Source organism: Corynebacterium sp. MSK039 (genome assembly GCF_030232315.1).
In the GTDB taxonomy this organism is placed as follows: Bacteria; Actinomycetota; Actinomycetes; order Mycobacteriales; family Mycobacteriaceae; genus Corynebacterium.
Map to the genome: position 1 here is coordinate 1 of NZ_JASPJL010000012.1, position 55,086 is coordinate 55,086.

General features: G+C 65.4%; 54 protein-coding genes, 1 pseudogene and 1 riboswitch. Of the genes and pseudogenes, 8 read left to right on the plus strand and 47 right to left on the minus strand.

The window, feature by feature from the left end:
• Positions 1-257: 257 nt before the first annotated feature.
• From groL to glmS, 7 genes are all read right to left on the minus strand, one after another.
• Positions 258-1,868, minus strand: a complete 1,611-nt coding sequence (groL, locus tag QP997_RS07955) for a chaperonin GroEL (RefSeq protein ID WP_284758125.1) — start codon at positions 1,866-1,868, stop codon at positions 258-260.
• A gap of 11 nt (positions 1,869-1,879) precedes the next feature.
• Complete coding sequence (groES, locus tag QP997_RS07960) at positions 1,880-2,179, minus strand: co-chaperone GroES (protein WP_041628457.1); 300 nt, start codon at positions 2,177-2,179, stop codon at positions 1,880-1,882.
• Between the two features lie 396 nt (positions 2,180-2,575).
• On the minus strand, positions 2,576-5,161 hold the full coding sequence (tsaD, locus tag QP997_RS07965; RefSeq protein WP_284846793.1) for a tRNA (adenosine(37)-N6)-threonylcarbamoyltransferase complex transferase subunit TsaD: 2,586 nt from the start codon (positions 5,159-5,161) through the stop codon (positions 2,576-2,578).
• Positions 5,162-5,320: 159 nt separating this feature from the next.
• Positions 5,321-5,965: a tRNA (adenosine(37)-N6)-threonylcarbamoyltransferase complex ATPase subunit type 1 TsaE gene (gene tsaE, locus QP997_RS07970; RefSeq protein WP_284846794.1), complete on the minus strand. Its 645-nt coding sequence runs from the start codon at positions 5,963-5,965 to the stop codon at positions 5,321-5,323.
• Complete coding sequence (alr, locus tag QP997_RS07975; protein WP_284846795.1) at positions 5,952-7,214, minus strand: alanine racemase; 1,263 nt, start codon at positions 7,212-7,214, stop codon at positions 5,952-5,954. The genes tsaE and alr overlap by 14 nt, the downstream gene beginning before the upstream one ends.
• A 10-nt stretch (positions 7,215-7,224) precedes the next feature.
• Complete coding sequence (locus tag QP997_RS07980; protein ID WP_284846796.1) at positions 7,225-8,166, minus strand: ADP-dependent NAD(P)H-hydrate dehydratase; 942 nt, start codon at positions 8,164-8,166, stop codon at positions 7,225-7,227.
• Between the two features lie 64 nt (positions 8,167-8,230).
• Complete coding sequence (gene glmS, locus QP997_RS07985; protein WP_284846797.1) at positions 8,231-10,093, minus strand: glutamine--fructose-6-phosphate transaminase (isomerizing); 1,863 nt, start codon at positions 10,091-10,093, stop codon at positions 8,231-8,233.
• Between the two features lie 2 nt (positions 10,094-10,095).
• Here glmS and QP997_RS07990 point away from each other — a divergent pair, with 2 nt between their 5' ends.
• Positions 10,096-11,052, plus strand: coding sequence for a dienelactone hydrolase family protein (locus tag QP997_RS07990; RefSeq protein ID WP_284846798.1), 957 nt, complete (start codon positions 10,096-10,098; stop codon positions 11,050-11,052).
• 387 nt (positions 11,053-11,439) lie between these two features.
• Here QP997_RS07990 and QP997_RS07995 read toward each other — a convergent pair whose 3' ends face one another.
• Positions 11,440-12,264 (minus strand): ImmA/IrrE family metallo-endopeptidase, encoded by an 825-nt coding sequence (locus QP997_RS07995; protein ID WP_284846799.1) that lies wholly within the window; start codon positions 12,262-12,264, stop codon positions 11,440-11,442.
• On the minus strand, positions 12,261-12,608 hold the full coding sequence (locus QP997_RS08000) for a helix-turn-helix domain-containing protein (protein WP_284846800.1): 348 nt from the start codon (positions 12,606-12,608) through the stop codon (positions 12,261-12,263). The genes QP997_RS07995 and QP997_RS08000 overlap by 4 nt, the downstream gene beginning before the upstream one ends.
• A 139-nt stretch (positions 12,609-12,747) precedes the next feature.
• Between QP997_RS08000 and QP997_RS08005 the strand changes: the two genes are divergently transcribed.
• Positions 12,748-13,428, plus strand: coding sequence for an alpha-ketoglutarate-dependent dioxygenase AlkB family protein (locus tag QP997_RS08005; RefSeq protein ID WP_284846801.1), 681 nt, complete (start codon positions 12,748-12,750; stop codon positions 13,426-13,428).
• A 401-nt stretch (positions 13,429-13,829) separates the two neighbouring features.
• Here the strand turns inward: QP997_RS08005 and QP997_RS08010 are convergent, their stop codons facing one another.
• The 10 genes from QP997_RS08010 to QP997_RS08055 all read right to left on the minus strand — a co-directional run bounded on the left by QP997_RS08010 (position 13,830) and on the right by QP997_RS08055 (position 22,099).
• Positions 13,830-14,354 carry a hypothetical protein gene (locus QP997_RS08010; protein WP_284846802.1) on the minus strand — a complete coding sequence of 175 codons (525 nt, stop codon included), beginning with the start codon at positions 14,352-14,354 and terminating at the stop codon, positions 13,830-13,832.
• Between the two features lie 180 nt (positions 14,355-14,534).
• A complete protein-coding gene (locus tag QP997_RS08015; protein WP_284846803.1) occupies positions 14,535-14,879 on the minus strand; it encodes a hypothetical protein in 345 nt (114 codons plus the stop codon).
• Entirely contained in the window at positions 14,873-15,991 is a 1,119-nt protein-coding gene (locus QP997_RS08020; RefSeq protein ID WP_284846804.1) for a putative sodium/potassium/calcium exchanger, read from the minus strand. Before QP997_RS08020 ends, QP997_RS08015 begins: the two co-directional genes overlap by 7 nt.
• Complete coding sequence (locus tag QP997_RS08025; protein ID WP_284846805.1) at positions 15,988-16,302, minus strand: hypothetical protein; 315 nt, start codon at positions 16,300-16,302, stop codon at positions 15,988-15,990. The genes QP997_RS08020 and QP997_RS08025 overlap by 4 nt, the downstream gene beginning before the upstream one ends.
• A gap of 197 nt (positions 16,303-16,499) precedes the next feature.
• A complete protein-coding gene (gene glmM, locus QP997_RS08030; protein WP_284846806.1) occupies positions 16,500-17,840 on the minus strand; it encodes a phosphoglucosamine mutase in 1,341 nt (446 codons plus the stop codon).
• A 166-nt stretch (positions 17,841-18,006) separates the two neighbouring features.
• Positions 18,007-19,650 (minus strand): bifunctional hydroxymethylpyrimidine kinase/phosphomethylpyrimidine kinase, encoded by a 1,644-nt coding sequence (locus QP997_RS08035; protein ID WP_284846807.1) that lies wholly within the window; start codon positions 19,648-19,650, stop codon positions 18,007-18,009.
• A riboswitch (TPP riboswitch) is annotated at positions 19,644-19,794 on the minus strand. (Overlaps the previous gene by 7 nt.)
• Before the next feature lie 219 nt (positions 19,795-20,013).
• Complete coding sequence (gene rpsI / locus QP997_RS08040; protein ID WP_070758321.1) at positions 20,014-20,559, minus strand: 30S ribosomal protein S9; 546 nt, start codon at positions 20,557-20,559, stop codon at positions 20,014-20,016.
• Positions 20,559-21,002 (minus strand): 50S ribosomal protein L13, encoded by a 444-nt coding sequence (gene rplM, locus QP997_RS08045; RefSeq protein WP_015381272.1) that lies wholly within the window; start codon positions 21,000-21,002, stop codon positions 20,559-20,561. The genes rpsI and rplM overlap by 1 nt, the downstream gene beginning before the upstream one ends.
• Positions 21,003-21,457: 455 nt before the next feature.
• The gene (locus tag QP997_RS08050) at positions 21,458-21,739 is read right to left on the minus strand and encodes a WXG100 family type VII secretion target (RefSeq protein ID WP_012359627.1); all 282 of its coding nucleotides are present in this window, start codon (positions 21,737-21,739) and stop codon (positions 21,458-21,460) included.
• 75 nt (positions 21,740-21,814) lie between these two features.
• Positions 21,815-22,099, minus strand: coding sequence for a WXG100 family type VII secretion target (locus tag QP997_RS08055; RefSeq protein WP_012359626.1), 285 nt, complete (start codon positions 22,097-22,099; stop codon positions 21,815-21,817).
• 179 nt (positions 22,100-22,278) lie between these two features.
• Between QP997_RS08055 and QP997_RS08060 the strand changes: the two genes are divergently transcribed.
• On the plus strand, positions 22,279-23,001 hold the full coding sequence (locus tag QP997_RS08060; RefSeq protein ID WP_284846808.1) for a DNA methyltransferase: 723 nt from the start codon (positions 22,279-22,281) through the stop codon (positions 22,999-23,001).
• A 126-nt stretch (positions 23,002-23,127) separates the two neighbouring features.
• On the opposite strand, the gene QP997_RS08065 is transcribed toward QP997_RS08060, so the two are convergent.
• The 4 genes from QP997_RS08065 to QP997_RS08080 form a co-directional block, all read right to left on the minus strand.
• The gene (locus QP997_RS08065) at positions 23,128-23,730 is read right to left on the minus strand and encodes a hypothetical protein (RefSeq protein ID WP_284846809.1); all 603 of its coding nucleotides are present in this window, start codon (positions 23,728-23,730) and stop codon (positions 23,128-23,130) included.
• A gap of 77 nt (positions 23,731-23,807) precedes the next feature.
• Positions 23,808-24,302: a 2'-5' RNA ligase family protein gene (locus QP997_RS08070; protein WP_284846810.1), complete on the minus strand. Its 495-nt coding sequence runs from the start codon at positions 24,300-24,302 to the stop codon at positions 23,808-23,810.
• A gap of 276 nt (positions 24,303-24,578) precedes the next feature.
• Complete coding sequence (locus QP997_RS08075; protein ID WP_284846811.1) at positions 24,579-26,009, minus strand: type VII secretion-associated protein; 1,431 nt, start codon at positions 26,007-26,009, stop codon at positions 24,579-24,581.
• Positions 26,009-29,470 carry an FtsK/SpoIIIE domain-containing protein gene (locus QP997_RS08080; protein ID WP_284846812.1) on the minus strand — a complete coding sequence of 1,154 codons (3,462 nt, stop codon included), beginning with the start codon at positions 29,468-29,470 and terminating at the stop codon, positions 26,009-26,011. The genes QP997_RS08075 and QP997_RS08080 overlap by 1 nt, the downstream gene beginning before the upstream one ends.
• 153 nt (positions 29,471-29,623) lie before the next feature.
• On the opposite strand from QP997_RS08080, the gene QP997_RS08085 reads away from it, so the two are divergent.
• Both QP997_RS08085 and QP997_RS08090 read left to right on the plus strand, forming a co-directional pair.
• Complete coding sequence (locus QP997_RS08085; protein WP_284846813.1) at positions 29,624-30,934, plus strand: EsaB/YukD family protein; 1,311 nt, start codon at positions 29,624-29,626, stop codon at positions 30,932-30,934.
• Positions 30,931-31,806, plus strand: a pseudogene (locus tag QP997_RS08090) (S8/S53 family peptidase); the annotation flags it as partial. The gene QP997_RS08085 and the pseudogene QP997_RS08090, both read left to right, overlap by 4 nt.
• Positions 31,807-32,123: 317 nt before the next feature.
• Here the strand turns inward: QP997_RS08090 and eccB are convergent.
• Positions 32,124-33,506 carry a type VII secretion protein EccB gene (gene eccB / locus QP997_RS08095; RefSeq protein WP_284846814.1) on the minus strand — a complete coding sequence of 461 codons (1,383 nt, stop codon included), beginning with the start codon at positions 33,504-33,506 and terminating at the stop codon, positions 32,124-32,126.
• 204 nt (positions 33,507-33,710) lie between these two features.
• Between eccB and QP997_RS08100 the strand changes: the two genes are divergently transcribed.
• Complete coding sequence (locus QP997_RS08100; RefSeq protein ID WP_284846815.1) at positions 33,711-34,724, plus strand: hypothetical protein; 1,014 nt, start codon at positions 33,711-33,713, stop codon at positions 34,722-34,724.
• An 843-nt stretch (positions 34,725-35,567) separates the two neighbouring features.
• On the opposite strand, the gene QP997_RS08105 is transcribed toward QP997_RS08100, so the two are convergent.
• The 22 genes from QP997_RS08105 to rplN form a co-directional block, all read right to left on the minus strand.
• Positions 35,568-35,759: a hypothetical protein gene (locus tag QP997_RS08105; protein WP_246818011.1), complete on the minus strand. Its 192-nt coding sequence runs from the start codon at positions 35,757-35,759 to the stop codon at positions 35,568-35,570.
• Between the two features lie 136 nt (positions 35,760-35,895).
• Positions 35,896-36,864, minus strand: coding sequence for a tRNA pseudouridine(38-40) synthase TruA (gene truA, locus QP997_RS08110; protein WP_284846816.1), 969 nt, complete (start codon positions 36,862-36,864; stop codon positions 35,896-35,898).
• Positions 36,865-37,096: 232 nt separating this feature from the next.
• Entirely contained in the window at positions 37,097-37,567 is a 471-nt protein-coding gene (rplQ, locus tag QP997_RS08115; protein ID WP_070761540.1) for a 50S ribosomal protein L17, read from the minus strand.
• A gap of 46 nt (positions 37,568-37,613) precedes the next feature.
• Positions 37,614-38,627 (minus strand): DNA-directed RNA polymerase subunit alpha, encoded by a 1,014-nt coding sequence (locus tag QP997_RS08120; protein WP_148813132.1) that lies wholly within the window; start codon positions 38,625-38,627, stop codon positions 37,614-37,616.
• Positions 38,628-38,740: 113 nt separating this feature from the next.
• Entirely contained in the window at positions 38,741-39,346 is a 606-nt protein-coding gene (gene rpsD / locus QP997_RS08125; RefSeq protein WP_012359613.1) for a 30S ribosomal protein S4, read from the minus strand.
• A 25-nt stretch (positions 39,347-39,371) separates the two neighbouring features.
• Positions 39,372-39,779 (minus strand): 30S ribosomal protein S11, encoded by a 408-nt coding sequence (gene rpsK / locus QP997_RS08130; RefSeq protein ID WP_070761542.1) that lies wholly within the window; start codon positions 39,777-39,779, stop codon positions 39,372-39,374.
• Complete coding sequence (rpsM, locus tag QP997_RS08135) at positions 39,779-40,147, minus strand: 30S ribosomal protein S13 (RefSeq protein WP_012359611.1); 369 nt, start codon at positions 40,145-40,147, stop codon at positions 39,779-39,781. Before rpsM ends, rpsK begins: the two co-directional genes overlap by 1 nt.
• Before the next feature lie 239 nt (positions 40,148-40,386).
• Positions 40,387-40,605, minus strand: a complete 219-nt coding sequence (gene infA, locus QP997_RS08140; RefSeq protein ID WP_018018723.1) for a translation initiation factor IF-1 — start codon at positions 40,603-40,605, stop codon at positions 40,387-40,389.
• 177 nt (positions 40,606-40,782) lie between these two features.
• The gene (gene map / locus QP997_RS08145) at positions 40,783-41,577 is read right to left on the minus strand and encodes a type I methionyl aminopeptidase (protein WP_284846817.1); all 795 of its coding nucleotides are present in this window, start codon (positions 41,575-41,577) and stop codon (positions 40,783-40,785) included.
• Positions 41,578-41,734: 157 nt separating this feature from the next.
• Complete coding sequence (locus QP997_RS08150) at positions 41,735-42,280, minus strand: adenylate kinase (protein WP_284846818.1); 546 nt, start codon at positions 42,278-42,280, stop codon at positions 41,735-41,737.
• Positions 42,277-43,611 carry a preprotein translocase subunit SecY gene (gene secY / locus QP997_RS08155; RefSeq protein WP_284846819.1) on the minus strand — a complete coding sequence of 445 codons (1,335 nt, stop codon included), beginning with the start codon at positions 43,609-43,611 and terminating at the stop codon, positions 42,277-42,279. The genes QP997_RS08150 and secY overlap by 4 nt, the downstream gene beginning before the upstream one ends.
• 370 nt (positions 43,612-43,981) lie before the next feature.
• Complete coding sequence (gene rplO / locus QP997_RS08160; protein WP_070644715.1) at positions 43,982-44,428, minus strand: 50S ribosomal protein L15; 447 nt, start codon at positions 44,426-44,428, stop codon at positions 43,982-43,984.
• 2 nt (positions 44,429-44,430) lie between these two features.
• A complete protein-coding gene (gene rpmD, locus QP997_RS08165) occupies positions 44,431-44,616 on the minus strand; it encodes a 50S ribosomal protein L30 (protein WP_070644714.1) in 186 nt (61 codons plus the stop codon).
• A 3-nt stretch (positions 44,617-44,619) separates the two neighbouring features.
• Positions 44,620-45,261, minus strand: coding sequence for a 30S ribosomal protein S5 (gene rpsE, locus QP997_RS08170; RefSeq protein WP_070644713.1), 642 nt, complete (start codon positions 45,259-45,261; stop codon positions 44,620-44,622).
• Positions 45,262-45,301: 40 nt separating this feature from the next.
• A complete protein-coding gene (gene rplR / locus QP997_RS08175) occupies positions 45,302-45,712 on the minus strand; it encodes a 50S ribosomal protein L18 (RefSeq protein ID WP_012359603.1) in 411 nt (136 codons plus the stop codon).
• Positions 45,712-46,248 carry a 50S ribosomal protein L6 gene (rplF, locus tag QP997_RS08180; RefSeq protein ID WP_070758302.1) on the minus strand — a complete coding sequence of 179 codons (537 nt, stop codon included), beginning with the start codon at positions 46,246-46,248 and terminating at the stop codon, positions 45,712-45,714. Before rplF ends, rplR begins: the two co-directional genes overlap by 1 nt.
• A gap of 18 nt (positions 46,249-46,266) precedes the next feature.
• A complete protein-coding gene (gene rpsH, locus QP997_RS08185; RefSeq protein WP_284846820.1) occupies positions 46,267-46,674 on the minus strand; it encodes a 30S ribosomal protein S8 in 408 nt (135 codons plus the stop codon).
• A 450-nt stretch (positions 46,675-47,124) separates the two neighbouring features.
• The gene (locus QP997_RS08190; RefSeq protein ID WP_284846824.1) at positions 47,125-49,188 is read right to left on the minus strand and encodes a PhoX family protein; all 2,064 of its coding nucleotides are present in this window, start codon (positions 49,186-49,188) and stop codon (positions 47,125-47,127) included.
• Between the two features lie 170 nt (positions 49,189-49,358).
• The gene (locus tag QP997_RS08195; RefSeq protein ID WP_284846821.1) at positions 49,359-49,847 is read right to left on the minus strand and encodes a hypothetical protein; all 489 of its coding nucleotides are present in this window, start codon (positions 49,845-49,847) and stop codon (positions 49,359-49,361) included.
• Positions 49,848-50,050: 203 nt separating this feature from the next.
• A complete protein-coding gene (gene rplE / locus QP997_RS08200) occupies positions 50,051-50,632 on the minus strand; it encodes a 50S ribosomal protein L5 (protein ID WP_012359598.1) in 582 nt (193 codons plus the stop codon).
• A gap of 2 nt (positions 50,633-50,634) precedes the next feature.
• The gene (rplX, locus tag QP997_RS08205; RefSeq protein WP_012359597.1) at positions 50,635-50,946 is read right to left on the minus strand and encodes a 50S ribosomal protein L24; all 312 of its coding nucleotides are present in this window, start codon (positions 50,944-50,946) and stop codon (positions 50,635-50,637) included.
• On the minus strand, positions 50,947-51,318 hold the full coding sequence (gene rplN / locus QP997_RS08210) for a 50S ribosomal protein L14 (protein ID WP_070758299.1): 372 nt from the start codon (positions 51,316-51,318) through the stop codon (positions 50,947-50,949).
• A gap of 485 nt (positions 51,319-51,803) precedes the next feature.
• On the opposite strand from rplN, the gene QP997_RS08215 reads away from it, so the two are divergent.
• Positions 51,804-52,187 (plus strand): YgdI/YgdR family lipoprotein, encoded by a 384-nt coding sequence (locus QP997_RS08215; RefSeq protein ID WP_284846822.1) that lies wholly within the window; start codon positions 51,804-51,806, stop codon positions 52,185-52,187.
• A gap of 188 nt (positions 52,188-52,375) precedes the next feature.
• Positions 52,376-53,305, plus strand: a complete 930-nt coding sequence (locus tag QP997_RS08220; protein WP_284846823.1) for a siderophore-interacting protein — start codon at positions 52,376-52,378, stop codon at positions 53,303-53,305.
• Between the two features lie 201 nt (positions 53,306-53,506).
• Here the strand turns inward: QP997_RS08220 and QP997_RS08225 are convergent, their stop codons facing one another.
• On the minus strand, positions 53,507-54,673 hold the full coding sequence (locus tag QP997_RS08225; protein WP_502870445.1) for an MFS transporter: 1,167 nt from the start codon (positions 54,671-54,673) through the stop codon (positions 53,507-53,509).
• Between the last annotated feature and the right edge of the window lie 413 nt (positions 54,674-55,086).

The following is a 55,086-nucleotide window of genomic DNA, read 5'->3' on the forward strand; positions in this document are numbered from 1 at the left end:
AACTAGTCCCGGGGGCTACGCGCTCCCAGAATGCGTTCCAGAGCACTCCAAGGTTGCGCAGGGCGCGCCACCCAAGAGCATCCCCAGGGCGCGTTTCTAGCGCCACCCCAGAGCATCCTCAGGGCACGCCACCCAAGAGCATCCCCAGGGCGCGTTTCTAGCGCCACCCCAGAGCATCCTCAGGGCGCACCCCCCAGAGCATCCCGCAGGGCGCTCATTTTCCGAGCGCCCAGCGCCACCCCAGAGCGCCCTACCTGCTAGTGCTGGTGACCACCAGCTGCAGGCTCAGCCTTCTCAGGCTTATCAACCACAGCGGTCTCGGTGGTCAGCACCATGCGCGCCACGGAAGTGGCGTTCACGACGGCGCTGTGCGTGACCTTCACTGGGTCGATGATGCCCTGCTCCAGCAGGTTGCCGTACTCGAGGGTCGCAGCGTTGAAGCCGGAGCCATTCTCCTGCTCCGCGGTCTTGGAGACCACCACTGCCCCATCGAGGCCAGCGTTCTCAGCGATCCAGAACGCCGGGCGGCGCAGCGCCTTAGCCAGGGTCTTCATGCCCACGGCCTCGTCGCCGGCCTCAGCAGCAGCCAGCTTGTCGATCTCCTCAGCGATCTGCACAAGCACGGAACCGCCACCGGCGATCACGCCCTCCTGCGCCGCGGCACGTGCCGCGTTGATCGCATCCTCGACGCGCAGCTTGCGCTCGTTGACCTCGGTCTCGGTCGCGCCACCGACGCGCAGCACAGCCACGCCGCCGGAGAGCTTCGCGAGGCGCTCCTCGAGCTTCTCGCGGTCCCAGTTCGAGTCGGTGTTCTCGATGTCCCGACGCAACTGGGTGCGGCGCTCAGCCACAGCGTCCTGCGAACCGCCGCCGTCGACGATGACAGTCTCGTCCTTCGTGACGGTGATGCGGCGCGCGGTGCCCATGTCGTCCAGGGTGACGGCGGACAGCTTCCCGCCGAGCTCCTTATCGACGACGGTGGCGCCGGTGACGATGGCCAGATCATCCATGAATGCCTTGCGGCGGTCGCCGAAGTACGGGGACTTCACGCCCACGACCTTCAGGGACTTGCGGATGGAGTTGACCACCAGCATCTGCAGAGGCTCGCCCTCGATGTCCTCGGCGATGATCAGTACTTCCTTGCCGGACTGGGCGATCTGCTCCAGGACTGGCAGGAAGTCCGGCAGGCTGGAGATCTTCTCGCGGACCAGCAGGACCAGCGGGTTCTCCAGGACGGCCTGACCGGAGTCAGTATCGGTGACGAAGTACGGGGACAGGAAGCCCTTGTCGAAGGACAGGCCTTCGGTGACGGTGGCTTCGTCCTCGAGGGACTGGGACTCCTCGACGGTGACCACGCCGTCGCGTCCGACCTTCTCGAAGGCGTCGGAGACCATCGTGCCGATGGACTCGTCGCGGGAGGAGACGGTGGCGACGTTGGCGATCGCAGCGGCGTCGGAAACTTCCTGTGCGCGCTCCTTCAGCAGCTCCACGACCTTCTCGGAGGCGGTGGCGATGCCGCGGTTCAGCGCGATCGGGTTGGCGCCGGCGGCGACGTTGCGCAGGCCCTCGTTGATGAGCGCCTGGGCCAGCAGGGTGGCGGTGGTGGTGCCGTCGCCTGCGATGTCGTTGGTCTTGATGGCGACGGACTTCACCAGCTGCGCACCGAGGTCCTCGAAGGGGTCCTCGAGGTCGATGTCGCGGGCGATGGTCACGCCGTCGTTGGTGACCAGTGGGCCACCGAAGGCACGGTCCAGCACGACGTTGCGGCCGCGCGGGCCGAGCGTCACCTTCACCGCGTCAGCGAGCGTGTCGACACCCTTTTGGAGGCCCTGGCGGGCTTCTTGATCAAATGCGATGAGTTTGGACATGCGTTACCCGCTTACTTTTCGATGACGGCGAGGATGTCGCGCTGGTTGAGCAGCAGGTACTCCTGGCCCTCGTACTTCAGCTCGGTGCCGCCGAACTTGGAGAAGATGACGGTGTCGCCTTCCTTGACGTCCATTGGGATGCGGTCGTCATCGTCTGCCCAACGGCCCGGGCCGACTGCGACGACGGTTGCTTCCTGTGGCTTCTCCTGTGCGGAATCTGGAATCACCAGGCCGGATGCAGTGGTGGTTTCTGCTTCGACGATCTGGACCAGAACGCGGTCCTCGAGCGGCTTGATGTTGACGTTAGCCACGTTGAATACCTCCGTGTATTCCTCAAGGTTTCTTTGTGCCCCGTTGATTGGGGCTTGGTTCTTTTGTGCCGGTTTGTTTTCCGTGCACAGCCGTCGTCGCGGGTGAACAACTGTGTGTCAAACAACCTGACTAGCACTCTACCCACCCAAGTGCTAAGCCTCAACAGCGCCGGTTGAGTCGGGCTTACTCAGGCTTGTTCAGGCTTGCTCAGCTTGAGCGCGATGGTCGCTCGTCGTGTTTCAGTCGTCGGCGCTGCCCCGCCCGTTCCCGTTCTTTGTCCCCCTCTTTTTCTTTGACGACGACGCCCCCACCACCGCTGGTCCGTCTGTTTCGGCAGTGAGGTTCGACGCCCCGCCCGGACGCCGCCCCCGCCACCGCTGGCCCGTATCTTCCACCTAGTCCGTGAGGATCGGGACCTCCACCTCAAGGGCCGGGTCGGTGCCGACGGACATTGCGGTCGGTTGCGCGCCTTCGCTGATGAGCTGCGCGGCCAGAGCGGCGATCATCACGCCGTTATCGGTGCACAGCGGCAGCGGTGGGATGCGCAGCTCCACCCCGGCGTCGCGGCAGCGGTCGGCGGCCAGCCCGCGCAGCCGGGAGTTCGCGGAGACTCCCCCGCCGAGCAGCAGCACCTTCGCACCGGTGTCCTCGCAGGCGCGCAGGGCCTTGGCGGTGAGGACGTCGGCCACGGCCTCCTGGAAGGAGGCGCAGACGTCCTCCACAGGGATGGCGTTCTCCCCCACCTGCCCGGCTGCTTCGGCGCGCTCGACGAAACGCGCGACGGCGGTCTTCAGCCCGGAGAAGGAGAAGTCGTAGCGGGAGTCCTGCGGGCGCATCATGCCGCGCGGGAAGGCGATGGCCTTGCGGTTGCCCTGGCGGGCGAGCCGGTCGATCACTGGCCCGCCCGGGTAGCCGAGCCCGAGGAGGCGGGAGACCTTGTCATAGGCCTCGCCGGCGGCATCATCGAGGGTGCTGCCGAGCTCCGTCATGGGCTTACCCACGCCGTCGACCTGCAGGATCTGGGTGTGCCCGCCGCTGACGAGCAACGCGATGGCATTCTTCAGCGGCTCGCGGCCCTCCTCCGTGAGCGCCTCGACGGCGACGTGCCCGCCCAGGTGGTTCACCGCGTAAAACGGCACCTCCCAGGCGGCGGCGTAAGCCTTGGCCGCGGCGGCACCAACCATGAGCGCGCCGGCGAGTCCAGGTCCGATGGTCACGGCGACGGCGTCCGGGCGCTGGCCGATGCGGGTCCGCTTCTGCAGGCTGCGCATCGCCGCCCGCATGGTGGGCTGCATGGCCTCCAGGTGGGCGCGGCTGGCGATCTCCGGGACCACGCCACCGAAGCGGGCGTGCTGTTCCATGGAGCTGGCGACCTGGTTGACGAGTTCCTCGACGACCGGGGCGCTGCCTGTTTCCTCTTGGTCACCGGCAGGCGCGCTCATGCGTACGACGCCGACGCCGGTCTCGTCGCAGGAACTTTCAATACCCATGACGAGCATGGACTCTGCAGCATCAGTAGCGCTCCCCGGCGTGGCGACGTCTTGCTCGGCGATGCCTTCTGCTCCGTCCTGCACACCCTCGCCCGCCTGGCTCGGGCGCTTCTCGTCCGGCCGGAACATGGTGAGGGCATCGGCCCCGGAGGGCTGGTAGTAGCCCTTACGGCGGCCGGTGACCGCGAAGCCATAGCTTTCGTAGAGCCCCACGGCCGGGGCATTGCCATCCCGGACCTCCAGGTACACCGGCCCGCCGATGACCTGCAGAGGCTCGAAGAGCTTGTCCATCAGCAGCCTGGAGTATCCCTTGCCTTGCTGCTCCGGGGACAGCGCCACGGTGTGGATCTCCCACTCCGGGTCCGCGGTCGGCCCGTTGAGCGCGATGCCTGCATAGCCCTGCAGCTGACCGGCCACCCGCAGGGCGACGTAGTAGTTGCGGGGGTTGGCGAGCTCAGCGCGGAAGGCCTCCAGGGACCACGGGGATTCCTCGCTGAAGAGTTCCTGCTCGATCCGCGCCATCTCCTCCAGGTCAGCCAGGGATGCGCGATCCAGGGCCAGCAGCTCCACTGTGGGTTCGGCATCCGCCAGTTCGGCATTCGCAGGTTCGACATTCCCAGCTTCAGCATTCGCGGGCTCGGCATTCGCCCCTTCCGGCGCGGCCTCCGCCGCCCGCTGCTCAGCCTCCAGCCGATCAAAAGCCGCCACATCCTCAGCGGCCGCGGCGAAGTTCACCGCGGCAGTGCGCTCCTTGCGCTTCGGCTCCGCGGCATCCGGCCGGCGCAAATACTGCGCTACCAGCGGGCGCCCCAGCCGCTCCACAAAGTGGCCCTCCCCCTCGAGCCACCACAGCTGATCCGCGCCCGCTAGCGCCAGCCCCTCGGGCGTGGGGTACGCATCCTCCGTGATGATGCGCCATGCCTCGGCCGCGGCCTTCTCCTCCCCTTCAAGCTTCTCGATCGCACGCGCCACCTCGGCGGTCAGCGCCACCGCGATGGGCTTGGAGCCGTGCTCAGCCAGCACGTCCGCGGGCTTGCCCACGGCGGGCCCAGCGACCAGCCGACCGGCCTCGGTGGCGGTGGCGGAGTACCACTCGCGCCTCCTAGCGTCGGAAAGAACGAGGCATTCCTGGTGACCAGCCGCAACACTGGCGGCGGTGGCGGACAACGAATCCACCCCGAACACCGGAACACCGATCGCGTCCGCGAACGCCGCCCCCGTCGCCATCCCGACGCGCAGCCCCGTAAACGGCCCCGGACCAGTGCCGACGACCACCGCTTCGATGTCCCGCGGTCGCAGCCCCGCCTCCGCGAGGGACTCCTGAATATGCGGCACAAGCAGCTCCATGTGGCCGCGCGGGTTGCGCTGCACCCGCTGCGAGAGCGTGGTCGCGGAGTACTCGAACGTGCCCCAACCGCCCGCCCGACGGTTGACCTCAACGAGGCCAGAAACAACGTAGGACGTGGCGGTATCAATCGTGAGCACGAGCATGGGGGTTAGTGTACTACCCCGCGCAGACACGCCTTTCGCGCTCCGTTTGAGGACGCTTCGACCACGGTTCCCCGCCGTCGATGGCGCCCATCCTCGACGCCCATTCTCGACGACGTCCAGCTAGTCACCGCCCGTCGTCTGCTCCCTCGGCGATCCCAGCTACTCGCGCCAGCGCCAGTGGACCTCGCGCGGGTCGTCCTCGTCGCCGTCGGTCATGTCGATGACCCCGCCGTCCGCGAGGTCGCCATCTACGACGTCCGAGCCATCACCGTTGACGTCCGCGGTCACGACGTCGCTGTCATCATCTCCCTCAGTACCCACGGCGCGCGTGATCTCCACGTCCAGCACCCGGTCCGCGAGCTCCTCCACGACCCCGCGCCCCCATTCGGCGACGAGCACGGCGTCGTCCAGGTCGGCGTCGATGTCCAGGGACTCCAGGGTGTCCAGGACGTCGTCGCGGGAGAGCTGCTCGCCCGGCGCGATGGACTCGGCCACCCCCTCGCCGAGCAGGCGGTAGGCGTCCATGTGCAGCAGCCGGATGCCGCGCGCCCCGGGCTTGTGGGTGCGCACGATGGTGAAGGTCGGCGACTGCACGCGCCCCTTGACCGCCAGCCCTTCGGCAATACCCTGCGTGATGGTGGTTTTACCCGCCCCGAGTGGGCCAGTGAGGATCACGACGGTGCCCGCGGCGAGCTGCTCCCCCAGCTCGCGGCCGATGGCCCGCATGTCTTCGGGGGTCCGGGCGTGCGCGTGGCCCTGCACCTCGCCCAGGTCCACCCCGCTGCCAGCCTTAGCGTTCGACAACGTGTTCCTCACCTTCCACGTCCACGACGACCCGCTGGACGCGTGGCCCGCGCGGCATCGTGACGATCTCATAGGGGATGGTGTCGGCGGCGGCTGCCAGGTCCTCTGCGCCGGGCTCCCCTGCTGCCGGGTCGCCGAAGATCACGGCCCAGTCGCCTGGCTGCACGGCCTCGGCGGCAGCGCTCTCGGCGGGCCCCAGGGCGACGACGAACTGGTCCATGCAGATCCTCCCGACCTGCTGGTAGCTCTCGCCGTTGATGCTGACCTGCATCTTTCCGGACGCCGACCGTGGCACCCCGTCCGCGTAGCCTGCGGCGACGACGGCGGTGCGCGTGTCCTCCGGGGCGGTCCAGATGCCGCCGTAGCTGACGGATTCGCCCTTCGGGACGACGCGGGTGGTGATGACCTTCGCGCGCATGCTCATCGTCCGCTGGAGGGGCAGGACGTCCGGTAGTCCCGGCACGGCGTTCTCCGCCACCCCAGTCGGGGTTCCGCCTGCCACCGGGTCCACGCCGTAGACACCCAGGCCGGGGCGCACGAGCTCGTGGTGCATATCCGGGCGGGTCAGCGTTGCCGGGGTGTTGGCGATGTGGTTGCGGGGCACTGCCATGCCCGCGGCGCGGCAGTCGGCGATGGCTTGCTGGAAGCGCTGGTGCTGCCGGTCGGTCACGGCGCGCTGCGTGTCCTCATCCGCGGACGCCAGGTGCGTGAATACCCCATCCACCGCGATGAGGCCCTCCTTCTCTGCGGCAGCGAGCAGCGCGATGGTTTCCTGCCATTCGGCCGGGCTGATCCCGGAGCGGGACATGCCGGTATCGGCCATCACGCCCACCATCGGGCGTGTTTTGCCCTGCCAGGCGCGGGCCTGGTCGATGAGGTTGCGGGCGTGTGCCAGGGAAGGCACGCCCAGGGTCAGTTCGGCCTCGAAGGCCGGGGTGAGGTCCATGGCTGGCTCCCACATCCAGGCGAAGATGGTGGCCGGCTCGCCGTCCTTGACCGGACCGGCCTCGCGCAGCAACAGAGCCTCCGGGACAGTGGCCACCCCCAGCACGGCCGCACCGTGATCGAGCGCGGTCTGCGCGATCCGCAGCGCGCCGTGGTTATAGCCATCGGCCTTCACGACCGCCATGAGTTGGGCAGGTGCGACGAAGTCCGCGAAGAAGCGGGTGTTCTTGGCCAGTGCTGGAAGGTCGACGACGAGCTGGATGAGCTCGCCGTGACCCGTCTTGTCCTTCGGGGTGTGGGTCATGGACTCCAGGCTAGTCGCCGTCGGCGTCTTCATGCGCGTACCGGAGCGCGACGGCGACCACGGCGTGGATGCTCTCCACGATGTCGGACGCCGAGATCGGAGCGAAGCCCTCTGGGGTCTCCGCAGCATGAAGCGCTGCCACCGCGTGCACCGCCACCGCGCCCAGGATGCAGTGCAGCAGCGGGGCCTCTTCGGCCGCTGCAATCACGGCACCAGCGATGCCCGCCAGCACGTCCCCGGAGCCAGGGGTCGCGGACCAGGAGTGTCCTGCATCCACGCCCCAGGCGACATCCCCATCAGAGACGATGGTGTGCCGCCCCTTGAGTAGCACCACCGACTTGGTCTGCCGGGCCAGCCAGGCGCACGCGGTGCGGCGGCGGTCAAAGTCCTGGTCAACGGCCGCGGTCTCGGCCTGCTCCTCGTTCCCCAGCGCCCGGGCGAGGGCGGCGAATTCCCCGGCGTGTGGGGTCAGGACGGTCGCCCGGCCCGTGGTGTGGCGGTTGATAATCCCGCGTAGCAGCTGCGGATTATTCGCCGCCAGCTGCAGCGCCGAGGCATCCAGCAGCAGGGGCTCGGGCTGACGCACCAGCCAGTCCAGAATGTTCAGTGCTTCCGGCGACTCCTCGTCGATCCCGGGGCCTGCGACCCAGGCCTGCACCCTCCCGGCCTTCTCCGGGCGCGGGGCGCTGACCACCTCCGGCAGGGCCAGGGCGATCAGGCGCGGGTCCACGGGGCCTGCGTAGCGCACCATCGGCGAGGTGGACTTCACCGCCGCCTTGAGCGCCAGCAGCGCGGCCCCCGGGAAGGTATCGGAGCCGGCGAAAATGCCCACGACACCGGCGTACTTATCTTCTTGTGGTTGCGGGGACGGCCAGACCTCTCCGGCCGCGACCAGGCAGTCGCGTGCGGCGAGCAACTCGCCGGGTGGGGTGTCGTCCAAAAAATTCGGCATGGGGCGAAGCTCCTGGGTGGTGAGTGGTGAGTTAATGCCGGAGTAGCCCGGGGTGCCCTAAGAACTACTCCACGGTGACGGACTTAGCCAGGTTGCGCGGCTTGTCGATGTCCTCGTTGCCGCACTGGCGGGCGATGTCCGCGGCCAGGAACTGCAGCGGGACGGTGGACAGCAGCGGCTGCATCAGCGTGCCCGTCGCCGGGATCTCCAGCAGCCAGTTGGCGTACGGACGCACGGCCTCGTCGCCCTCCTCCGCGATGACGATCGTCTTCGCACCGCGGGCGCGGATCTCCTGGATATTGGACACGATCTTGGAGTGCAGCACCGGGCGGCCCGTCGGGGACGGGACGACGACGACCACCGGCAGGTCGTCCTCAATCAGGGCGATCGGGCCGTGCTTGAGCTCACCGGCGGCGAAGCCCTCGGCGTGGATGTAGGCCAGCTCCTTGAGCTTCAATGCGCCCTCGAGCGCGACCGGGAAGCCGACGTGGCGGCCCAGGAAGAGCATGGTCTTGACCGGCCCGAGCTCCTCGGCGAGCTGCTCGATCGGCTCGGCGAGCTCCAGGGTCTTTTCGATCTTGGCGGGCAGCTCGGCGAGGGTGTCGTAGATGTCGCCGATTTCGTCGGGGTACATCGTGCCGCGCGCCTGGGCCAGCGCCAGGCCGACCACATAGTTCGCCGCAACCTGGGCGAGGAAGGCCTTGGTGGAGGCCACGCCGATCTCCGGGCCGGCGTGGGTGTAGAGCACCGCGTCGGATTCGCGCGGGATCTGGGAGCCGTTGGTGTTGCACACCGCCAGCACGCGCGCGCCCTGGGTCTTGGCGTGGCGCACGGCCTCCAGGGTGTCGGCGGTCTCGCCGGACTGGGAGACGGCAACGACGAGGGTCTGCTGGTTCAGCACCGGGTCGCGGTAGCGGAACTCGGATGCGACCTCGATCTCCACGGGGATGCGGGCCCAGTGCTCGATGGCGTACTTCGCCAGCAGCCCGGAGTGGTAGGCGGAACCACAGGCGACGACGTAGACCTTCTGGATGTTGCGGAGGTCGTCGTCGGAGAGGCGCTGCTCGTCGAGGACGACCTTGCCGTCGACGAAGCGGCCGGCCAGGGTGTCGCGGACGGCGGCGGGCTGCTCGTGGATTTCCTTCATCATGAAGGAGTCGAAGCCGTCCTTCTCGGCGGCCTCCTGGTCCCAGTCGATGGTGAACGGGCTGCCCTCGGCGGGGGCGCCGTCGAAGTCCATGATCTCGTAGTTATCAGCGGTGATGGCGACGGCGCTGTCCTGGCCGAGCTCGACGGCGTTCTTGGTGTGGGCGATGAAGGCGGCGACGTCCGAACCCAGGAACATGCCGTCCTCCCCGACCCCGACGATCAGCGGGGTGTTGCGGCGACCGGCGACGATGAGGTCCGGCTCGTCAGCGTGGGTGAACAGGACGGTGAACGCACCTTCCAGGCGGCGCAGAACGGCGAGCGCGGAGGCCTTGACGTCCCCGGCGAACTCGCCCTCGTTGTACTCGATGGCGAGCAGGTGGGCGGCGACCTCGGAGTCCGTGTCCGAGACCAGTTCGATGCCGCGGGCCTCGAGCTCGTCGCGCAGGGCGGCGAAGTTCTCGATGATGCCGTTGTGGACGATGGCGGCCTTACCGTCGAAGGAGAGGTGCGGGTGCGCGTTGACGTCGTTCGGGCGACCGTGGGTTGCCCACCGGGTGTGCCCCAGGCAGGTGTTCCCGGTCAGGGTGTCGCGGCCAATGATGTCGATGCGCTCGACGAGGTTGCTGAGCTTGCCCTCGGCTTTTTCTACGCGGATACCTTCTGCGTTATTGACGGCGATACCGGCGGAATCGTATCCCCGGTACTCCATCCTTTGCAGTGCATCGAGCCCGATTTCCAGGGCTTGGTTCTTTCCTACGTATCCAACGATTGCGCACATAAATGGAAACGATACACGCCCGCTTGGCCCATGCGGAAGCACTTTCTACTAGTGTGAGTTGCGTGGCTGATAGTTTGAAAAACCTCGTTCCAAGGCTCGGCAAGCGTGGCCCGCACCGGGTGCTCACCGGCGACCTGAATTTCGCTGGCATCCCGGGCCGCGTATACACCCCTGCCGAGGGCAAGGGCATCCCGGGCATCGCGTTCGGACACGACTGGCGGGTGGGCGCGAAGGCCTACCACGCAACGTTGCGGCACCTTGCGAGCTGGGGTTTCGCCGTGGCCGCTCCCGATACGGAGCGCGGCGTGCTGCCGAACCACCGTGGCTTCGCCTCCGACCTGGAGACCTCCCTGCAGATCCTGGCTGGCGTGAAGCTGGGTCAGGGCAACGTGACGGTGCACCCGTCGAAGCTGTACCTGGCTGGTCACGGCATGGGCGCGGCGGCAGCGGTGCTGGCAGCAACGGCCCGCGAGTACGTCAAGGACAGCTTTGATTCTTATGGGGACAAGCCAACCCTGGCTGGTGTGATGGCTGTGTACCCGGCTGATGCGAACCCGAGCCCGTATGACGCTGCGCAGCACGTGGACGCCCCGGGCCTGGTGCTCTCCCCTGGTGGTATTCACGCCGCCCCGTCCGGCAACCCGGAGCGCCTAGCCGCGAACTGGCAGGGCGAAGTTGTGTACCGCCGGATGGATAAGGCCTCGCAGGCCGGTTTCCACGAGAATTACGGCCGCCGCCTGGTGATGGGCTCTGGGCTGCCGGAGTTCGCCGCGCAGGAGACAGCGCGTGGACTGATGACTGGTTTCGTGCTGGCTGATGAGTCCCGGAAGTACAAGGCTTTCCGCGACCCTCGCGCGGAACTGAAGGACACGAGCGTGAAGGATCAGCTGGAGCTGTACCGCGAGCTGCCGGAGAACATCGACGTTGAGGAAGCGCTGAGCAACATCCGGCTGGGCTAGCTGGCTGCTGGACGCGCAGGGCTGCGCTCCGGTTTTCCGATGATGCCGGAACTGTGGTGTAGGTTCCTCCGGCCTCTCATCTCCACACATCCAGGCCTAATAGTCCTGTCTCCTCCAGCGGTTTTAAGCCGTCATCAAGGCTGCGCAGCCGGGCGTACAGCTTCCGCAATGACGAACGATCCGGCAACTCTTCTTTCCCGGCGGCATTTTTCAGAACCGTCACCGTACTTATGAGCGCCAGGCTGCCGACCGAGGATCCGCTCGCCCGTAGCCTTTGGAGGCGGCGCGCCTCCTGATTTGCCGTCCGGCGACCCTCTCCGTCATCGATCAGGACGATGATGTCGTTCCCCTGTTCAGCAGCGACGACGGCATGCGCGATGACCGTATCTATTCCAAACCGCTGAGATCCACGTTCACAGGCGGCAAGTGCTGAATCTCAAATTCATCGTCAGGCTGAGGCTTCGGCGCAATTCCTGCTTCGGCGAACTCAGCAAGCACATCCGCCTCCGGAATGCCACGCAGCGTGGCAATGGTTTGGGCGCTCACCACGCCTTCGATATACCCCCTGGTTGCGCGAGCTAAAAGTTTCTGCGGCGCCCGGATCCGATCTGATTCCTCCTGGAGTCCGTGATAATAGTCACGCCAACCGTATTTCGTCGCCAGGGCGCCAGTGGAGATCTGCTGCCAGTTTTCCGTTAAATCAGAATTGATATAACCCGTGTCCCGTAGCGCGATAGCAGCGATCGCTGGCGACACGAGGTAACGCTGCACAACCCGCGAGAGTGTCACCTCTGAGACAGGCTCCTCGGCCCCCAGCCACGCCTTGAGGCCCTCTTGAGGGATCAACAGGTGCCGGGCGAAGGCATCGGCGCGGATCTCTTCAGCTGGGCGTCTGGGGCCTCCTCCAACTGGAGATCCTTGCAGGTTTTCACGGAAATCTTCGAAAATTACGTGCCCGAGCTCATGTGCAAGAGTGCTGCGCTGCCGCATCGGATGACGGGTGCGAGCCACACCAATAAGGATGTGTTCACGCACCGGATCAAACATCGTCAGCCCATGTTCGTCTGCATCCGCATCAACAACCGCGACGTCGTACCCCGTGAATCGCTCGACGAGCCCGACCAGGTCTCCTAGTGGTTGCACGCCCAACCCATGGGCAGTGCGAAACTCTTGGGCTGCCTTTTTCGCTTGGGTTTCGTTCGAGCTGGTCATAAGACCTTCGCAATCGCTTGATCGTCCAGGTAGGCGTCCAACTCCATGAAGTGGAGCAACCTCTGGCGCATTGCGTCCATTTTGGCGCCATTGGTGCTGCGTGCCGCACTCACGACACGTTTCGCAACACCCTCGCCCGTGAGCTGCGCGACGGTGCAGCCAGTCGCATCGGCGATGCGAATTAGCTCCGGCATCTTCACGTTCCGCTCCCCCTTGAGTATGCGATGCACCGTTGACTGCGACAGGCCAGTACGTGCGGCCAGGTCACGCTGCGAGAGGCCGGCAGAGCTAAGAGCGTTCTCAATTGCCGAAATCATTTCACTCACCCCCGAACCGTGAATCACTTTTAGATTCTTGATTCAAGACTATCGCAGCTCCGGCCACAAGACAATAGGTCACGTCGTGAGGTCACTGCCCCCTGTTTGATGTCACTTTCCTTTAGCTCGGGCAGGCCGACATCGAGGCGCCCTAGAATCGGACACTATGCTTTTCGACGACCTCCCGCGTGACGACGCCCGAATCACCCCTGGCGTCGTGCACCTCCCGAGCTGGCTCAAACTTGGGCAGCAGGCCGCGGTCGTCTCCCAGCTCCGTGAGATCGCCCGTGAGCTGGCGGGCACCCCGTTGAGTATGAGCCGTCCGCAGCTCAAAAGTGGCCGCATGCAGGTATTTATGCTGCACCTGGGCCGCATGTGGGTGACCGAACCGACGTACCGCTACGTCACCCACGTCGCAGGGCATCGAGTGCCCCTAGTGCCGGAGAACCTCGCGGAGACCGCACGGCAAGCGCTGACCAGTGCCGGGCGCTACGACGCCGCATTATCCGCCTGGGTGGAAACCTTCCGACCCGATATGGCGCTCGTCAACTACTATCCGCCCGGCGCGACCATGGGGATGCACCAGGACCGCAACGAGAACTCGCTGGCACCGGTCGTCTCGCTGTCTATCGGCGATGAGGCCCTGTTCCGCATCGGGAGCACCGAGACTCGCAACCAACCGTGGGACGAAGTGACCCTGATCAGCGGCGACGTCATCGTCTTCGGCGGGCCGAAACGCCTCGCCTTCCACGGTGTCCCCCAGACCAGGCCAGAGACCCTGCCCGACGGATGCGGGCTCAAGGAAGGCCGGATCAACATCACCTTCAGGCAGTTGGATGACCGCTAGCTGCGCTTCCCGACCATCGCTTGGTAGCAGCCCAGGCGATAACCCAGCAGGGATAGTTGCCTTCACCTAGCCGAACACGCCCACCAGGCACTCACGTTTGGCGCTTTCAGGGGCAGTGCCGGGGAATTCCTCAAGAATATGAGCGTCACCCCCTAGCCGAGGGATAACTACGTTAACTTCCACCATGCGTTCGCGCTTACTGCCTTCGGGAATCGTGTCGATGAATTCCTCGAGAGGATGTAGCGTCACAATGCTTAATCGTACAATTTTAGAGTCCCGCTCTGCGCACATGTTCCGATCTCGAAAAGCTCACGTTTCGGTCAATTTCATGGCGTTTTCTGACCACAACGTGAGCTTTCCGAATGTTTGCGCCGGCGAGCGCTCGATCAAATTCGAGTCAGCTAGCAAGAATCCTCTTCTTCGTCATCGAGCCATTCAAACTCCCACTCGTCATCGCGGGGCTCCCACAGGTACTCCCATTGTGCCCTCAGGGATTCGATCTCCCCCTCTGGTGCATTCAACTCCTCGAGAAGATCGAAGAGCGCTTCGAGCGCAGGGTCCTCTTTTTCATTCAAAAAGTGGAAACTCTCGTTGAGAAGGCGAAGAACCTCCGCTGCGATCTTTTCGTCGGCTATTTTGCCGCGACACTGCACAGCCTTATTCAAAATAGCCCCGGTCAGTGTCTGCTCTTCGTAGGCCGGAGAGTAGGTCACCAAGGCCATTCGCAGCTCATAAAAGAGCGGGTGTTCCAGAAGCTCTGGACGTACCGCGGCTGAGGCGTCCGGCAGGAAGAACTCCAATTCATTCGTTGTGTTCGAGAAATGATGGGCGGCAGCGGCGCATAGGTGCGCACAGAGGTCCCCCGCCCGGAATTCGGCACAACTGCAGTCGCTACAACCAGGAAACATAGCTCCGTCGAGTTGCACTTCCGCGTCCCCGATCGTAGTGCGGTAGACGAAAGGGGCAGTATCCCTCAGTTGGACCGGGTACTCGAGAGCTCGGGCGTTCCGGATCGTCTCGTCCGCAAAGAAAGCCTTGATAAGCGGAGTATCGAAGCACGCCATGGATTCAGAGTAGCGTGGTGAGTTTTCCTAGTCGAATACCGTCTAATCGAAGAGATTTGAGGGCACGCACCAGCCGGCACGCTTGATGTCCCGCTCCGCCAGGCCCGGGCCGGGATGACCGGCCCCCGCCCGGTTGCTCGCGGGCTCGTCACTATCCACGCCCGTGGCGCCGGCTGCCCGGTCCGCGGCCTCTCGGCCACCGGCGGTGCTGGCGTCGAAGCCCCCGTGAGCGCTCTTGCCGTCCTGCCCCGCCTGGGCTTGGCGTTCCACGAGCTTCTCCAGGGTGTCCCGGTGCTGGGACATCTCCCGCTCGAAGGCCGTCGCTGCCTCATCCATGCGGGCGAGGAACTCCCCCATGATCGCCTCGTACTTATCGCGGTCTACCACTGCCCGCTCCTTTCAATCCCCACCTCATAGGTCCGTTCCAGGGTGATCCCGGTAGTCGCGGGCTTCACCGCGGGTGAGCCTCCGGGCTCAGCATTCACCCCACCGATCGCCCCATCGCCGGAAGCATGGAAAGCCTGCTCTGCCTGGGCGGTGCCCGCGCCCTCGGCCAGCCAGATATCCGGGCTCCAGGCCGCCACCTCGGCAGGCTCGACGTCCTGCGGCAGCGCCCCGGAGGCCTCCAGTTCGACGACGGGAGCGTCGTCACCCGACTGCACATCGCCATCGTCGGTTGTTGTTCCGCCTGCATCGTCGTTCGCCGCACCATCCTGGTCCGAGCCTGCCGCGTCAGCCTCAGGGCGCGGCACCTCCTGAGGCTGTGGTGACTCCACGCCCGATGCAGGCTCGGCCCCTGGGGCTTCACGTTCCGGCGAGTCCGTGCCAACCGCCGGCGCGGCGTCCTGCCCCTCCGGGCTGCCCTGAACAACCGCACTGCCCTGCTCCGGCTGCTCACCGTGGCCACCGCCGGCGTCCTGTCCGGTCACCGCCTCCAGCACCGCCGGATCGGTGGTGCTGAGCTGCACCTCCCCCTCGCTGCCAGCCACGGCCGCTTCGCAGTCCACGACCAGCTGATCAGCTGCCTCAGTGAGCGCCTTATTGCGGCGTTCCAGCTGATCGCACACCGCGCGCTGGGCCGAATCCCCCATCGCCTTCAGCAGCTCCGGCGGGCATTCCGGCAGCGCGATGCGGGATTGCTCCACCTGGTCCTCGAAGCGGGAGACGATCCGCTCCACCTCCGCGGCGGTGTGCTCACAGAGGTTGCCGATGAGCTCCGTGGCACCCCGGCCCGACTCCGCAACCTGTACCAAGCCCTGGTCGTACTGCTGCTGCGCAGCACACGCTTGGGCTAGTTGCACGCCCCCGCAGCCCGCAAGATCCTTCGGGTCCGCCTGGAGCACCGGCGGTGGCGTCCTGAACAAAAGATGGGCGGCGGACTGCAGGGCGTCCGGGTCCAGGCCGCGGGTGAATCCGGCGGCGGACTCCGCAGGCCCCACCGGAACACCGTAACTGGCCAGCTGCTTGATGGCGCGCTCCACGCGCTGCTGCTGCCTCATCGGAGCACCTCAGTGATGGCACCCGCCGCGCTGTGGTCGGCATCCTCGGCGTCACGGGCCAGTGTGGAAGCTGCCCGCGCCTCCGCTGCGACCTGTTCGGACTGGCGTTGCCGCAGCTCATGCAGCTGCGCGAGCACACGCTCGATGCGGTGCCCCTGCGCGCTCAAGCCCTCCCCGAACGCGCTGGCTGCGATGTCCGGCCGCTGACCTGCCAAAAGTTGCGACCAGGACTGCTGGTGGCGCCCCAGCAGCTCCGCGTATTCGATCAGCTTCTGCGGCTCCACCGCAAGCGACTTCGACCCCTCAGACACGTCCCCCGCGCCCCCTTCGCGCATCGCGCCCAACGCCTACCGGTCGTGGCCGGCACCGGGCAGCAAAAAACCTTCCGCCCTATTAGACAACGCCACGGGGCGAAAGGTTCCCGAAAATCCGAAATCCGCGGGGATACCGCGAACCCCGCCCCGGATCCAACGCCTAGGGCCCCGACCGAGCCCAGGCCCGCGCCCGGCTACACCTCGGCGACGACTGCCGCCAGCTGGCCGGCGATCTTGCGCGCCGTCGCGGAATCCGCGGCCTCCACCATCACGCGGAACAGCTCCTCGGTGCCGGACGGGCGCAGCAGCACCCGGCCGGTCTCGCCGAGCTCCTCCTCCGCCTCCGCGATGGCCTGCTTCACCCGCTCGTCACCGGCGATCGCAGCCTTGTTGGACACCGGCACGTTAATCAGCGTCTGCGGCAACACCTGCATCGCGGACGCCAGCTCCGCCAGCGTCTTGCCCGTCGTCGCCATCCGCGCCATCAGGAACAGCCCCGTAAGCAGGCCGTCTCCGGTCGTGCCGTGCTCCGGGATCACGATGTGGCCGGACTGCTCGCCGCCCAGGGAGTAATCCCCGGCGCGCAGGTCCTCCACCACATAACGGTCGCCCACCTGCGTCTGCCGCAGTGTGATACCGTTGCGCTCCATCGCCAGCTTCAGCCCGAGGTTAGACATCACCGTCGCGACCAGCGTGTTGCGCTTCAGCTCACCGCCGTCCTTCATCGACAGCGCGAGGACGGCCATGATCTGGTCCCCATCAACGACGTTGCCCTGCGCGTCCACGGCGAGGCAGCGGTCGGCGTCGCCGTCGTGCGCCAGGCCCAGGTCCGCACCATGCTCGACGACAGCCTTCTGCAGCTGGTCAATGTGCGTGGAACCAACACCGTCGTTGATGTTGTAGCCATTCGGCTTATTCGACACGGCGACGACCTCCGCGCCCGCGGCCTCGTAGGCCATCGGGGCGGCCTGGTACGCCGCGCCGTGGGCGCAGTCCACCACGACCTTGATGCCGTCCAGGCGGGTGTGCACCGCCTGCTGCAGGTGGTGCAGGTAGCGGTCCAGCGCGCTGTGGGACTGGTCGAAAACCCGGCCGATGGCCGCACCGGTGGGGCCTTCCTCCGGCAGCTTGCCCATCTCCTGCTCGATCTCGTCCTCGATCCAGTCCTCGAGCTTGCGCCCACCGATGGCGAAGAACTTGATGCCGTTATCCGGCATGGGGTTGTGGCTCGCGGAGACCATAACCCCCATGTCGGAGCCATAATCATCGGTCAGGAACGCAACCGCCGGGGTGGGCAGCACGCCCACGTCCAGCACGTCCACGCCCTGCGAGGCCAAGCCCGCGGACAGGGCGGCAGTCAGCATCTCCCCGGACACGCGCGGGTCCCGGCCGATGATCGCGGTCGGGCGGCGGTCGGTGGACTTCTTTTCCGTCAGTACCCGGGCTGCCGCCGCGCCCAGCCGCATAGCCAGCGGGGCAGTCAGCTTCTCGTTAGCAAGGCCACGAACACCGTCGGTTCCGAACAATCTTCCCATGGCTCAATAGCTTACAAGAGGGCTGCGACACCACCGGGTTGCGGCGCGAGCGGGTGCGGTGGCGCGCCAAAGGGCGGGCCCTAACCAGCAGGGACGTCCCCGTCGAAAGCTAAGCGGAAGGGACGGACGTCATCGTCCACGCTGTGGGGACGAGCGCCACCGCCTGCTACCAGCGGCGATCCGCCTGGTCGAAGAACTCCCGCTCGTAGACCGCAGCGTTGAGATACGCGGACGTCGCAGCCTCCCGCTCCTCCTCGCTCGCCGCCTCGAAGGCTGCCTCGGTGCGCTGGATCGCCTCCCGCGCCCCGGAGAGGAACTCCTCGTCAGCGTAAGTATCCAGCCACGCCTTGAACGGGTGGCCGCTGTGGTTCGCCCGCGTCAGCTCCAGGCCGATCTCCGCATACAGCCAGAAGCACGGCAGCACCCCGGCAACACCGCACACATACGGCTCCACGGTGGCCGTCGCGACCAGGAAGTTCGTGTACGCAAGGGTCACCGGGGAGGGGGCGACCGGGTTCGCGGACGCGTCCTCGATGCCGCGACCCGCAAGCCAGGTGCGGTGCAGCTCCGCTTCACCCTCGATGCAGCCGGCCGCGGAATTCGCCCACATCACCTGGCCCGCCGAATCCGGGGCCTTGGTGGACAGCTCCGCCAGCGCGCGCGAGTAGCGGTTCAGGTATAGGGCGTCCTGGGCGAGGTAGAAGTTGAAATCCTCCTCCGCCAGCCGCCCGGAAGCCAGCCCACGGATGAACGGCAGCTCCATGATCTCCTGCCACACCTGGCCCGTCAGCTCCCACAGGCGGCGGGTGTGTGGCCCCGCCGGTTCCAGGTGCGGGGTCGGGGCGGCGGCGTAGCCCTGACCTTCCGGCAGCTCGCCGCGCAGGTGCGGCCAGATCTCGCTGCTCGCGACCTGCTCCAGCCGGCGGGAACGGTGGCTGTGGTCGACCGGGCCGAAGCCGGTGCCGTCGCCGACCTGCAGCTTCTTACCGTTCTCGATCGCCTCGTGCAGCCAGCGGGTCGACCAGCGCAGCGCGGCCCCGGCGTCCTCGCCGAGCCCCATGCGGGTAGCCAGCGCCGAGGAGAGGCTGCAGCCGGTGCCGTGGGTATTGCGCGTGTCGATGCGGTAGGTCGGCACCCGGTCCACCCGCCCGTCCGGGTACACCACGGCGTTGTCCGCGCGCTCCCCGCTGAGGTGACCACCCTTGACGATGACGATGGTGCCGTTCTCCCGAGCGAGCGGCTGGGCCTGGGCGACGGCGGCGTCGTAGTCGGTGGCGGCGTCCTTCCCCGTCAGGACAGCGAGCTCTGGGACGTTCGGGGTGATGACGTCCACGTCTGCGACCAGGCCGCGCACCGCTTCTTCCGCGTCCTCTTCCAGCAGGCGGTGACCGGAGCTGGAGACCATGACCGGGTCGAGGACAACGACGGGCGCCGGGTTGTCGCGCAGCGCCTCCCGGACGAGGGCGACGGTCGCGGCGTCGCCGAGCATGCCGATCTTGATGGCGTCGACGGTGACGTCCCCGAAGACGGAGTCGAACTGCTTACGGACGAAGTCGTGGTCGATCTCCGCGATGGCCTGCACGCCGTGGGTGTTCTGAGAGACCAGGGCAGTGACGACAGACATGCCGAAGCCGCCGGCCGCTGCGATGGACTTCAGGTCCGCAGTCTGGCCCGCGCCGCCTGTGGGGTCGGTGCCCGCGATGGAGAGCACGCGCGGGATCGCGGGGGTTGGGTTGGCGGCGTTGGTGGCGTTGGCGGCGGTGGCGGAGCCGGTCGGGGTGGGCTGGGTGGGCAGATTCGAGTGTTGCATGATGCGAGCATCCCTTCGCTAGTACGAACTAGATCAGGTTCTTAGGGTGTGTTCTCAGCGGCCCCGACGGCTGGCGGCGAGTATCCGCCACCTGCGCATTTGCGCGGATTGCGGGCGGTCGGGGCCGCACCCCTTGCGTTATTTTTGACCTGTGGCTCCACAGCCTAGCAACTGCAGTGCTGGGGTTGGCGTGAGGCCAGCCCCGCAGCTGGAGTCGGCCCGTTTCAGCACCCAGCGCGGCTCGCGCACCCATGCCCCCGTCTGCCCCTGGGCCGGCATCCGTACCTCCCCCAGGAACGCCGAAACCCCCGACCGGCCGACAAAGCCGATGCGGGGGTGTGGGGCAGTAAAACCGGTGAAGGTTTAGCGCTTGGAGTACTGCGGGGCACGACGTGCACCGTGCAGACCTGCCTTCTTACGCTCGACAGCACGAGCGTCGCGGGTCAGGAAGCCAGCCTTCTTCAGCTGGGTGCGCTCCTCCGGGTTGTACTTGTTCAGGGCGCGGGCGATAGCCAGACGCATCGCACCAGCCTGGCCGGACGGGCCACCGCCGGACAGGGTTGCCTGGATGTCGAACTGGTTCTCGCGCTCCAGCAGGACCAGCGGGTCCTTGATGAGCTGCTCGTGGAGCTTGTTCGGGAAGTAGTCCTCCAGTGCGCGGCCGTTGCAGGTGATCTGGCCGGAGCCCTCAACCATGCGGACGCGGACGATGGCGCGCTTACGGCGACCAACGGTCTGGATCGGGCCCTCGTACAGCGGAGCAGCCGGTGCGGCCTCTTCGGCCTCCTGGCCCTCAACGTTGAGGGAGTCACCGATGGATGCCACGAACTCCTCGTTGGCAGCGTCGGTGGAGGTGTACTGTGCGGCCTCGTTCTCGAAGGCCTCGGTGTTGTCGAAGTTCTCAGCCATTACTGTGCCACCTGCTTGATCTCGTAGGTCTCTGGCTTCTGAGCAGCGTACGGGTGCTCGGAGCCGGCGAAGACGCGAAGCTTCTTAACGGAAGCGTTGGACAGCTTGTTCTGCGGCATCATGCCACGGACAGCCTCTTCGATGACGCGCTCTGGGTTCAGCTCCAGGGAACGGCCCAGGGTCATAGACTTCAGGCCACCTGGGTAGCCAGAGTGGCGGTAGCGCATCTCGCGGTCACGCTTGTTGGAGGAGATGTGAACCTTGTCGGCGTTGATGATGATGACGTTGTCGCCGCAGTCAACGTTCGGCGCGAAGGTCGGCTTGCCCTTGCCGCGCAGCAGGTCAGCTGCGGTGACGGCCAGGCGACCCAGCACCACGTCAGTGGCGTCGATGACGTACCACTTACGGGTAATGTCACCGCTCTTCGGGTGGAAAGTAGTCACGTTGGACTCCTGTAGGTCGAATCGGAACTGCCAGCCAGAGCTGCGCTCGAGCGCGGTCAATGTACTGCTCAGAGGCAGTTTCTTCCGCTGCTCAAGGATCCTCGGCGGCCGGTGGAGACCCGAGGACACGTTATGCAACCTTTAACACCCTAGCTATCCGCAGCTCATACGCCAAATTTTGGGACGTCGCTACGCCCGCCTCCTGGCCCGCCAGCCGAGCGCCTCATGACCACGCACGGCGCGATTCGCGGTGACACTGGGCACGGCGACGTCCTCCTCTTGAACGACCCTTGCCCGGGAAAACGGTGGTGTCCTGTCTCTTGCCCACGCGCTCTTCACTGCACCCCCACGCACGGCAACACCCCGCGGGGACAGTTCCCCACGGGGTGCGTGCGCAGCCGGTTCAGGCTTCCAAGCGCTTCGGCCGGTTCAGCTGATCGGGCTGGTGTGGTCAGTTACGCCCAGCTGCGGGCCGCCGAGGTGTTGATCTGGCTCATGCGATCGTTGGCCTGGCGGACCGTCACGCTGATCTGGCCGAGCACCTCGTTGAGCTCAGCGGCCGCACGGTCCCAGCGCAGCTGCGCCTGCTGGTAGGCCTCCGAGGACTCGCCTTCCCAGTCCGCGACCAGTGGCTGCAGCTGCTGCTTGAGGTCTTCCAGATTGCCGTTGATCCGCCCCCGGGTCTGGTTAATATCGTCGGCTGTCTGCGCGATCATGCCGAAGTTGTACTTGATCATTGTTCTCAAATCCCCCCTGGATTTTCTCTGTGCGGTGCGGCCTCTGTTGCGGAAGCGGCCGCATCAGTCGCTGGTTTAGCGGAATGCCTGCATGTTCTCGAGCTCGGTGTCGTCGAAGGAACGCGCGTTGGCCCGGATGTTCTCAGAGATGCTGTTCAGCGCCTCGCTGAGTTCCCGGGCGCTGGTGTTCCACCGCTCCATCAGGTTCTGGAATGCCCCCTGCGCCTGGCCGCGCCACACGCCCGAGGTTTCCGCAACGATGCCCTGTAGCCGGGACAGCTCCCCCTGGATGCTCGCGTTGACCTGGTCAACGTTGCTGGCCGCCCCGGTCATCGTTGCGACATCTGTCCTAAAACTCATGTTCCCTCCCCATGTTTTCGCGAACCGGTTATCGGTCCGTCAAAAGTATTAGACAACTAACGAGCCCAAAAGGTTCCCGCTTTGACGAAAATTCCTTCAAACTCTGCGCCCACGCCCACTCCCCCGACTTCCCGGACCGGTCACTGGTCTTTTCAGGACATCGGGCTAAACTGCAGGTCATGACGCCTTCCCCGCCCCTGGATGCGCCAACGGCAACCCCCGCCACACCCCTGCGGACGAGCATCGCCGAGTTCCTCGTGGATCGCCCTGCCGGCGCGGACGAGGACGTCCACATGTGCACCGCGATCGTGGACCACGTGATCCGTACTTATTCCGCCCCTGGCGACATGGTTTTTGATCCCTTCGCGGGCTTTGGAACCACACTCATCCGTGCCGTGCGGCTCGGCAGGCGCGCCGGAGGCATCGAACTGCTGCCGGAACGGGTGGCTCAGATTTTTGCGCTAGCACCGGAGGCGAGCGTGGTCGCTGGAGATGCGCGCCGGATCCTGCCGATGTTGGCGTCGTCGTCAGAACAACCGCAGAAAAACGAGCCGCGACCTGCAGTGAACCTGGTTCTCACGTCCCCGCCGTACATGGCCGCGACGGAGGGCGAGGCCGATCCGCTGGAGGCTTATGAGTGCGGCGGCGGGGACTATCGGCGTTACCTCGCGGAGCTGGGCGAGGTGGCGGCCGAATGCGCGCGACTGGTGGTTCCCGGTGGGCACGTGGTGTGGAACGTGGGCGATATTCGCCACGCGGGGGCGCTGACCCCACTGATCGCGGACTGCGCCGAGTTGCTGGCAGAGCACCTAGAGCAGGTGGCCGTGGTGGAGATCGAATGGGATGAGTATCCGCACGACATCATCCGCGACGCGCTGCTCGTCTTCCGGCGCAAGGCGTAGGTGGCTGCGAGAGGGCTGGCTGGAGGAGGCGGAGCTGCCTGGTGTGGTGGAGCTGAGGTCACCGGGCGGGCTGGACTGCGGGGTTGAGCTTCATAGCCGGGCCGCACGCTGGTGGGCGCGCCCTAGCTACTTGAACTCGTACTCCAGCTTCGCCTCGGGATCGATGGCGTGAACGATGCCGCCGTAGAAGTTCTTGGTCTGGTCCTTCAGCAGGCCCAGGTTGAGCCGGATGTGCTCCTGGCGCTTCTCCTTGTTCAGCACCTCGTTGATAGCCTCGGCGTTATCGATGTTGGCCGTCGCGAAGCTCAAAACTTGCCCGTGCTGGTGCACGGTTTTGAACTCTGGGTCAGAAAAGCCAATGAACTTAAAAGGCGGAATGGTGAGCTTGAAGTGACCAGGTTCGGTCTCCTCGATTTTCAAAGCTTTGCCGTCAATTCCTAGCTTGGCCGTGAACTTGTACTGCAGGATGTTGAGCTTCTGACTTCCCGGAACGCCCCACTTGAAGAGCTTCGCGCTGTTCTGCGTGGTGTGCAGCCCTTGGGTGGCAGTGGAGAGCAGCACGATCTCCTCACGACGTTCGACCGCGTGAATAACCTCTGAGTTACTCTGCTCGGTGACGGTTTCCACAGGCGTTCCGAGGTTGCTTGACTTCCCCCACAGGAAGCCACCGCCTAGAAGGACGAGGACCAGGAAAAACGCAGCGAGCGCGGACAGAAGCTTCTTCGTCATAATTCGCTAATTCTATATTGTTTTGCGCGAAAACCGATTCGAAAGTGCCGTCGCCGCCCCCTGGGAAAAGGGCGGGCTTAAAAGCGGAAGAACTGGTCCGTGCTCGGCACGCGCAGTCCGGCTTCGGCCGCGGTGAGCTGACGCAGTTCCGGCGGGCTGAGCTCGTCGAGTGCACGGATGTAGTCCGGGACGATGGCCCGGGGAAGGCGCAGCCCCATCGTCAGGTGCGGGATCCAACGCGGGCCGCGCCCCTCCGGGTTTGCGGTGCTGATCGCGCGCGCCGCGGCTTCGAGCTCGCCGCTGGCTTCCAGCAGCCACGCGACGGTCTGCTTGCGCCGGGTGCCGAACACGACCGTGCCCATCCGCTGCAGGGTGGCGGGCATCAGGGGCGCGAGGAGTTCCTCGGCCAGGTCTACGACGGGTTCTTCCATGCGTGGGGCGAAGGTGATGGTGATGTGCGGGGTTTGGTGCTGGGCGGGAAAGCCCCGCTGTTCGAGCGCGGCGAAGATCTCCCGGACCTGCGCTTCTTGTTCTTCCGCGAGGTGCAGCAGGATGTTTTCCGGGGACGTCACCGCGTTCACCTCCGCTCTTCCCAGCCGTTCCTGTGGTGCTGTCACTAAGCACCGCTTCTGCCTGCACCCTACCGAAGCGGCTGCGCACCCCGAAGCGGCCCTGGCGTGGCATCGGCCCGGCACTGACTCGGCAATGGCATCGTTCCGGCGTGGCGAGGTGGTCGAGGCGGAACGGGCGCACACACCTCACCCGCCTGGCGCGGGCGCCTCATCCCGGCGTGCCGCGCTCGCCTCACCCCGCCGGGTGCGGTGGAAAGGGCGCCGGCGCCGCAGCGCTTACTTCTCCGGCCGGGCCGAGTCCACCACCTGCTCACAGACCCGCGAACGCACCGGGTTGGGTTCCCGGTATTGGCAGCCGATGGACACCTGGTGGCCATCCACGAGCCGGACGTACCAGAGCGTTTCGGAGTCCGGGTACTTCTCCCGGTAGCTAACCGGGGATTCACTGGCGACCTTCGTGCCCGGCGCGTCCCGCAACGCTTTGAGCACGGCTTTATCCAATTCCGCCTGGCTCTTCAACGGTGCGGGTTTTGCGGCCAGCAGCACGCGCATGCCAGCGTCCTTCTCAGACTGGTAGGTCTCCCGCTGCGGGGTGGCTTCGGCGAGGTTCCACCCCTTCGGCCAGTCCGCCGTCACGGGGACGTCGGCACGGTCGGCGGCGCGGTGGTCGGCATCTTTACCGTTGATCTTCGGGTCCTGCATGCCCGGCCGGTTCGGTGGCGGGGTGAATGGTGGCGGGGTCTCTGGCTGGCGGTTGCGGTCCGAATCCCCCTCCCCGGCATCTTCCCCGCCGGCGCTCTCCCCGGCACCTGGCTCGACCTGCCCGGCCTGCCCGGCGGCACCGCCTTCGGCGTTCGCGACCGCCTGGGTGTCCTCCCCGGCACCACCGGCAGCGTCCAGCGCGAGCCCGGCGGCCATTGCTCCAGCCACGATGATGATCGCGACGAAGGCCGCAGCCACCGGGCTGGCTCCCAGCGGGAGTTTCCGCGGTGCCGCCGCACCCGCTCCCCCACGGTGTACTGCGGGCCGAGTTGCCCCGGCCTTGTCCCGTGAGCCTGAAAGGTCCCAGGACAGAACCCGGTTGGGTGTCGCCCGTGGCTCTTCTTCGGGAGGCACGCCCGGCGCGGGTGCTCCCTGCCCGAGTGCTTCCGCGTGCGTGAGCTTCCCGGCATCCGCGCCACCTCCGGCGCCACCCGTGGCCCCGGCGCCCGCCCTCATCGGCTCTTCCGGGCTCAGCGCCAATAGCTCCTGTTGTGCGACCGCGAGGCTGCTGGCCAGGTTCATCGCGTACTGGGTGTCCACCACCCGCGCTCGGAACCCAGCCGCACGCAGATAGGTGGCGATCGGGGCGGCTTGCCCTCCCGTGACCAGCACGTCCGGCTCGGACTCACCCACTCCATAGGGGAAGTGGTCCCGCGGGATACCGGAGTCCAGCCCCGCTGCGTGCGGACTATTCATCCGCTGCTGCATTACTTGGGTGACCAGTTCGGTGAGGTCGTCCAGCTCCTGCAGGTCAATCCCGCTGCCGCGGAACGCGAGTGTGCTGGCTGTATCGGGCCCGGTGATGGGAGGCATCGTGAGGCTGAACCCGGTGAGCAGGTCCGTGACCTGGTCACCGTGGACCAGCAACCCCGACTCATAGCGGGCAACGGCTTCCGCGAGCAGCCCCATCGCTGGGATCGGGGGTTTGGTTGCACTCGGATTCATCACTCTTCCTCCTTCTCGGACGCACCCGTGGCGCCGGTTCCGGTTTGTTCACAAGCTTCAACTGGTTTTGACGATGCACCGACCTCCGCTTCTGCGACCTGGACCAGCCAGGATTCTGCGTGGACGTACACGCCGCGGCCGGGTTGGCGTCGGCACAGTTTCTGGCCCGCGATCGGACCGTCCTCACGCGGCGCGGAGAGCAGCAGCCACGCGCTGTGGTCGCGCATCGCCTGCATGAGTGGATGGAAGGCCGAGCGGGCGAACTGCCCTGAACGACGGGCGAGCACCAGGTGCAAGCCAATGTCCGCTGCGTAGGGCAGCAACGGCACGAGCGCGTCGAGGCCAGGGTCGTTGTCCGAATCGTCGACAATCACAAACAGCTCCGGCCCGGACCACCAGGAACGGTCCCGGAGCTGCTCGACGGAGACGTCCTTCGGCACGCGGGACTGCAGCACCTCGACCCATTCGGCAAGGCGCTGGCGGAACTGCTCCGCACCCAGGTAACCGGGGCTGCCGAGCAGGCCGCGCCGGGTGTCCGCGGCCAGCACGTCCGCACTCCCTTCGGGCAGCTGGTTGATGTTGGCGGCCACCGTGCGCAGCGCACTAGTCGCGCCTGCCCCGGCCTGGCCGATGACGACCAGGTGCGGGAACTCCCCGCTGTCCCAGGCCACCGCCTCCAGGCGGGGGCCGCCCAGCGCGAAGGGCACCACCGGGGCATGTGCACCCATCGCGTGGCTCCCCGCTGCGAGCTCCCCGGTGGAGTCCACGGCAGCGTGCTTGCCAGCCGTAGCTGTACCCGTGCCAAAACCGCTGGTCCCGGCATCCACGCCCGGCGCGGATCCAAACCCCGGCACGCCGGCCAACAGCTCCGCCAGCCCGATCCGGTCCGGTAGAACCCGCATCGCAACATCCTTCTCGCCCCGGGCCACGCTGACTTTGCGCACGTGCTCCACATCCTGGGCAGCGCAGAATGCCACCTGGATGTGCTTGCCGTTATGCGACACACCCCGCCCCGGCACGTCCGGCAGGGACTTCTGCGCGTCCCGGAACTCGGCATCCAGAGCGGTCATCTTCATCTCCACGTGTCCGGTCAGCACGTCACGCAGCGAGGGCCGGAAGTTCCAGCGCAGTGCGGTGACCACCACGTGCAGGCCACGTTCCAGCCCGCTGGTGGCCAGCTGGATGAGCCGCTGCTCCTCCTCCCCAATCGCGGTGAGCTGATCCAGCCCGTCCACGATCAGCACGCGCGGGCCTTCCACCAGGTCCACCTCGTCCAGTAGGCGCCCCGCATGCTCCGGGCCAACCACCGCCGCGACCTGCGGCAACCGCGCCAGATCGCGCAGCGAACCACCGGGGTCGAAGATGTAGATCGGCACGCCCGGGCTGCTCAGCCCGAGTGCGAGCACCAGCGCCCGCACCGTCATTGTCTTGCCCGTCCGTGGTTGCCCGACGATCGCCCAGTGCCGCCGGTTCAGGTCCATCCGGTACGTCCGCTGCACCCCTTCGAACGGCAGGTCCTCCAACCCGATCTTAGCCGTCAGCGGTTCCATCTTCACCGACGACGACGCCGCTGCCGCCGCACCCGCTCCGATCCCCGTCCCGGTGTTCTCTGGTCCAGCCTCCGGTGCGCCTGTATCCGACTCCGCCAGCACCTCGTGGGCTGGCAGCATCGTGGGCAATGGCGGCAACCAGATCGGGTTCTTGTTCGGCCCCTGCAACCGGTCCACCACCAGTTGCAGGGTGGTGGTCGTGGACTCCACCTCGCTGCCAAGCTCCTGGATCAGCCGCTGGTCACGGGGCAGCTCTGGGCCGGAGACGTAGGCACTGTGGAAACGCACGGTGTCGTGGGCCGAAAGGATGGCGGCACCCGGGTTCGCGGGTAGCTCAAACGCCGCAGTGGAGCCGATCAGCGCCCGCGACTCCGCCGCCGAGAATGTCCGCAGCGCAATCCTGTAACTCAGGTGGGATTCCAGGCCGCGCAGCCTCCCTTCCTCGAAGCGCTGGCTGGCCAGCAGCAGGTGCATCCGTAGGCTGCGGCCCAGCCGCCCGATCGCGGCGAAGACCTCCGCGAACTCCGGCCGGTTCTGCAGCAGCTCAGAGAACTCGTCCACGACGATGAACAGCGCCGGCATCTGACCCGGGAAGGCCTCGTTGAACTCCAGGGCCGTGGACATCCCTGCCGCCCGGAGCCGCTCCTGCCGCCGGTGCATCTCGCCGAGCAGCGAGTCCTGCATGCGATCCACCAGCCCGGCCTCGTCCACCAGGTTGGTGATCACCGCGGAGGTGTGTGGCAGTTTGTCCAAGCCCAGGAAGGCCGCGCCACCCTTGAAGTCCACGAGGATGAAGTTCAGCTCCTCCGGACTGTGGTTGTGCGCGAAGCTGACTACCACGGATTTCAGCAGTTCGGATTTACCCGAGCCCGTCGCCCCGATGCACAACCCGTGTGGCCCGATCCCGCCCAGCGCGGATTCTTTAATGTCCAGGTACACCGGCGCGCCAGAAAACCCGATCGGGGCGCGCAGGTCCCCGCCCGGCAGCTCCAGCAGGCTTGTGCCGGAAGTCACCTGGGAGCGCGACCGGCACACCATCGCCAGTTCCACGTCGCTGAGCTGGTCCGCCAGGCCGAACGGCGCCCAACCATCAACGGTCCACGCGCTCATCGCGAAGCCTTCCTCAGCCCCGGCGACGTGCAGGTACAACCCCTGGCTCTGTGCGGCATCCACCCACTCGCTGCTGGGCTCCACCACCACCGAGTTCAACGTCACCGGATCCGCGCCCGTACAGAAATTCACCCGCACCGACCCATCGTGGGGCAGCCACTGATCATGCGGCCCGCGCACGCCGACGTCCTCCGGAGGTTGGGCGACCAGCTGCGCCTGCATCGCACGCGCCAACCCCGCCGCACCGTCGCCGACGATCGCGATATACGGGAATGCACGCACGTCCACCGCCACGGGTGCCTCGATCGTCGCGGTGCGTAGCGCCAGGTCACGCAGGCTCATCGCGCTCACCGGCTCCAGGTCCTCCGGCGGAGCATTAACCGGGATCTCCAGCGGATCATCCGGTGCCTGCACCGCCACTCCAATGCGCACCACTCCAGGGGCCGCGCTCGGCAACTCGCCGGCATGGATGTGGTTCCACAGCGTGCCCGGGTGTGGGTGCTCGCGGTTCATGCGAACCAGCTGCTCGCGCCGGGCCTTCTTGACCGAATCGGACAGCGCGTCCAGGTGCCGGTGGAACCCCCTACGGACCTCGTTGACGTCCGTGCCGGACTGGAACATCATCGCCATCGAGCCCAGCATCATCAGCGGGAAGATGAACGTCATTGGTGATCGTCCCGCCCCGGACATCACCATCGCCGCGACCATCCCCAGCACCGCGACCAGCATGATCGCGGGCATGAGTATGCGGACGAAGGGCTGTTTTTCCTTCGGCAAAGTTGGTGGTGATTGCGCTTTCACCGCGGTTTCCCCCTTGTATTGAACCCCTCAACTGACCACTCGCGCCCCGCCCTGCCCCCGCAGGTCGTTGGCGCTACCACCACCCCGTGCGCCCAGCGGGAATGCGCCGGACAGGGCAACTCAATGGCCGTGTGCGCCTAAACATAGACCCCGGTGCAGACATCGCGTGGCGAAATCCCCCAATTTGCCACCCCCGTGTCTGCCCCACCCGCTATTGTTCTGTTCAGTCCCGGCTGGGGTATACGGGTCGGGGCGAATTATTGGGGAAAATTTGAGGGGGATATTTTGATTGCCATCAGCATTTCGGTGCCCAGCACGGGCAAGGTGATTAACGCCGCGATGGCGGATCACGTGCCGGTCGCGGAGCTCATTCCGCATCTCGTGGAACCGGAGCCGGGCCAGCTGTGGGAGCTGCGCCGGGCAGTGGGCGTGGTTGCCCCGGAACAGTCGCTCGCGGAGGCCGGCATCCACGCGGGAGAGGCCTTGGCTTTGCACTGCCGCAAGCCCGCCGAGCCGCCAGCCCCGCCGTTGGAGGCGGCGGATGAGCTTTCCGGGGACATCGGCACCAATTACGCGGCGTGGATCGTCGCTGCTGCCGTGGTGTTGCTCGCCTTCCGCGCGAGCCCGTTGTGGCATCCATTGGATTTCCACGGTGCCTCTCATTTTGGTTTTCAGGACGCCGGCGCGGGCGGTGGGGTCGAGCTGGCGGTGTTGTTGCCGTTGGTGTTCAGCGCGTTTGCTGCGGTGGCGGTGGCCGCACTGAGCTTGTTTGATCGGCGGTTTGTCCCGGTGGCAGCGGCCCTGGGTTTCGCCGTCGGGTTGAACGTAAACGTGCTGGTTGGCTGCGTGGTCGCCGCGCTGTTGGTGTGGCGGCCGGGGCCGGTGCGAGTTGGCACGATCGCGGCTGCGGTGTTGGCAGCCATCAATTTCTGGCCGCCGATCACTGCGCTGGCCGCGGTGGTGCTGCTGATCTACTCCGGCCAGTTGGCGCTGGCGATCGCGAAGGTGGTGGTCCCGCGCGTACCGGCCGCGGGCGTGTTCCGCGATCCGGTGGCCAACGAGGCCGGCCCGGTGGTGCAGGTGCACTCGGCCCTGGTGGCGGCGGCATGTGCGTGGTTGTTCGCCGCCGTCGTGCAGTTGGTGCCGTGGGGTGGGCCCGCGCCGTCGCTGTGGACGGTGCTGCTGGTGGTCGCGCTGGTCGTGGCCGCGCTGTCTGCCCGCGGTACGCGCCCCTTCCACGCCAATGCGCTGGCCGTGATGGCGGGTTGTTCGATCGTGTGGCTGGGCCACCAGGTGCCGTGGGGTGTACTCGCGTTGGTACTGGTGGCCCTGCCGTTGGTGCAGATCTCCTCGCCCCGGGTGGGCCGGATCGTCGACGCCCTGGAGGCCGTGGCGTTCTGCGCGGCAGTACCGCTGGCGCTGCATGGCGCGGGTGTGTTTGAGCTGATCAGGGGGCTCGGATGACTCCCCCACCAGCAGCTCCCGCACGCGGGAACATCAACCTCAACTGCCAGGAACAGGCACGCGACCCGGACCTCCACCTGCCAGCACCGGCATATCCGCACGACCTGGCCACGGGCCACGGCAGCACCATCATCGTGGTGGACACCGGTGTGGCCCTGCCGGGGGCGACCGGGCAACGGGATTCGTGCATTCTGCATGGCACCGCGGTGGCCACGACCGCCGCGCAGGCCGCGCCCGGCGCGCACATCCACAGCCTTCGGCACGCCTCCCGGCCCGACGCGGTGGAAGGCACTGTCGAGGAGCTAGTCACGGCCCTCGAGCAGGCACGGAAGGTCAAGGCCAAACACAAGATCGTCAACGTCTCGATGGTCACCTGCGAACCCGCCCCCGCACTGGAGAAGGCGGTGCGCGAGCTCGTCGCCGACAACGCACTGGTGGTCGCACCCATCGGAAACATGGGGCAGTGCGACGCCGGGACCGCGACGTTCCCGGCCTCCCTGCCAGGGGTGCTGTCCGTCGGGGCTGTGGAAAGCGACACCGTCATGGGCGGTGGCGCGGGGTCTGCCGGAGGCGCCGCGACGACGGGCACCACAGGACGCGGGGGTTCGCCCGGCGACCACCCCGCCCCGGCCGTCTTAAACAGCGGCCGAGTGCCCGCCGCCTATGGGCTGGCCGGAATTCCCGCAGACATCTACGCGCCGGGTGGCCCGGTGCTCGCGCAAGTGGGTGATGGCCCGCCGGTGGTGGGCTCGCCGGAGCCCTTCATCGGCACGAGTTTCGCCGCCCCCGTGGTCAGTGGAGTGGCTGCGATGGTCTGGCAGCTCCGCCCGGAGCTCACCGCCGCAGAGGTGACAGGCCTGCTGCGGGAAACCGCGCAACCAGGTGGTGCCATCGAAGGAGTGGAGGGGCTGCAGACCGCGCGGGTCGTGGACGCTTCGGCCGCCCTAAGCCTGGCCCGCGAGCAGCAACGGAACAGCGCGGCGGACGCGGCGGGCCAAGAGCACCGTGGGGACGGTGTCGTGGAACGCGCTCAGGCGGGCCTACCCGGCGGCCTCCACGGCAAAGGCCCCGGCAACGAAGCCGGGGCCCACGACGCGGCCACGTCCGGCACCTTCGCTGCGCCCGGGGATGCCGTGGCCGACGTTCCGGTGGCGGTCACCGCCGCGCCCGTCGCCGAGCAGGTGACGGACTACCGGGTGCCGTTGGCGCTCTCTGCGGTGTTGGCGGTGGCCTTAGTGCTTGTGCTCGTTGCCCGGGCATTCGCTTCGGAGAGCACCCCACCCTCCGGCAGCCCGGAGATCACCCGCCAGGGCACCTGAGTGTGCTCGGTGAAGCCGAGGGCCGTGAGGTCCTCGGCCTTACCCACCGTGAAGCGGGTGCCGGTCGCGTCGACCAAGAAGAAGCCACGCTCGGTGAGCAACGCGCTCGTGCCCGCAGGTCCGACGTAAGCCGCCCGGGGGTCCTGCCCCGCGGCCTCGTCCTTGCTTTCGGTCCCAGCCCCGCCAGCAGAACCGTCAGCCTCCCCGCCAGCCTCCCCGCCAGCGGCCCCGTCACCGGCACCGGTGCGCTTACCGTCGCCGTCCCCGTCAGTCCCGGTGCTCTTACCGTCACCGTCACCCGCCGGCTCCGCCAAGCCCTTCTCCCCCAGGCAGGATTGCTCCGGGTGCGCCCAAGAGGCCTCCCGGTCGGGAACGTTTGGCAGCAGGTCAATCATCGGCTGCGCCATGACCGCCCCCAGCTCCGCATCAAAGCTCCCACCCGGTGCGAGGGCCTCCACGTACTCCCGGCGCGGGCCGGTCACCTCCGAGACCCCGCCGTGGCCAACCAGGAATGCCCGGTCACCGGCGTGCGCCACCGTCCCCGCCCGGTGGAAGGGCTTCTTCAACCCGGAAAGCCCACGCGGGATCAAGCTATCGGCCTGCTCATCGAAGCGATTCAGCAGCTCCGGTGCCATCGGGATCTCCACCGCCCCGAGGGCACGCGCGGCCCCACCCTCCGCGAGGCTGCGCTTCGTCCCGTCGATCAGCCACACCGCCTTGCCGGAGCGCACCACGCCCCGCTGGTAGCTTGCCACCTCCCCGACGGCCCGGACCTGCAGCGTATCCGGCTTCCCCGCAGCCTCCGAGGTATCGCACACCAGCCACCGCCGCACCGGCGCGGGGTTCAGCCCCGGCACGTGCCCAATGCCCACCGCGGGCCCCATCGGCGCTCCCCCATTGCCCTCCTGGATCAGCGCCGCAGTGGAGTTCTTCACCTCCACCGGCTGCCGCAGCACCAGCCGGGCGCTCGCCACGTTGCTCACCGGGTGGAAACCGTCCTCCAAGCGGACATGAAGGCTTCCCTGCTCATCGGCGACGAGGGCGGCGTCGTCAATGGAAGGGGCCGGCCGCAACAGCGAAAGCATCACCGCACCACCCGCAATCAGTGCGCTCAGCAGAAGCCCGACCCCGATGCTGCGGCGTTGGGCGCGCAGCGGGTCGTGGGCCATGCGCGGATCGCCGATGACCAGCGCGAGCTCCAGCCGTCGGAGCAGAAAACGGTAGCCCGATACTTGCAGACTTGTGGTGCGCACGATCTCCCCCTGAATTCTGTGCGTTGTCCCTGGTGCGCGGTGCTTAACGCTCGTTCCCCGCAGTCCTGCCGCAGGAGCCGCACCGCTGCCCTCCCCCGAGGGCGATTTCTTCAATCTAATGCGCGCGCCGGTCCGCTGTGACAAAATTCGGGAGAATCAACAAGGGATGTGGGGCATCCCGGGGGATATTCAGGGGGAATTCGCGTGGCTATAGTGCATGTTTTGCTCATCGGGATCGTTGCGGCACTGGCTGCTGCGGGTGGTTGGTGGCTGTGGAGCGCCCGGGGCCGCCCGGAGGATCAGGAGCGGCAGGTGTGGCGGATCGCGCCTGCTCCGCACGACTTTTTCGACGCCCCGGAGCCGGTCACCGTGGGTGTTTCGCGCCTGGTTGCCGGCATGGGCGCGTCCGGCTCCGAGGTGCCGGGAGAGGACGTCGACGCCGCCCACTCCAGCAGCGTTTCTCACGCTCCGTCTTCTTCCATTGGGGACGTCAGCACGAGCGCCAGCGCGGTGGCTGCCTCGCCGCTGCTGGTACACCAGCAGGATCTCGGCGGGGAACTGCCCGCCCTGCTCACGGGGAACGTGGGCGCAACTTTCGCCTCGATCCCGGCGCCATTCAGCGGGCGTGTGCCCTTCGCGGCTGCCGGCTCCGGGGTGGTGGCCTGGCCGGTAGATGGTGCCGCACCGCCCACCGACACAGGGCCAGAGGACGGTGCGCAGCGGGAGTTCACTGACCCGGGCCCGACGTTCCGGGCGCTGCCTGCACCTGGCTGGCTGCTGGGGCTGAGTTCTGCGGGCAATCCGGTGCAGGTGCAGCTCGTGCCGGGATCCACCGTGCTGCTGCACGGGGCTGGCTCCGCCGAGCGCCTGCTGGAACGCCTGCCCGCCGACCTGCCCTGGGTTCGGGTTCTCCGCGCGGAAACCCTCCCCCTTCCGAAGGGCGATACAAAGACCGCGAACACGCAGTCCGTCGCCGGGGCTTCGACACCGGCTAAGGAGCCCCGTGATCTCGGGGCCCGCTGGCGCGAGGCGTGGTCGCCGACAGTCTGCCGGGTGGTGTTGGCTTCCTCCACCGAGGAGGCCACTCGCCACGGCATCATCGCGGATCTAGTGATTGATTCCCGGGGCACCGTGAGCCACCGCCGACATGAGGTTCGCTTCGATCCGATGCACCTACCAAGCACCAACGCGCTCGAGCACGCGGAAGCCTCCCACTAGCGACTCTGGAAAACGCGCCGCGCTATACCGCTATCAGCAAAAGCAATCCGCTAACCGCGAACAATCTTGGATTTCTTTCCCGGAGGGCACTCCCAGCCCACGGGGCTAGGCATACCGAGATCATCCACCAAAACTCGAAGAGCAGCGTCGGGACAATCCCGCACAGCCGCAGCTGTCTGGGTCTTCCGCCACTTCAGTCGCGCTTCAGCCAGCCGATATTCCCAGTCTTTTTTCCTCGGAACTTTCAGCTTGAATTCTTGTCTGAGGGCTTCCAATACGTCTTCCAGGCATGGGCGGAACCTGTGTCCACCCGTAGGAAAGTGAAACCTCGACAAGGAGGGATACGTCTCGATGAAGTTTTTAACCTTTTTATCGTTACTGGGGTTGAGCTTCCTATGCAGTCCTAGAAGATGAGTCATCTCATCCCGATGGGCATGAACATGGATATGAGAACTGGGGTAGCTCGACTTCCGTCGGTCGTATTCGACTCGAAATAGGGGCTCACCATTTGCTTTATCTCGGGGATAAACAGCAAACGACGATCGCTCAACCGCCAAGAAAGACTTAGTTGAGTCCCACGAGCATCTGAACTCGATCCTCAGCCCCAGAATCGCGTGCTCATTCAAGCGGAGCGGAATAATCCCTGCTTCCTCGTCGTGTTGTGCCAGCCGAATGGAGACGGCGCCTGGCTCCATTACCTCGGTCGAAAACTTGAAGTCTCGACCCGTGAAGGCTCTGACAGAAGCCCGCAGGTCGTCAACAAACTCATGCACCAGAGCGTCGAGCTTTTCGATTGTTTCCCCCTCTCTCGAAGCAACCCCTGCTTCGTCTTTTTCGCGTGCGCTACTCCAGACCCAGTAGCCACCGCAGCTCGGTGATACGCTCCCACTTCGCGAACTCTCGCGGGGTCAGGTTGTAGCTATAGGCACGGCTTTCGAACTCTACGAGGTCTCCGCCCACAGAACGCTCCAGTTCAGCTAGCTCCTTCTCAGCAGCGACCTTGGAGAGTGGTTCCAACAGTGGTGCAGACATCATGCCCTCCCTTCAATACCGATAGCCTTCACCGCCAGTATGCCCTCATTTGGGCGAAAAAGATAGGCAGAAAGCCACCCAGGCACAGCCGCCGTCAAACTCATCCACAGCCCGGATCCTACCCACCCCCAAAGCCGCTCTACAGCTCCCGCACCGCCCGCGTCTCCGCCGCTCGCGCCGCCAACTCCTCCGGTGCCGGGTAGTCCACGCCCACCAGGTTCAACCCCTCCGCCGGCGCCACCGGCACCTGGGAGCTGCGCTCATCCATCTCCAGCAACTCGGCCGTGAAAGTCTCCGGGCGCTTGCCCTCCCCCACCGTCAGGCACGCCCCCACGATGGAGCGCACCATCGACCAACAAAACGCGTCCGCCACCACGTGCGCCTCATAAGTCTGTGGCTCCGAGGGCGTGGACACATCCTTCCAGGTGAACTCCTGCAGCTCCCGGACCGTCGTCGCCCCCTCGCGGGCCTTGCAGTAGGCAGCGAAGTTATTCAGCCCCACCAGCGCATCCGCCGCGACCTGCACCTTCTCCAGATCCACGGGCCTGCGCCACCGGGCGGTGTCCCGCACCCGCCGTGGCAGTGGCCCGCCCGGGGCCGTGCACACCCGGTACACGTAGTGCCGCCGCAGGGCAGAAAAGCGGGCGTCAAAGCCCTCCGGGGCAGCCACCGCCGCGTTCAGGCGAATATCCTCCGGCAGCATCCGGGAGAGCCGCCGCACCAGATCCTCCGGCCTAGCGAGGCTCCGCTGCGTGAAGGCCTCCGCCGGAATATCCGCGTGGCAGACCTGCCCATCGGCGTGCACGCCGGCGTCCGTCCGCCCCGCCACCGTCAGCTCAATCGGAGTGCGGCACACCAGCGAGAGTTTCTCCTCCAGCACGCCCTGCACGGTCCGCAGGCCCCCCTTCTGCGCCGCCCAGCCGTGGAAATCCGTCCCGTCGTAGGAGACGTCCATCCGCACCCGAACAGTCGCCCCGCCACCGTCCGCGGCGTCCGTCACGACGTCACCCACCGCACCGTTAGCAGCGACGTCGCCATCCGCCCCCGTCACCGTCGTCCCGGTCCCGGTCGTCCCAGCCCCCGCTGCCCCAGTCTCCGTTGAACTCATGCCCCCAAACCTACCCGGCGGGCTCGTTGCCACCGAAACCCCGCCACCAACGTCTGCTCCCCTCCAGGGCTCCTCCCCAACCCGGCTCACCGCACCAGCCAGGCAACCCCAGCCACCGAAACCCCGCCAATAGCAAAAGCCGGGCACCACGCTCATGCGTAGTACCCGGCTTACCGGCAGGCCCTCACGGAGCCCGCCAGTTGGGAGATCGAAGGATCACCTCAGTGGAGAATTACTTCTCCTCTGCGGCCTCGTCCTTCTCCTCAGCTGCCTCAGCAGCCTTCTTCTCCTCGGCCTTCTTGGATGCAGCAGCGCGGGTTGCACGCTCTGCCTCCTTGGAGGCCAGCTCCTCGGTCACCAGGGAAATCTGGGACATCGGAGCGTTGTCGCCCTTACGGTTCTCCAGCTTGATGATGCGGGTGTAACCGCCCTCACGGCCTTCGAACTTCGGGGCCAGCTCGGTGAACAGGTGGGACACGACGTCCTTGTTCGGGATGAGCTTCAGAACGTTGCGACGATCAGCCAGGGTGCCGTTCTTGGCCTTGGTGATGATCTTCTCAGCGTAGGGACGCAGGAGCTTCGCCTTGGCGTCCGTGGTCTTGATTGCGCCGTTCTCGAACAGCTGGGCTGCGAGATTGGACAGGATCTTCTTCTGGTGGGAAGCAGATCCGCCCAGACGGGCGCCCTTCTTAGGGGTTGGCATGTCTTCTCCTCGAGTGGGTTAAAAGCTTTGAGCGCTTAAGTGCGATTTACTCCGCGATGTCTTCGCCCTCGGTCTCGACCCACTCACCGGTCTCGGCGTCGTAGCCTTCGATGTCGGAGAGGTCGAAACCTTCTGGGGAGTCCTTGAGTGCCAGGCCCAAGCCAGCCAGCTTGACCTTGACCTCGTTGATGGACTTCTGGCCGAAGTTCCGGATGTCCAGCAGATCGGACTCGGTACGAGCAGCCAGCTCACCAACGGTGTGGATCTCTTCCCGCTTCAGGCAGTTGTAGCTGCGCACGGAGAAGTCCAGGTCCTCGATCGGCATGTTATATGCGGCGATGTGCTCGGATTCCTGGGGGGACGGGCCGATTTCGATGCCCTCCGCCTCGGTGTTGAGCTCCTGTGCCAGGCCGAAGAGTTCGACCAGGGTCTTGCCGGCGGACGCCATGGCGTCGCGCGCGGACATGGAGCTCTTGGTCTCCACGTCGAGGATCAGCTTGTCGAAGTCCGTGCGCTGCTCGACACGGGTTGCCTCGACCTTGTAGCTGACCTTCAGGACCGGGGAGTAGATCTGGTCGACAGGGATGCGACCGATCTCATCGGTGGAGGTGGCGGCTGGGACGTAGCCACGGCCGCGCTCAACGACCAGCTCGATATCCAGCTTGCCCTGCTCGTTGAGGGTGGCGATGTGCAGGTCCTTGTTGTGGACCTCCACGCCAGCTGGGGTCTCGATGTCTGCGCCGGTGACCGCTCCTGGGCCTTCCTTGCGCAGGTACATGGTGACCGGCTCATCGAAGTCGCTCGACAGGACGAGGGACTTGATGTTCAGGATGATGTCGGAGACATCCTCCTTCACGCCCGGGACGGTGGTGAACTCGTGGAGCACACCATCGATCCGCAGGGAGGTCACGGCTGCACCTGGGATGGAGGACAGCAGGGTGCGGCGCAGGGAGTTGCCGAGGGTGTAGCCGAAGCCCGGCTCAAGCGGCTCGATGACGAACCGGGAGCGGGAGTCGTCGATGAACTCCTCGGACAGCTCTGGACGCTGGGAAATCAGCATGTGTTACTTCTCCTTGTCGGCGACCGCTATTTGACGCCGGTAGCAGGATTGCCGTGCACCGTGGTGGTAGACGGCGGGGAGTAAATGTCTGTTTTTCAGATCGGTGTCGTGGACTACTTGGAGTAGTACTCGACGATGAGCTGCTCCTGCAGCGGGATGTCGATCTGAGCGCGCTCGGGCAGCTGGTGCACGAGGATGCGCAGGGTGGACGGAACGACCTGCAGCCACGCCGGAACGTTGGCGTCGACCAGGTTGTCCTGTGCCTCATCGAACCACAGCATGGAGCGGGAACGATCGCGGACATCGATGATGTCGTACTGGGAGACACGGAAGGACGGAACGTTGATCTTCTTGCCGTTCACGGTGAAGTGACCGTGGGAGACCAGCTGACGTGCCTGGCGACGGGTGCGTGCCAGACCAGCGCGGTAGATCACGTTGTCGAGGCGTGCCTCCAGCAGGATGACCAGGTTGTCACCGGTCTTGCCCGGCATTGCGTTGGCCTCTGCGTAGTAACGGCGGAACTGCTTCTCCATGACGCCGTAGGTGAAGCGAGCCTTCTGCTTCTCCTGCAGCTGGATCAGGTACTCCGACTCCTTGATGCGAGCGCGGCCAGCCTGACCCGGTGGGTACGGGCGGCGCTCGAAGGAACGGTCGCCACCGACGAGGTCGACGCGGAGGCGACGGGACTTACGGGTAACTGGGCCGGTATAACGAGCCATTGTTTATCCCTTAACCTTTCTTTTCTTAGACGCGACGACGCTTCGGTGGGCGGCAGCCGTTGTGCGGCTGTGGGGTGACGTCGGCGATGGTGCCGACCTCAAGCCCAGCGGTGGACAGGGAGCGGATTGCGGTCTCGCGACCAGAGCCCGGCCCCTTGACGAAAACGTCGACCTTCTTCATGCCGTGCTCCATTGCCTTGCGGGCAGCGGACTCGGCAGCCATCTGTGCGGCGAAAGGCGTGGACTTGCGGGAGCCCTTGAAGCCAACCTGGCCGGAGGATGCCCACGAGATGACGTGGCCCTTCGGGTCCGTGATGGACACGATGGTGTTGTTGAAGGTGGACTTGATGTACGCGTGACCCTGGGTCACGTTCTTCTTGACTACGCGACGGCCGCGGCGGGCGCGCGTAGCGGTGCTCTTCGGTGCAGCCATTACTTCTTCTTTCCTGCGATCGTCTTCTTCGGGCCCTTACGGGTACGAGCGTTGGTCTTGGTGCGCTGGCCACGGACTGGCAGGCCACGGCGGTGGCGCAGTCCCTGGTAGGAACCAATCTCGATCTTGCGACGGATGTCGGCCTGGATTTCGCGGCGGAGGTCACCCTCAACCTTCCAGTTGTTCTCGATCACGTCACGCAGAGCTGCGAGCTGCTCGTCGCTCAGGTCCTTGGAACGCAGGTCCGGGGAGATGCCGGTCTTTTCCAGCAGCTCCTTGGATCGGGCTGGGCCGATTCCGAAGATGTAGGTCAGTGCGACCTCCATGCGCTTTTCGCGTGGCAGGTCTACACCAGCAAGGCGTGCCATATGGCATTATCCTTCCGGTTTTACGGCGGTTTTCTCCGTACTCATCCCGGTGGTCTGCTTCCTTCTTTTGACGACGTCACCCGCAATGGGGCGGATCAATCTTAAGAGGTTCAGCAGCGGGCTCCGGCCGCCGCGGCCAGAGGTAGGCAACCTCACCCACATGGCCACGTGTTGCGCGGCCGTGCCGCATGTGACCATGGGCGGGTGAGATTTGGATGTACGAAGGCTGACAGAGTTTTTTACTTGTAGCGGTAAACGATACGACCACGGGAGAGGTCGTATGGAGAAAGCTCGACTACAACGCGGTCCTCAGGAAGGATGCGGATGTAGTGCTGGCGCATCTTGCCAGAGATGTGTGCGAGCACCTTGTGCCCGTTATCCAGCTCGACTCGGAACATTGCATTCGGCAGGGGCTCGACGATGCGGCCCTCAACCTCAATGGCACCTTCTTTGGCCATATCCTCCACATTTCCCCGATGAACATGCTGGTCATCGGCTATTTGTGCGTGTATCGCTACGATGGTGCGGCCTGCTTGGCTCCCCGTTTTTGGGGTGCGTCACCTGCACCATCGGTCTATCGTACACGTGACCTGGGGCTTTAACAACTGCCAGGCAGAGCGGAGGAGGCCGGTGGATTAGCGGCGCGGGGTGAGGATGCGCGGGCCACCGGCGGTGGCGGCGACGGTGTGCTCCCAGTGGGAGGAGTAGCTGCCGTCCACGGTGACCACTCCCCAATCGTCGTCGAGGACGGCGGTGTCGATGGTGCCGAGCGAGAGCATCGGCTCGATCGCGAGCACGGAGCCTTCCTGGATGACCGGACCGCGGCCCGGGCGGCCCTCGTTGGCGAGGTACGGGTCCTCGTGCATGCTGCGGCCGATGCCGTGCCCGCCGTAGCCGTCGATGATGTGCAGTGGCACGCCGAACTTCTCCTCGGCCTTGCGGGTCGCGAGCTCGAGGGCGTGGGAGACGTCGGTGAGGTGGTTCCCCGGGCGCATCGCCTTGAGCCCCTCCATGAGGACCCACTCGGTGGCCTGGTTGAGCAGCTCGTGTTCGCGGGCGATCTCGCCGATACCGAAGGTCCAGGCGGAGTCCCCTACCCAGCCGTCGAAGATTGCGCCACAGTCGATGGAGACGAGGTCGCCTTCCTTCAGGACGACGTCCGCCGCCGGGATGCCGTGGACGACCATGTCGTTGACGGAGCTGCAGATGGAGCCCGGGAAGCCCTGGTAGCCGAGGAAGGCTGGGGTTGCGCCGGCCTCGCGGATGGTGGCCTCGGCGATCTCGTCGAGGTCGAGGGTGCTCACCCCGGGCTTCGCGGCGGCCTTCACGACCTGCAGTGTGCGGCCGACGACCTCGCCTGCGGCCTGCATGGCGTCGAGTTCCGCGGGTGTCTTCGCGGCGATCTTCTTGCTCTTCTTTCGGAAAGCCACCGAAAGCCTCCTTGTTCTTGTGTTCTTGTAGCCCGGATTGGTGGGCCAAAAGTTAAACCCGCCCACCGGTGACGTCCGGAAGATGGGCGGGAAAAGGCGGACCGTTGGGCCCTACCAGGATCGGCGCCGCGCATGCGGGCGGCGGCTAATCCCGGTTTTACTTGTCCAGGGCGGACAGGGTGGTCTCGGAGATGTCCTCGACGGAGCCCTCGGCATCGATGTTCAGGATGCGGCCCTGGTAGTAGTCGATCAGCGGTGCGGTCTCCTCGCGGTAGACCTGCAGGCGGGTGCGGATCGTGGACTCGTTGTCGTCGTTACGGCCACGGGAGAGCATGCGCTCGACCACGACGTCCTCGGAGACCTGGTAGTTGATGACCGCGTCCAGCTTCAGGTCCTTGTCCTTGAGCATCTCCTCGAGCAGGTCAGCCTGCTCGATGGTGCGCGGGAAACCGTCCAGCAGGAAGCCGTTGGCGGCGTCGCTCTCGTCGAGGCGGGCGCGAACCATGTTCGCGGTGACCTCGGTCGGGACCAGCTTGCCGGCGTCCATGTACTCCTGAGCCTGCTTGCCAAGCTCGGTGCCCTGGGAAATGTTCGCGCGGAACAGGTCGCCCGTGGAGATGTGCGGGATGTTCAGTGCGTCGGAGAGCAGCTGGGCCTGGGTGCCCTTGCCGGCACCGGGAGGGCCGAGGAGAACTAGTCTCATTTGAGGAATCCTTCGTAGTTAGCTTGCATCATTTGCGATTCGATCTGCTTGACCGTGGTCAGGGCCACGGACACGAGAATCAGAACCGCGGTACCACCGAACGGCATGCCGCCGCCGGAGGCCTGGGACGTGTCCACTCCCAAGTTAATGAGGATGTTGGGCAACACCGCAATGATACCCAAGTACAGGGAGCCCACGACCAGAAGGCGGTTCATGACGTAGCCGAGGTACTCGGCGGTTGGGCGACCCGGGCGGATACCCGGAATGAAGCCACCGTACTTCTTCATGTTGTCCGCCTGGTCGTACGGGTCGTACTGGACGGAGACGTAGAAGAAGGAGAAGAAGATGATCAGCGCGAGGTAGACCAGGATGTACTGCCATGCCGCGGGGTTCTGCAGGACGGACATGACGTTGCGGTTCCACCAGTTGTTCGCGACGTCCTCGCCGGCGGCGGCACCGGACTGGATGATCTGGGTGATCAGGATCGGGACGGTCAGCAGGGAGGACGCGAAGATCACCGGGATCACGCCGGCCTGGTTGACCTTGAGCGGCAGGTAGGTGGAGGTCTCGCCGTACTGGCGGCGGCCGATCATGCGCTTGGCGTACTGCACCGGGATGCGGCGCTGGCCCTGCTCGACGAAGACCACGCCGACGATGAGCAGCAGCATGCCGAAGACCACGGCACCGAAGATGAAGCCACCGGAGTTGGAGAGGATGGATACGCCCTCCCCCGGCAGGGTGGTCGCGATACCCGCCATGATGAGCAGGGACATGCCGTTGCCCACGCCGCGGTCGGTGATGAGCTCGCCGAGCCACATCACGAGAACAGCGCCGGAGGTCATGATGAGCACCATGACGGCGAGCCCGAAGATTCCGACCTCGTCCTTGAGGACTGGGATGCCCTGGCCGAGCAGCTGCTCGCGGTCCGCCAGGGCGACGATGCCCGCGGACTGCAGCAGGGCTAGCGCGACGGTGAGATAACGGGTGTATTCCGTCATCTTCGCCTGGCCGGTCTGGCCCTCCTTCTTCAGCTGCTCAAACTTGGGGATCACCACGGTGAGCAGCTGCACGATAATCGACGCCGTAATGTACGGCATGATGCCGATCGCGAAGATGGACAGCTGCAGCAGCGCGCCGCCGGAGAAGAGGTTGATCAGCGAGTAGACCGCGGAGGATTCGGTGAGCTCCGAGATCTGCTTGGTGATGTTTGCGTAATCGACGCCCGGCGTTGGGATCTGCGAGCCGATGCGGTACAGGATGATCATCGCAAGAGTGAAAAGGATCTTCTTGCGGAGATCAACGTTTTTGAACGCCCCGGTGATGGCGGACAAACTGGCCTCCTGTGTTGGTGGGCCCGCACTGTGGTGGCCGCGCGAGTTTTCGCGGGGCTGGTGCCGCAGGGCGTGCGCCATGGAATTGAAGTCTTTAGTAGCAAAGTAGCAGCCGGTGCAGACACGACTTTCTTCGCCGTGCTACCGGTTGCTTATTATGCCACCCCTGGGCGGCCGCTGGATGAGGGTCGCCTAGGCAGATAACCAAACCAGAGTAACAGTTTTGCTGCTGGTTTAGAAAGTTTCCGGCCTGCTTAGGGCGTGGATTATAGAAACAACAAGACCCCGCCGGTGCGTGGTGCACCCTGCGGGGTCTTGCTTTGGCGTTACCGGGCGGGGAAAGCCCCTCGCCAGGTCGCGTTATTCAGGCTTAAGCCTCCGTGACGGAGCCGCCTGCCTTCTCGATCTTCTCCTTAGCGGAGCCCGAGAACTTGTTTGCGGTGACGTTCAGCTTGACGCTGATCTCGCCGTTGCCCAGGACCTTGACCGGCTGCTTAGCGCGGACCAGGCCAGCTGCGACGAGGTCGGCAACTGCGACGTCGCCGCCGTTCGGGAAGGCCTTCTCGAGGTCGGAGACGTTCACGACCTGGAAGATGACCTTGTTGTTGTTCTTGAATCCCTTGAGCTTCGGCAGACGCATCTGCAGTGGCATCTGGCCACCCTCAAAGTATGCAGGAACCTTGTTGCGGGCCTTGGTGCCCTTCGTACCACGACCAGCGGTCTTACCCTTGGATGCTTCACCGCGACCCACGCGGGTCTTGGCCTTGTTTGCACCCTTGGCCGGACGGAGGTCGTGGAGCTTGATTGGATCGCTCATGTTTACTCCCCTGCCACTTCTTCAACCTCGACCAGGTGGCGAACGGTGTGGACCATGCCGCGGGTGACAGAGTTGTCCTCGCGGATGACTTCCTGACCGATGCGCTTCAGGCCGAGGGAACGCAGCGTGTCACGCTGGTTCTGCTTCTTACCAACAGTGCCCTTGATCTGACGGATCTTCAGTGCCATGGGTTATGCCCCCTGTCCTGCAGCACGGGCGCGCAGCATGGCTGCCGGAGCAACCTCTTCGAGGCTCTTGCCACGACGTGCGGCGACCTCTTCTGGGCGCACGAGCTCCTTGAGGCCGGCCACCGTTGCGTGAACAACGTTGATGGCGTTCGGCGAGCCGAGCGACTTGCAGAGAATGTCCTGGACGCCAGCGCACTCCAGCACCGGGCGGGCTGCGCCACCGGCGATAACACCGGTACCTGGGGCAGCCGGACGCAGCATGACGACGCCTGCTGCGGCCTCGCCCTGCACCGGGTGGGTGATGGTGCCGTTGATCATCGGGACGCGGAAGAAGTTCTTGCGAGCTTCCTCGGCACCCTTCTGGATAGCAGCCGGGACTTCCTTGGCCTTGCCGTAGCCGACACCGACCATGCCCTGACCGTCACCCACGATCACCAGAGCGGTGAAGCTGAAGCGACGACCACCCTTGACGACCTTGGACACACGGTTGATGGTGACGACGCGCTCGATGTACTGGTTGCGCTCGTCCTGCTGGTTGTTGCGACGATCGTTACGGCCACCGCGCTCGTTGCGGCCGCCGCGCTGGTTGCGATCGTTGCGGTTGTTCTCGGCGGAGCGTCCGCCGTTACGGTCACGTTCCGACATCACGCGTTCCTTCCGTTGGAGTTCATGGTGTTGGTGATCATTAGAACTTCAGACCACCTTCGCGGGCGGCGTCTGCCAGAGCGGCGACGCGGCCGTGGTACTGGTAGCCAGCGCGGTCGAAGACGACTGCCTCGATGCCAGCTTCCTTCGCACGCTGTGCGATCAGTTCGCCAACCTTGGCGCCACGTGCCTTCTTGTCGCCCTCGACTCCACGGACCTCTGCTTCGAGGGTGGACGCAGCGCACAGGGTGTGACCGACGGTGTCGTCGATGATCTGTGCGTGCATGTGGCGAGAAGAACGGTGCACGACGAGACGCGGGGTCTCCGGGGTGCCCTGGATGGTCTTGCGGATGCGGTTGTGACGGCGGGAGCGCGCAACGCGACGGCGAGTGGAGATGTCCTTGCCCAGCGGGAGGCGCTTGCCAGCCTTGTTGGAATCGTTGTTGCTCATTACTTACCCGTCTTTCCGACCTTGCGACGGACCTGCTCGCCCTCGTAGCGGATGCCCTTACCCTTGTATGGGTCATCCTTGCGCAGGCCACGAATGTTGGCGGCGATCTGTCCGACCTTCTGCTTGTCGATGCCAGAGATGGAGAACTTGGTGTTTCCGTCCACGGCGAAGGTGATACCTTCGTCAGCCTTGATCAGGATTGGGTGGGAGTAGCCCAGGGAGAACTCGAGGTCCTTGCCCTTGAGCTGCACACGGTAACCAACGCCGAAGATCTCCATCTTCGTGGTGTACCCCTCGGTCACGCCAACAACCATGTTGTTGACGAGGGAGCGGGAAAGGCCGTGCAGGGAGCGGTTCTTGCGGTGATCGTCCGGGCGGGAGACGATGATCTCGTCGCCTTCCTGTGCCACTGCGATCGGCGCTGGGATGTCAGTGTTGAGGGTGCCCTTTGGGCCCTTGACCTCAACGTTCTGACCGTTGATGGTGACGGTGACGCCAGAAGGGACGGACACCGGAGCGAAGCCGATACGAGACATGCTTGGTTCCTCCTTCTATTACCAGACGTAGGCGAGCACTTCGCCGCCGACGCCCTTGTTCGAGGCCTCACGGTCAGTCAGCAGGCCGTGGGACGTGGAGATGATCGCCACGCCCAGACCACCGAGAACCTTTGGCAGATTGGTGGACTTGGTGTACACACGCAGGCCTGGCTTGGAGACGCGGCGGACACCGGCGAGAGCGCGCTCGCGGGTCGGGCCGTACTTGAGGGTGATCTCAAGCTCCTTGCCTGCCTTGCCATCCTTGCGGTCGTTGACGGCAAAGTCTTCGATGTAGCCTTCCTGCTTCAGGATCTCAGCAATGTGAGCCTTGAGCTTGGAGGAAGGCATCGTGACGCTGTCGTGGAACACGTTGGAAGCGTTCCGCACGCGGGACAACATGTCCGCGATCGGGTCAGTCATGGTCATGGTTTAGGTGACCTTTACCTTTCTCGTTGCGGTTCCCGTTCCCACCCTTTTCGCGTGCACCGCGACTCGCTGGCGACTAACGCACTTCCAAGCCCAATAGCTTGGGGCGCTCGCTACCAAGATGTGTCCGCGGCCGCTATGGGCAGGGGGCCTACAACAAAGTGGATGTTTTCTTACTAGCTCTTGTTGACTGTGTGAGCAGATCTGCGCACGTCAAGTGTGCTGTGGGCACACTTTTCCCGCAACAAGACTCAACAAGCTTAGCAACCTGCGTATTTATTGCCAAGCCGAGGGCGGTGGGCCCGCTAGCTATCCACTCCAGGCTTCTCGCGTCCCCCGTGGGGCGACTGACCACGAAGCCGCGGCGCAGACCCATTCGCTGCACCGCGGCTTTATCCTGTGGCTCCCCCGCTAGGCCTCCCCCAAGGCCTTTCCGCTAGACCCTTTCCGTTAGGCCTCAATACCGATCTTCTTACCGTCGCGGCGCCACACCACAGCCACGGCCGGGCGCGGCACCGAGTTGCCGCCCTCGGGCCAGTGGGAGGCCGGCTTTTCGAAGGTGGCGTCGTCGTCCTCGCCTGGGTGCTGGACGTTCACCATGACGCGCTCGTCCGTAACGATCGGGCCACAGGTCTCCGCAGCCACCGGAACGGTGAGGAAGCAGCGGGTCTCACCGCGATTCTCGCCCTTCAGGCCGACCGCGTACAGGCCGTCGTTGCTGTCCAGGGCGTTGCCGTCGGTGGAGATCCACAGGTTGCCGTGGGAGTCGAAGGCCAGGTTATCCGGGCAGGAGATTGGGGAAACCTTGGATTTATCGAAGCCACCGAAGTAAGTCTCTGCTTCCTCCGGGTCGCCACAGACCAGCAGCAGGTTCCAGGTGAATTTCTCCCCCGCGTGCTCGTCGTCGATCTCCATGACCAGGCCGTTCTTGTTCTCCTTGATGGGAGCGTATTCCTTCGGGTCTTCCTGGTTCTTCTCGGCGTTCTCGCCGGTCGCACCGCGGTACTTGTTATTGGTCAGGGAGACGTAGAGCAGGCCGGTGTGCGGGTTGGCCTCGAAGTCCTCCGGGCGGTCCATCTTGGTCGCACCCACCTTGTCTGCAGCCATGCGGGTGTAGACGGCGACCTCCTCCGGGGTGAAGCCCTCGACGTGGGACTCCGCACCGTCCGCGGTGACGGTCAGCAGCTTCTTCCACTGGCCGGTGCCGTCGAACTTGCCATCCTCTGGCAGCTCGCCGTCGCCGGTGATCTCCTTGTCCGGGGAGTTGCCCTTCAGGGTGGCGACGTAGAGAGTGCCCTCGTCGAGGATGGTCATGTTGTGCTTCATGTCCCCCTCCTTGATCTTCTTGGAGGAGACGAACTTGTAGATGTACTCGAAGCGGGCGTCGTCGCCGGAGTAGCAGACGACGGTGCCGTCGTCGGTGACGTAGATGTTGCCGGCCTCGTGCTTGAAGCGGCCCATGGAGGTGTGCTTGACCGGGGTGGAGTACGGGTCGGTCGGGTCGACCTCGACCATCCAGCCGAAGCGGTGGAACTCGTTGGGTTCCTTGGAGAGGTCGAAGCGGTCGTGGAGGCGCTCCCACTTGCGCTCGGAGGCTCCCTCTGGCGGGTCGAAGCGCTTGATGTCCTCCTTGGCCTTGCCCTCGACCTGGGCCTTGTCGGCGTTGGCCCAGTACTGCTCGAAGTTCTCCTCGCCGGAGAGGAAGGTGCCCCACGGGGTGATGCCGCCGGAGCAGTTGTTCAGGGTGCCGCGGACCTTCTTGCCGCTCGGGTCGGCCTTGGTCTTGACCAGCTCGTGGCCGGCGGCCACGCCGCGCATCTCGAAGATGGTCTCGCCGGTGATGCGACGGTTCAGCGGGCCGAACTCGCGCTTGAGCTCGCCGGTCTTGCCGACCTTGGAGACCTCGAGGATGGTGTGGCCGTGGTTGGCCAGACCGATGTTGATCTGCTCGTCGGTGGGGTTCTCGGCGTCGTAGCGCGGGAACATGTGTGGCTCGGTGGTGTACTCGTGGGAGCACACGTAGAGCAGGCGGTTCGGGTCCTTCGGGTGTTCCAGCAGGCCCGCGAAGTCGTTGTTGAAGCCGAACTGGCGCTCCGCAGCCTTGGCGGTCTGCTTGTACGGGTCGAACTTCGGGGCGTCCGGGAAGATCGGGTCACCCCAGGCGATCAGGACGCCGGAGGCGTAGCCCGCGGGGACCACGAGCTCGTCCTTCTCATTGGCAGCCACTGGCTCGAACTGCATGCCCTTGAGCGGGCCGGGGGCCTTGCCGCCCTCGGAGGAGCTGACGGACTGGGCGGTGCTGCCGTCTGCGCAGGCCGCCAGTGCACTTCCGCCGCCGACCGTCAGCGCTGCCAGGCCAGCGCCCCGCAGCACGCTGCGGCGGGAGATGTCCCCGAAGTATGGGTTCGAGGAGGTGTTTGAGCACTCCCCGAAGCAGGCGTTACCGCACTTGTAGGTACAGGTGCGGGACGAGCGACGAGATTGGAACAGCAGGTTCATGCCCTTGATTGCCACGTAATTGTCCTTCTTCTTGTGGGTCTTGCGAAGAACAAGATAGGCAAGCGAGGTGACCTGCAAGGGAGGCCAGAGTGAATCCGGCGTTAATTGTCTGTACCCCCTGGCGTGGCGCCTCCCCTACTCGTTTGCGCTCCCCCGGAGTGCGCCGCGCCAGAACCTGCGCGGGGTTAGTTGTCGGCCTTGAGCGCCCGCTTTGCTGCGCGCTTCTCGGCCTTCTTGATCTTCCGCTTCGTGGCGAACTTATTGGCACCGTCGGCGGCATCCATGGCGACGAGCCCGGCGCCGATCGCGACGAGGAAAACGTTGGAGGAAAGCTGCAGGCCCTCCTCGGTGGGGCGGATGCCGTCCTCGTGGGTCATGTTGGGGTTGCGGAAGTACATGGAGAGCAGCCCGGCGCCGAAGGTGGTCAGGGCCGCACCGGCGAGCTTGTTGGAGACGAAGGGCGCGAGCAGGGCGCCGCCGACCGCGAGTTCTGCCCCGCCGAGGATATTGGCGAATTGATCGCTGGGCAGCTTCTTCAGGGCAGGAACGCCAGAGGCGGCGAACTGCTGGAGGCCAGCGGACTTGGCTGGCTCGGCGCCGAACTTCTCGATCGCAGAGTTGACGATGTAGGCGCCCGGGACGGAACGCAGGATTGCGCTAGGCAGGAAAGACATTTTTGCTCCTTTGCTGTTCTTCGCATCTCCGGCACGGAAACACCGGGATGCTGATAAATGCAGAATGATCCCCAGCTTAGCGACGAAACCCCACCCCTGTCGATGACGTATCACCTTGTTCCGCGAATACCCGTCCCCCAGATAGCAACAGCGCCCCACCGTGATCGGTGGGGCGCTGCCAGAGTGCTACAGAAGACTAGAAACTAGTCAGCCTGCTGCATCTTGCCGTCCTTGTCCTTGAACGGGAAGCCGAGGCGGCGCAGCAGCGCGCGGCCCTCTTCGTCGTTCGTGGCAGTGGTGACGACGGTGATGTTCATACCGCGCGGACGGTCCATCTTGTCCACGTCGATCTCGTAGAACATGGTCTGCTCGGAGAGGCCGAAGGTGTAGTTGCCGTGGCCGTCGAACTGACGGTCGGAGAGGCCGCGGAAGTCACGAATACGCGGCAGCGCGATCGTGAGCAGGCGGTCCAGGAACTCCCACATGCGGTCGCCACGCAGGGTGACGCGGGCGCCGATCGGCATGCCCTCGCGCAGCTTGAAGTTAGCGATTGCCTTCTTCGCGGTGCGGACCTGCGGCTTCTGGCCGGTGATTGCGGTCAGGTCAGCGATTGCGCCGTTGATCATCTTGGAGTCACGTGCAGCGTCGCCGACGCCCATGTTGACGACAACCTTGGTCACGCCTGGGATCTGCATGACGTTGTCGAAGTTGAACTCGGCCTGCAGCTTTTCCCGGATTTCCTCACGGTACTGAGCCTTCAGACGAGGAGTGTAGTTGTCGCTCATCCTTAGATGTCCTTCCCGTTGCGCTTGGATACGCGGATCTTCTTGCCGTCTTCGAAGCGGTAACCAATGCGGGTCGGGTTGCCGTCGGAGTCGATGACCATCACGTTGGAGACGTGGATCGGTGCCTCCTGGGTCACGATGCCGCCGGACTCTGCGCCACGCTCAGGGGCGGAGTTGGCTACGTGCTTCTTGATGCGGTTGACGCCCTCGACAAGAACCTTGTCGCGCTTCGGGTAGGCCTCGATGACCTTGCCCTTAGCACCCTTGTCCGGGCCGGAGATAACAATGACGGTATCGCCCTTGCGGATCTTCATTTACAGCACCTCCGGAGCAAGCGAAACGATCTTCATGAACTTCTTCTCGCGAAGCTCACGAGCGACTGGGCCGAAGATACGGGTACCACGTGGGTCGTTATCGTTGGCCTTGATAATGACGGCTGCGTTCTCGTCGAAAGAGATGTAGGAACCGTCTGGGCGGCGGGTTGGCTTCTTGGTGCGGACGATGACTGCACGCACGATTTCGTTTTCCTTGACGGTGCCGCCTGGGGCTGCTTCCTTGACGGTTGCAACCACGACATCGCCAATGCCAGCGCTGCGCTTGACGGAGCCGCCGAGCACGCGGATGACCAGGATTTCCCGGGCACCCGAGTTGTCAGCTACTCGCACGCGCGATTCTTGCTGAAGCACTTTAGAGTCTCCTAGAACCTAGTAGTTGGTGTGCGCGGGATTTCCGACCCTCACGCACGCGGTCCTTGCCTCGGTTCTGCGCGCACGACAAAGCATGCCCGCGCGAGGCAACCTGCACATTATGGCACAGGCTGGCTGGCCTCCCAAATCTTGGCCGTCGAGGTGCTATGGGCTCAGCCAAGCCCGAGAGTGGCAGACTGTGAATTTCCGCACATTGAGCGCGCTTTTAGACCCATTTTTCGCGCGCGGGCTGGGGCTTTACCCGCGACCTGCACGAAAAGCTGGAAAGAAATAAAAATAGTGGTTGTTTTTTATCATCTTTCGCTTATACTTTGCTGCGTACGCGCTGGACGTGGTCGAAAATTTTTCGCCGGGTTCGTGGCAGCACCGGGGAGCCGGTGGTGCATGAGGATTCAGCGCCGGATCGTTCTCACACCTCATTGACACAATCGGTCCTCGACATAAGGGGCCGGGAAGGATTCTTCGTGAAGAAGACCATCATCGCACTCGCAGCTGCTTCCTCCGTCGCTCTGTCCCACGGCGTCGCCGTCGCCCAGGAGCCGATCAAGGACGACAAGGTTGCCGCCTCCTCCGTCCAGGAGGGCAAGGAGAACCCTTCCGCTAAGGGTTCTTCTTCCGCTCAGGACTTCTTCGGCTGGGAAGACGGCACCACCCCGAAGCTGAACAAGGACGGCAAGCAGATCATCGTCGACGGTAAGCCGCAGTTCGAGAAGGCGACCTCCACCTGGGAGAAGTTCAAGGATGTCGCTGCTGTCATCGCCGGTGTTGTGACCCTGCTGGGTTCCATCTCCGCTCTCTTCGCGAACATCGAGAAGATCGCCAAGCAGTTCTCCAACTTCGGCAAGTAATACTGTCGCTCTGCCCGGCTAAGCAGCCGGCCTGAGCCCCAGCGGGGCCCGAGGATCACCCTCGGGCCCCGCTTTTCTTTGCCCGCGTTTCAGACCCTGCGCAGCCCTCCCCGCACAGTTATCGCGGGGATCAGACCCGCCCGCCCCCCTTCCAGCTGGAGTCAGGTAAGGGTAAGCTAATTCCCGTCATGAATAATGCTGCCCCATCGCTCACGAAGCTCACGCCCAGCTCCCGCCAGCAGGCCGCGTTCTCCGATCACAGCCTGCTCACCCCGCCGCAGGTCGGAGAGCATGGGCTCCTCCGCGCCACAGTCCGCACAGTTTCTGCACCGTCGCCCCGGCTGCGCCGCATCACGCTACATTCTCCCGCCTTTGCGACGCACCAACTCTCCGGCCCGGATGAGTTCTTCGGGCTGCTCATGCCACAACCCGGCGCGCCACTACACCTCCCGCAGCACCCAGGCGGTGAAAATCTGCGCGCCGCCGTCGCCGCGATGCCCGAACACATCCGGCCGAACCTGCGCTGGTACACCGTGCGCCGTTTCGACCCCCACGAAGGCGATCTCACCTTCGACATCGTGACCCACGGCATCACTCAACAGAACCTCGACACCGATGAGCAAGTGGGCCCGGGCCTGCGATGGTGCCTCTCCGCCCAGGCGGGTTCGGAAGTGGGCATCTGGACCGCCCAGGGTCTATGGCACCGCGCTAGCTCGGCACAGACCCTCATCGCGGACCCCTCCGCGCTGCCGTCCCTGCGCGCGATCCTGGAGTACACAGCAGCCTTCGCACCACAACAGCTTCAGGATATGCACGTGATTGCGGTCGCGGAAAACTCCGAGGATATTGAGCCGAAGTTACTCTCGGAATGGCAGGGCAGGCTCGGCAGCCTTGAGCTCCTATTCTCCCCCGCCACCGAATTCGCCACGCACACCGCGCGCCTACTCGAGCGCATAGATTACCTCGAGCACCCCGCCCGCCTCGCCCGCTACGTCTGGGTTGCCGGCGAGGGCAGTCTCTGCAAGCAGGTGCGCCGGCACTGCGTGAACACGTGGCAGCTCAGCCCCGCCGAGGTGCAGTGGTGCCCATATTGGTTCCTCGGCAAAGCCCGCCCTTAGGGACCGCCGCTGCTCGGCGGCGACCGGAGCGCGGCCGCCGCACACTTTGAGCCCCATGTCGCGGGCAGCGCGTTGCTAGATCCCCGACCGCGGCGCGGTGAGCGATACATCTTTCACGATGGCGGGCCGTCGCCGTAGCCCGCGCTGCACCCCGGGCTCCCATCCCCCGCACAGTGATCCCGAAGAGCAATCTGCCGGCCCCTAGAGCGCAGAGACCGAGCTCTGCTTGCGCAGCGTCTCCCTACCAAAGCACCAGGCCACCACCGCTATCCCCGCGACCACGCCGCAGGCCAGGAATCCCGCGCGGAAGCCGGCCTGTTGGATCAACAGCCCCACGATGATCGGCCCCAGGATCGCGCCAGTATCCTGCGCCATCTGGAAGTTCGCCAACACCCGGCCACCTGAACGTTCCGCCCCGATCACATCCGCGAGCACCGCCTGCTGCGCCGGGTTGAACAGCCCCGCTCCAGCACCCGCCAGCACGCTGAGCAGCAACAGGGACCAGACCCGGTCGGAGAAACCCAGCGCCGCGGTGAACGCACCATTGGCCAACAGCCCCACCAAGATCAGCGGCTTGCGCCCAACCTGATCGGCCGCCCGCCCGCTGAACTGCTGCACCACCGCATTGCCCGCAGCAAAGGCGGCCATCGCCAGCCCAGCATAGGCTGCCCCGGATTCGAAGATCGCCGCCGCCAGCAGCGGCAGGGTCGCCACGCGCGCACCGAAATTCAACCAGCCGTTGGCAAAGCCACCAACCAGGGCACTGCGGTAGGCGGAGTCCGCGAAGGCCTCCCGGAAACGCATGGGGGTGGTCGGCCGCCCGCTCTCCGTGGGCCGCACACCGACAGAGGCCGGCATGCGCCTCCACACCACCACGGCCGCCAGGAATACTGCCGCACCATAGATCGCGAAGGGCGCACGCATGCCCAGCACCGTCAGCATCGCGCCGAGCACTGGCCCCAGCACATTGCCCAGCAGGAATGCGGTGGCATACAGGCTGGAGCATCGCCCGCGGATCTCGGGTGGGGACAGGCGAACGATCAGCCCCATCGCGGAGACCGTGAACATCGTGGAACCAATACCCGCGATCAGGCGCAGCAGCAGGATGTGCCAGTACTCCCCCACGAAGGCCACCAGGCCGGTGGTTCCCGCCACGATCAGCAACCCCGATAGGTAAATCCGCCGCGAGCCCAGACGGTCCACCAGCCGGCCAGAAACGGGCGCGAAGGCCAGGCGGGAGAAGGCAAAGATACTAATGACCGCACCAGCGGCGGCCACGCCCACGTTGAAGGACTGCGCGAACTGCGGCAGGATCGGCGCGATCAGCCCATAGCCCAGGGCGATGATGAAGGCCGCGGCCACGAGCACCCAAATAGACTGAGGTACCGCAGGTTTCTCGGCTACCGCCGAGGCTGGCTTGTCGGCTGTAGCCGAGCTAGCTTTCTCGGCAGGTGCCGAACCGGGGTTCTCGGGGCCCGCCGAGCCAGGCTTCCCGCCGCCTACCATCGCGGAGCTCCCCTCGGGCTCCACCCCAGGTTTTAACTCATCATCAGGTGCCATATCAACCAACGCTATACCACCGCGATCGGCAGCCAGGCAGCGGCCTTAAGCCTCCGCGTACCCCTGCTTCGCCTGCGGCCGCCGCCCGAAGGCGTCCACGAGGTAGCCAGAGAACAAACGCGCGACCGTGGCACCGTCGACCCAGGAGCTGGATGCGAAAAAAGACGGTTGTCCACGCTACGCCTGTTGCACTGCATGCAAAAACCCCGCGCTCGGTATAC

Excerpts from the sequence above, each read along its gene's own strand:
- rplF (WP_070758302.1), bottom strand. The coding sequence starts at position 46,248 with ATGTCTCGTATCGGCTTCGCTCCGGTGTCCGTCCCTTCTGGCGTCACC.
- QP997_RS08055 (WP_012359626.1), bottom strand. The coding sequence starts at position 22,099 with ATGAGTTTTAGGACAGATGTCGCAACGATGACCGGGGCGGCCAGCAAC.
- QP997_RS08220 (WP_284846823.1), top strand. The coding sequence starts at position 52,376 with ATGAATAATGCTGCCCCATCGCTCACGAAGCTCACGCCCAGCTCCCGC.
- rplR (WP_012359603.1), bottom strand. The coding sequence starts at position 45,712 with ATGAGCAACAACGATTCCAACAAGGCTGGCAAGCGCCTCCCGCTGGGC.
- rplX (WP_012359597.1), bottom strand. The coding sequence starts at position 50,946 with ATGAAGATCCGCAAGGGCGATACCGTCATTGTTATCTCCGGCCCGGAC.
- rplO (WP_070644715.1), bottom strand. The coding sequence starts at position 44,428 with ATGAGCGATCCAATCAAGCTCCACGACCTCCGTCCGGCCAAGGGTGCA.
- QP997_RS07980 (WP_284846796.1), bottom strand. The coding sequence starts at position 8,166 with ATGCCGAATTTTTTGGACGACACCCCACCCGGCGAGTTGCTCGCCGCA.
- QP997_RS08105 (WP_246818011.1), bottom strand. The coding sequence starts at position 35,759 with ATGATGTCTGCACCACTGTTGGAACCACTCTCCAAGGTCGCTGCTGAG.
- QP997_RS08060 (WP_284846808.1), top strand. The coding sequence starts at position 22,279 with ATGACGCCTTCCCCGCCCCTGGATGCGCCAACGGCAACCCCCGCCACA.
- QP997_RS08005 (WP_284846801.1), top strand. The coding sequence starts at position 12,748 with ATGCTTTTCGACGACCTCCCGCGTGACGACGCCCGAATCACCCCTGGC.
- QP997_RS08065 (WP_284846809.1), bottom strand. The coding sequence starts at position 23,730 with ATGACGAAGAAGCTTCTGTCCGCGCTCGCTGCGTTTTTCCTGGTCCTC.
- tsaD (WP_284846793.1), bottom strand. The coding sequence starts at position 5,161 with ATGCTCGTGCTCACGATTGATACCGCCACGTCCTACGTTGTTTCTGGC.
- QP997_RS08150 (WP_284846818.1), bottom strand. The coding sequence starts at position 42,280 with ATGAGACTAGTTCTCCTCGGCCCTCCCGGTGCCGGCAAGGGCACCCAG.
- QP997_RS07990 (WP_284846798.1), top strand. The coding sequence starts at position 10,096 with ATGGAAACGATACACGCCCGCTTGGCCCATGCGGAAGCACTTTCTACT.
- QP997_RS08075 (WP_284846811.1), bottom strand. The coding sequence starts at position 26,009 with ATGAATCCGAGTGCAACCAAACCCCCGATCCCAGCGATGGGGCTGCTC.
- rpsM (WP_012359611.1), bottom strand. The coding sequence starts at position 40,147 with ATGGCACGCCTTGCTGGTGTAGACCTGCCACGCGAAAAGCGCATGGAG.
- QP997_RS07995 (WP_284846799.1), bottom strand. The coding sequence starts at position 12,264 with ATGACCAGCTCGAACGAAACCCAAGCGAAAAAGGCAGCCCAAGAGTTT.
- rplQ (WP_070761540.1), bottom strand. The coding sequence starts at position 37,567 with ATGCCAACCCCTAAGAAGGGCGCCCGTCTGGGCGGATCTGCTTCCCAC.
- QP997_RS08035 (WP_284846807.1), bottom strand. The coding sequence starts at position 19,650 with ATGCAACACTCGAATCTGCCCACCCAGCCCACCCCGACCGGCTCCGCC.
- rpmD (WP_070644714.1), bottom strand. The coding sequence starts at position 44,616 with ATGGCACTGAAGATCCGTCAGATCAAGGGCACTGTTGGTAAGAAGCAG.
- rpsH (WP_284846820.1), bottom strand. The coding sequence starts at position 46,674 with ATGACCATGACTGACCCGATCGCGGACATGTTGTCCCGCGTGCGGAAC.
- rplE (WP_012359598.1), bottom strand. The coding sequence starts at position 50,632 with ATGAGCGACAACTACACTCCTCGTCTGAAGGCTCAGTACCGTGAGGAA.
- QP997_RS08120 (WP_148813132.1), bottom strand. The coding sequence starts at position 38,627 with ATGCTGATTTCCCAGCGTCCAGAGCTGTCCGAGGAGTTCATCGACGAC.
- truA (WP_284846816.1), bottom strand. The coding sequence starts at position 36,864 with ATGAGTTCAACGGAGACTGGGGCAGCGGGGGCTGGGACGACCGGGACC.
- rpsD (WP_012359613.1), bottom strand. The coding sequence starts at position 39,346 with ATGGCTCGTTATACCGGCCCAGTTACCCGTAAGTCCCGTCGCCTCCGC.
- rpsE (WP_070644713.1), bottom strand. The coding sequence starts at position 45,261 with ATGTCGGAACGTGACCGTAACGGCGGACGCTCCGCCGAGAACAACCGC.
- glmM (WP_284846806.1), bottom strand. The coding sequence starts at position 17,840 with ATGGGAAGATTGTTCGGAACCGACGGTGTTCGTGGCCTTGCTAACGAG.
- glmS (WP_284846797.1), bottom strand. The coding sequence starts at position 10,093 with ATGTGCGCAATCGTTGGATACGTAGGAAAGAACCAAGCCCTGGAAATC.
- QP997_RS08050 (WP_012359627.1), bottom strand. The coding sequence starts at position 21,739 with ATGATCAAGTACAACTTCGGCATGATCGCGCAGACAGCCGACGATATT.
- QP997_RS08020 (WP_284846804.1), bottom strand. The coding sequence starts at position 15,991 with ATGAGGCAGCAGCAGCGCGTGGAGCGCGCCATCAAGCAGCTGGCCAGT.
- alr (WP_284846795.1), bottom strand. The coding sequence starts at position 7,214 with ATGACCCACACCCCGAAGGACAAGACGGGTCACGGCGAGCTCATCCAG.
- QP997_RS08195 (WP_284846821.1), bottom strand. The coding sequence starts at position 49,847 with ATGTCTTTCCTGCCTAGCGCAATCCTGCGTTCCGTCCCGGGCGCCTAC.
- infA (WP_018018723.1), bottom strand. The coding sequence starts at position 40,605 with ATGGCCAAAGAAGGTGCCATTGAGGTTGAGGGCCGCATCGTCGAGCCC.
- groL (WP_284758125.1), bottom strand. The coding sequence starts at position 1,868 with ATGTCCAAACTCATCGCATTTGATCAAGAAGCCCGCCAGGGCCTCCAA.
- rpsI (WP_070758321.1), bottom strand. The coding sequence starts at position 20,559 with ATGGCTGAGAACTTCGACAACACCGAGGCCTTCGAGAACGAGGCCGCA.
- rpsK (WP_070761542.1), bottom strand. The coding sequence starts at position 39,779 with ATGGCTGCACCGAAGAGCACCGCTACGCGCGCCCGCCGCGGCCGTCGC.